This window comes from Lachnospira multipara ATCC 19207, from assembly GCF_000424105.1.
Lineage (GTDB): Bacteria > Bacillota > Clostridia > Lachnospirales > Lachnospiraceae > Lachnospira > Lachnospira multipara.
This window is the reverse complement of sequence record NZ_AUJG01000017.1, coordinates 1-57671: the sequence shown is the minus strand read 5'-3', so window position 1 is coordinate 57671 and position 57671 is coordinate 1. Positions and strand designations below refer to the sequence as shown.

The following is a 57671-nucleotide window of genomic DNA, read 5'->3' as shown; positions in this document are numbered from 1 at the left end:
GTGGGTTTAATTATGTCTATGCGTATTCACGGGCAGATTTAGATTATTCTGATAAGGATGATGAAAACAAAGTTATTGAAGTGAGCATTGATGGCAATACCCAGTTTTCTTCAATGGACAGATATCCTAATAACTCTCATGTTGAGGTTTTTTATCATACTTTGAAAGAAGCATTAACACCAGTATCAGCTAAAGAGGCAAAGGGTATGGATTATAAAGAGTTGGCAGGATTGTATAAAGATGCCGGATTTGTTAATGTCTCATATGAGAAGGAAGCTGATTTGATTACCGGATTGATTACAAAAAAGAATTCTGTAAAAAGCATCTCTATTGATGGGGACAGTGATTTCTCAGAAGATGTTTCTTACAGAATTGATGCTGAGATAGTAATTACATATCACACTTTTAAGTGAAGAAAGGCTGGTCGAGAGACCAGCTTTTCATAGTTGATATTTTGCGTAGATGCGACATAATAATTGTGAAAAAACTCTTATAAAAAACCGTGTATTTTGATACAATATATAAATACACAAAGAGTAAAGGCTAAAGGCCTGTGAGAAAAACTAAAGCTTATTGTAAGAACAGCCGATATAAACTTTGTTAAGATAACGAAGGGAGTTGACAGCCATGCGAACAATGTTACAATCTTGCAGAGCAGAGCAGAGCAGAGCAGAGCAGAGCAGAGCAGAGCAGAGCAGAGCAGAGCAGAGCAGAGCAGAGCAGAGCAGAGCAGAGCAGAGGTTAGTTGCGGCCTTTTTTCGAATAAAACAGAATATGATGATGATGGATAGCCGTCGAACTTGGTAGGACAGATATGTCTTATTATGTTCGGCGTTTTTTTGTGTTTTTAAAGGTGATGCAGCGACCATAACAGCTGTAAATAAAGATGTAAAGGAGATAAGAACTTTATGAAGATTAAGATGAAACAACTATTTGGCATCATGCTTAGTCTTGTGTTGGTGCTTGGATTAATGCCGGTAACCAGTTTAACGACGTATGCAGGAGGCGGAACTTATAGTGCTACATTCGAAGCAGATTCAGCAGTTAATTCAAATAACCTCACTCTGGAAATCAGTTTTTTAAATGAAGGCGGTAACAGTTTTGAAAATCGGGTAGTTACTATTTACCCTGAAGATGGAATCCGTACAGGGAGCGATAGTGGAAATATTCCAAGTGGTGCTAAGTCGGTTAAAATTAACGTTCAAACAGCTGGCAACTTGATAGATTATGAAAGTAGCAGTATTAACGGTAACAAAATTGATAATACTTGTGGAATAACGGAAACGGACCCATTGGTACTGAATATAAATGATGCGAATACTTTTACTTTAGTCATAGATATTAAAGTTATATCAAACATTCCAAACAATCCAGGTAGTGGAGACCCTAGTCAAGGTAGTGGAGACCCTAGTCAAGGAGGCGGAAATCCTGGTCAAGACCCTAGTCAAGGTAGTGGTTCACAGGAAAGAATTACGCTCAGTTTTAATCTATCAGGTGTGATTGATTTTATAGAAGAGGTTTCGGTATCCGGCGGAGGAGAAAATCAAAGATTTCAAGTTCAAGGCACAACAGGTACAACAGGCACAGTAACTATAAATGAGGCTGACGAATACACTATTAGAATTTCTCCATACTTTGGTGGTTACAAAATTGCAAGCGCCACAATAGACGGAAGCCCTTGTACAATAGATGAGGAGACAGGAATAGCATCACTGACGGTTTCTAAGAAAAATGGAGACTATAATATTTCTGTTACCAAAGGGGAACAAAGTGATGATGTGACGATTCTTTGGACCTACGATCCAGAGGAAAGAACTGGTGGTTGGTCTGATGCTTACATTGATGCAAGTACAGGAACTGTTGAATTTGTTAGTGCTACAAGAGGCGGCAATCAGGTTAACCTTAATGTTGATACAAATAATGGAGGCTATATACAATGTAAAAAAGGAGATGTGGTTACATTAAAGTTTGTCCCTAAAGCGGGATATCAGCTTTCAAGTGCTAGCCTTAACGGCCAGACTTTGGAAGCACAAGAAAGCCAAAGTACTTTTAAGGTTACTATGGGAGGCAACTTCCACCTTGCAGGTGCTTTTAGCAAAACTAATCCTCAGGTAAATGTCAGTGGAAGCAGTAGTGTGTCAGGGCTTAGCGTAAGCGGAACAGATGCAGCTCTCACCACTGGTAATGTAGCAATCGGCGTAACAGGAGGAAAAACTAATCCTACTGATGACAACATTTTGACAGCCATGGGTAATGACAGCGATGATTTTGTAAGTGCAGTTGAAACTGTCGATATCACTATGACCAATGTTATTAGTAAAGGTGGTAGCGGAGATTATTTTTCAAATGCAGCTAATTATTGGACTAACAAGATGACAGATCTTTCGAGTGCAGCTTCTTTTTCCTTAAGTGTACCAAACAATTTGTCTGAAGGGGAAACTTACAGTATTGTAAGAAACCACAATGGAAAACTTGAGGAATTAGATGCAATATATAATTCTGATACGGGAAGACTTACATTTTCGTCAGATAAATTCTCAGATTATACAATTATAAAGAAAAAAGGCACTCCTATAAATAATAGTTCTAATACGGACACTAGTACAAAGGTTCCATATGCAGATGTTGCTGTTAAAGCAGGTGTTGTAAATGATATTACAGATACAGCTGCAGTATCAGCAGAAAGCAATCCTTTTGGAGCAAAGATTGAAAACAATGATAACTTGACTACACTTTTAGCACTCACACCAGAAGAAGTGGCTCAGGGTGTAAATGTATGGCTTGATATTCAGGATATGAGTGCTTCTGTACAAGAGACAGATAAGACCTTAATTCAGGATACTTCTGGTGATTATACAGTTGGACTTTATTTTGATATTAATCTGTTTAAGAAAGTCGGAAGTAACGATGCAACAAAAGTTACTGAGACCAATGGTAAAGTACAAGCAAGTATAGTTATTCCTGAAAGCTTGAGGAAGAGTGGCAGAACATTTGAAATCATCCGTGTGCACGATGGCGTGGCTACAGATATCACTGGCACTTATGATGAAAATACACATGTATTCACATTTGAAACAGATAAGTTTTCAACATATGCCCTAGCTTATAAAGATTCGGCTTCATCAAGTGATAGTAGCAATAACAATCAGTCTACTACACCAAAGACCGGAGACCCAAATGATATCAGAGTACGGTATCTGCTTCTTCTAGCTTCTCTTGGCGGACTTGGATTTTTGGGGCTTTCAAAGAAGAAAAAGGTAAATGAATAAAACAGAAAAACAACGGTAATCATACAAATGGCTGTGCCCCAAAACGGCATGGCCATTTGTTATATAAGCAGTAATGTTAAGGAATTCTTTAACAGTCCACAAAGTGAGTATGCTAAAAAATTCCTTGGAACATCTAACTCAGTCGGAGAAATCCCACACCTCTAAGCGTTAGCCTACAGTAGAATTATGTTTTTTACGATATTGACTTGGTGTCATATCCATTTCTTTTTTAAAGAGCTTAACAAAATAGTTACTATCAGCTATACCAACAGATTCGCTGATTTGCTGAATGCTTTTTTGACTGCTTTCTAGAAGTTGACAGGCTTTTGTAACTCTTACTTTTCTTAGATAATTTCCAGGAGTTGTGTTTAATTCCTTTCTAAATAGAGCTAGAAGATAGCTCTTGGAAATAGACATCGTTGCTGTTAATAAATCAAGTGTAATATCATCCTGGTAGTAGTTTTCAAGATAGTAAATAGCGTTATTAATAACAGCGCTATGTTTGTTAGTATTAAGCTGCATAATAGCTTCGCAGAAATCCTTTACCATTTCTTTCTTGTGATCAAGAATTTTTTCAATATCTGTTTCTTTAATTGTAAGTTTAGTATTTTTTGATGAAATCTTATCTATAACATATACTGGTAAACCAGCTTTAAGGGCTGCAATTCTTAGGGTTGTTCTAGTAATTGCGCAGCCTATTCTTTCATTTTCTAATGTGGAACCAATTCTTTTTATATAGCTTACATCCTGCTGCATTTTAGATAAGTAGTTAAGGGCAGCCTCACTATCTCCCTTAGTTACGCAGTTAAAGAAGCTTTTTTCATTGTCATATCGAAGTTGTAAAAGATTAACAAAGTTCTCTCTATCTTCTTCAAAAAATAAGAACTGGCTTTCGTCTTCAAAAAAGCTAGGTTTCTTAATTCTACGACCTGAGTATTCGGAATCATTAGTTTTAAGGAAAGATGTAGCTATATGGATTGCCATATCTTCTGAAATCGTTGGAAATAGATTTCTGTAACGTAGATAAATATTCACATTTAAATCCTTTATGTTATTTTGTTCTAACACTCTTAATGCGTCTTGCTTTGTATGAAGAAGTGGTGTGAAAGGCCCTAAAATATATAGTTCATCATCAAGAAGAAAAACAAGCATTGAAATGTTAAAAACATCAGTTAATACATAGATTGTATTGGCATCCATGTTGTCTTTCATAGTCATGATAGCATCAGCGCTAAAAATCAATTGCACTCTATGTATCATATTTTTTTTGCCAAATCTTGCGGCTTCTTCTTTGGTGTTAATCTTATAAAATCCGATATTATAGAGTTCTCTTATAAGTTGTAAATTGTTGTCAGTAAGTTCATTTTTCATAGTATAATCCTTTATATAGTATATTGTGGAATAAAAATAAGAATATTCTACTAATATGAGTAACTTTGTTCTATAGCTATTTTACAATAAATGTTATCTTATTACCATAATAATTCATTGAATTAGGAGGTTTTTATGGAAACTAATAATTTGGGCAAAAGCCAAAAATACATGAAGGAAGGGGGAATACATTTTGCTCCTCTTTGGAGAATAATAGGATTCTCAGGTGCTAATATGGCAGGTAATCTTTATATGGGATTAACAATGATTATGTCCTTCTATCTTAATGGCTATGTAGGTATGGCTGTTATTTTGGCTTCTAGCTTTTCAACAATAACACGTCTTTGGGATGGTATAACTGATCCAATTGTAGGTTTTTTTGTTGATAAGTTTAAGGGAAATAAGTACATTGGAAAAACTAGACTTTGTTTAATTATGGGTGGATCTCTTTTGTTATTTAATAGTTTTCTAATGTTTAATGTTACAGATAGATTGCCAGCTGGTCCTATTAGACCTGTATTTTTTATATTTTTTACAGCGATTTATTATATTGGATATACATTTTTAAATGTATCAAATCACGTGGGATATGTTTGCTTAACAAATGATCCTGCACAAAGAAACATTTTATCAATCACAGGTACAATTTTTGTTAGAGTTATGAGAGCTGTAATGCAGATGGTTACTGCTGCATTAGCTGTTAAGTATGGCTCAATTAGAAGTGCTTTATTTTTCCATGAATATTGGGGAATTGTGGCAATTATAGCAACAATCGGTATTGTGATTTCTTATATTTGTATTATGCCAAAGGATATTCCAGAGTTCTCTGTAATTAAGAACAATAAGGCTTCAAAGGTAAAATTTAGAGATTATCTAGATATTCTAAAGCACAACAGACCGCTACAAATGATGATCGTAGCAAGAGCTACAGATCAGTTTTCTAATACTTGTAAGACAAGTGCAATTACACTTGTCCTTTATGGAATAGTAGTTGCCAACTATAAGCTTTCAGGCGGTTGGACACTATACACAACTATTGTTGGGCTTGTAATGATGACATTAGGAATCGGAGCCATTGGTACTAAGCTTGGTTTAAAGAAGGCTATGCAAATTGGTTCTTGGGGAGTGATTTTTCTTGACACAGTTGCTATTTTAATTTGGATTTTTATGGATCCTAAGACACTTTGTTTACCAGGTTATGTTAATGGTTATGGTCAGGCGTTTAACGGCTTTAGTGCATTTACAATATGCTTATTTATTGTAACTGTAATTGGTGGCGGATTCCAAATGATTACAAGTTCAATAGTTAATCCTATGATTGCAGATGTTAACGATTATGAAGCTGCTCGATCAGGAAAATATAAGCCTGGTATGATTGCAACCTTATTTTCATTTATGGATAAGTTAATTTCATCTTTTGGCCCAACTTTTGTAGGCATTGGATTTGCAATAATTGGCTTTAAGCATGCATTCCCAGACCTTAATACAAGCTATAGCACAAGCTTACTTGCAATTGCTCTTATTTTTAATTATGGATTAGAGCTTATTGGTGCAATTTTTAACATTATAGCAATGAAATTCTACGAGCTTACACCTGAGAAGATGAAGGAAGTTAAAGAAACAATATATGAAATGAGGAAGTTAAATGAATAAATTATCATTTAATAATGCTTGGGAGTTTACAAAAGTTAATAGTATGTCAATGGATACAAGCCCTGAAAAATCTGAAATTGTGGACTTACCTCATACATGGTATAGCAATGATGATTACTACAGGGGTATGGCAAAATATTCAAAAAAATTGTTAATAAATGACAATTGGAAAAATGTATTTATTGATGTTGAGGCAGCAGACCAACATGCTTATGTTTATGTGGATAATGTTTTGTTAACAGAGCATAAAGGTGGATATAGTGCCTTTAGATGCCAGATTCCAGAGGAAATTTATAAGGGTAAAAAAGAGCTAGAAGTAAGCATTTATGTAACAAATGCACTTGATGAAACAATCTCTCCCTTAGTTGGAGATTTTACGATTTTTGGCGGACTATATAGAGGCGTTAATATTCTTTATACAGAGCATGACTCATATTTTGATCCTTGTTATTATGGAACAGATGGTGTGATTGTTAGAACGAGTTTTAATGAGGATTATGGTCTAGTGGATATTGAACTGCACACCAAGACAAAGCAGGAAGATAGACTAGAGACAATTATAAAGGCAGCAGATGGAACAATTATTTATAGCTACGTCTGTGAGATAAGAGAACACATTCAGGCACAAATAAAGAATCCTATATTGTGGAATGGTAAGAAAAATCCATATTTATATACTGTAATTACTAGACTTTATTCAGCTGATGAATTAGTTGATGAAAAAATCACAAAAACCGGCTTTAGATGTGTAGAGATCGATCCTAATAATGGTTTATTTTTAAATAATGAGCACATTAGAATTAACGGAGTTTCTAAGCATCAGGATGTGGGAGAAAAATATAGCGCAGTTGTAAATGATGACATTTTAAATGATTTTTCATTAATTGATGAGATAGGAGCTAATTCTATTAGATTGTCCCATTATCAGCATAGTAGCTTTACATATGAATGTGCTGATAAGAAGGGATACTTAATATGGGCTGAAATTCCTATGCTTAAAATGACACAGAATGAAGAATTACTTGATAATGCTAGGGAGCAACTAAAGGAATTAATCCTACAAAATATTCATCATCCTAGTATTTACTGTTGGGGTATCCAAAATGAAATTGGTATGTTTAGAGATGCTCCATATATGTATGAAGACCTAATAAAATCCAAGGAATTAGTCAAGAGTCTTGATAGTCAAAGACTAGTTAGTGCAGCTAATCTCTACACTGTTAAATTTAAAAGTAAGCTTAATGAGACAACAGATATGATAGGCTACAACGTATATTTTGGTTGGTATTATGGGAAAATGCAGGATTATAGTAAATACCTTGATAAGTTCCATGAGGCTAGGCCAAATCTAGCTATTGGCATGAGTGAATATGGGGTAGACTGTAATATTGGGCTTCATTCAAATAATCCGCAAGTTAAGGATTATTCAGAGGAATATCAGGCTTTATATCATGAAACTGTTTATAAGATATTTGAGACTAAGCCATATTTATGGGGCAGTTATGTTTGGAATATGTTTGATTTTTCAAGTGCCATAAGACAAGAAGGTGGCCTAGATAAAGTTAATGGAAAGGGCCTTGTAACTGCAGATAGAAAAATAAAAAAAGATGCATTCTATTATTATAAAGCTAAGTGGAGCAAGGAGAAATTTGTTCATATTTGTTCTAAAAGATTTGTAAATAGATTAGAGGATACTATTGATATAAAAGTATTCACTAATTGTGAGACAGCCACTCTCTTACTTAATGGAAAGGAGTGCATTGAGGCAAGTAACAATGGAAATGCAACAATTATTTTTGAAAATCTAAGACTAGAAAGCCAGGTTAATGATATCACTGTTATAAGCGGAGATTGTAGTGACAGCGCAAGTTTTGTTAAGGTTAAGGAAGAAGATAAATCTTATAGGCTTGAGGCTGAAGCTGCTGGAACTAGCGTAAAGAACTGGTTTTTAAAGGATGATGATTTAACTAAGGAAGGTTTTTATTCTATTAAAGATACAGTTAATGACCTAATTGAGAATAAGGATACTTACGAGATACTAAAGAAGTATATTCCAGATATTTTAGAAATGATTTTATCAAATGAAGATTTTCCCCTAGGTCTTGCATTGCAAAGTGTAATAAATAGGGCAAAACCTGAAAATTTGGATATTAACCTGTTTAACAGCGAATTAAATAAAATAGAAGTTGAGTATTAAATATTTTAGACATGAGAAATAAGCTTGTTTAAATCAGAAAAAATAAAGAGACCCTAGCACAGTTATTAAAATTGTGTTAGGGCCTCTATTTTTATTCCCAATTAGGGAAAGAATATTTTCACAATGCAACGCCTAAGTCTTACTTGCCAATAATCTCCAATTCCTTAGGATAGCTATTAAGTACTTCAACACCCTCAGGAGTTACAAGTACAAGGTCTTCTACACGAACACCCACTTCATCAGTGACATAAATACCAGGTTCAATTGAGAAAATCATACCTGCCTTAGCTTCTGTCTCATTAGTTGATGAAACATCGCCAAATTCATGCTCTGATAGGCCGATGAAATGACCAAGTCTGTGAGTGAAGTTCTCGCCATAGCCTTCATTTGAAATAAGATCTCTTGCAGTCTTATCGAGCTCTTTTAACTTAATGCCTGGCTTAATTTTAGCGATAGCAGCTTCATTTGCAGCACGAGTAGTATTATAGATAAATCTATCCTTATCGGATACTTCTTTATAGAAAAATGTTCTTGTCATATCAGAACAGTATCCATCCTTAATGCATCCAACATCAAAGAGTACGCAATCACCAGGTTTAATTACTGTATTATCTGGTGAATGGTGTGGATCTGCTGCATTCTTACCAAAGGCAACTAATGGTTCAAAGGAGAAACCATCTGCTCCAAGGTCCTGATAAATCTTAAGAGTCTGATCAGCAACTTCTTTTTCAGTAACACCATCGTGAACAAGTTCTTTAAATTTAGCAATTGCTAGGTCGTTAATATGACTTGCAACACGCATTTTTTCCTGTTCTTCTTCATCTTTAATACCACGAGTAGTATCAATGGCAATTGATGAATTAACAAAGCCCTTAGCTGCATTACGTTCCATAAGTGGGAGAAGGAATCTTGCGCGAATATCCTTATCAACACCTAAAGTCCAATCAGGATTAATATATGGCATTATAACATCAGCCACATCGTCGGTATCTGAATACCAAACTTTTTCAACTCCAAGCTCCCCAGGAGCATTAAATAATTTATTTAAGAAAAAGACATTCTTTCCATCTTCTCTAAGCAATAATCCATAGAAACGTTCAAAGGGTTCCTGATAGATACCAGTAAGATAATATATAGACATAGGATCTACAATTAACATTTGTTGTACATTCATTTCTTTTAAGGCCGCAAAGATACGGTCAATACGATTTTGTTTCATTTTATTCACTCCTTTTCAATCTGTCACTATTTAATAAGGATACCACTTTGAAATAAAAACACAAATGTTAATAATTTTTTATATAATTCCAATATAGTATAAGACAAATTTTTGTGTTTATAGTATAATTTAAATATAATTTTGGTTGTAAAAAATAGGTTGAATAGGGGATACAGTTTGAAGAGGAGATATATTATTATCATTAATATATTGATGGTAGGTTTGATTCTTTTTGTTATTGTGAAATATGCCAATGATAGAGCCTTAGAGTCAAACCGTGCTTTAGTTGCGTCTTTTGAGAAAATGACTATAACCACAGAACAAATTATTGATAATTATTTAGAGGATGAGCAGCATTTGTGCGATATTTGGTCGAACTATATTAATAATTTAGCAGATGCAGGAAATCCAATGACTATGGAGGAAGCAGTTTCTTATATTAGAAAAGTTAAAATATCATCTGAAATATCTGGACATTTAATATATATTGATGATGGATCTTTGCTTGGTATATCTACATCGCCTAGTACAACAAATTCAAATAATTATCAAGTGGATTATTCTCATATATCAATTTTTGATAATTTTGATATTAAGAATGTGGATGGTAAAGTTAACCTAACAAGAGCATATACAAATCCATTAAATGGTGTGCAATCCATTGCATTTTTAAATAATGTTAAGATTCTTGATGAGGAAAAAGGTGTAATTAGAGATGGTCTTATTATTAGAGTTGTGCCAGTAAGCCGTTTAGAGCAAAAGCTCATTTTTTTAAAGGGCGAATATGAAAAGGTGGAAATATCTATTATTGATTGGGACGGAAATTATATGATTCATGGAAAATCTCTAAAAAATAGCAATTTTTATGAGTATTTTAAATCCTATAATCCTATGTCTAATAAGGAGTTTAATAAGGTTGTGGAAAGTATTCACACGGATATAGCTTCTATGCATATTCGTAATTCAAAAAGTGAGGATTGTGTTATTGCATATACACCTTTAACAAGCTTAGATTCTTGGTATTTGATTGCCTATATTCCTGCTAAGGAATTAACAGATAACAGGTCTGTAGATTGGCTTTTACTTGGAATGACAAGCGTGGGACTTATGATTTTGCTCCACTTTAATTTATTAGTGCTTCGTGCTTTTAATCGCAAACTTGAAGTGGCAGCTATAGCTGCAAATCAGGCAAATGAGGCTAAATCACAGTTTTTATCAACTATGTCCCATGATATTAGAACGCCTATGAATGCCATTGTTGGCATGAACGAGATGATTCTTAGAAACAGTCATGATGAAGAAATTTTGACATATGCCAATAATATAAAAATGGCAGGTACTACCTTACTTGCTATTATTAAGGATATATTAGATTTTTCAAAAATCGAAGCTGGCAAGATGGAACTTGTGTTGGAAAGTTATAATTTCGTTTCGTTACTAAATGATTTGGTTAATATGGTTACGTGTAAGGCCGAGGAAAAAGGGCTTTTCTTTGAATTAAATGTGGATAGAAATATTCCAAGGGTGTTAATTGGTGATGAAATAAGAATAAAGCAGATTATTACTAATATTTTATCTAATGCTGTGAAGTACACAAAAGAAGGAGGTATAACATTTACTATTACAAGTACTAAATCTGATAAAAGACAAGATGAAGTAAGTTTACATGTGGAAATTAAGGATACGGGAGTAGGCATAAAAAAAGAAGATTTGGACAAGCTCTTTATTGCCTTTGAGCGAATTGAAGAGAAGAAAAATCGAGATGTTGAGGGAACTGGACTTGGAATGGCAATTGCACAGAGTTTTCTCAATATGATGGGAAGTAAGATTTATGTAGAAAGTGAATATGGAGTTGGTTCTGTTTTTTCCTTTGAATTAAGGCAGACAGTTGTTGATTGGGAAGCGATAGGAGAGTATGATGAGGCCTTTAAGCAGTTTAGAAGTGAACAAAAGGAGTATAAAGCCAAGTTTGAGGCTCCAGAAGCGAAAATTCTTATTGTTGATGATACAGAGATAAATCTTAAGGTTTTAATTAGCTTGCTTAGAGAAACAAAAATTCAAATTGATACGGCAGATAGTGGAGATGCCTGCATAAGTAAGTTTAAGACAAAACATTACGATATTATTTTTCTAGATCATATGATGCCAGGTAAAGATGGAATTGAAACCATTAAGGAAATGAGAACATTAAAGGACACGGCTAATGAGAATACACCAGTGATTTGTCTTACGGCTAATGCAGTTTCTGGAATGCGTGAAAAATACATAGAGGCAGGTTTTGATGATTATCTTACTAAACCTATAGACACAGTTAAGCTTGAAAATATGATTTTAAATTATTTATCAACGGATTTAGTAGTGTTAAATAATGAAGATAAAAGGACTGAGAGTTTTACTGCTCCACAAAATATTTTAGTAATTAATAAAGATCTTGGGGTTTTGAGAAAAATCAAAGAGTGGCTAGAAGATGCAGGAAATATTGTGCTTGTTAAATCTGAGGAACAGGCTATTAAATATTTAGAAAATCATGAGGTTTCTTTAATACTTGTGGATAAAGAAATGAGGTTAGAGGAAAGCTTTGATGACGTTAAATTACTATCTCGAGATTTTAAAGAAATGGATAGGGATGAACTTATTGATCTGATAAAGGAATTTTTATAGGAATTTTTATAGGAAATTTCTTATGGGGTTTCTATTAGTTTTGCTAGAAAGGAGAGCGTATGGGGAGAACTGTTAAGAGAATCGTTAGTGTGGTTTTTGCAGCAATTTTGCTAGTTTCTGTCCCTGGCTGTGAAAAGAGTAAAAGTGAAAGTAAAGAATTTACGCCTAAGTATGACACTAGTATAAATTATAAGATTTCTGTTGTGGGAACATATGCTAATTTTGAATCTTTAGAAAGTGAGTTTGAAAGATTCTATTCTTATTATCCCAATGGGGAAATTGGATATACTTATCTTGACGATTACGGAAATACAATAGGTCCGGCATTGGCAGGCCAAGAGCCTCCTGATATTTATGTGGTACAACCATGGATGTATGGAAATGAAAAATATGCAGATTTATTTAATAATGCTCAAGATCTCTCTGATGAAAAATTAGATATAGATCTTGATTGCATAAGAGAAGGGGTTAGTTGGGAGATGGAGGATGGTCAAATCTTGACATTACCAATTTTTGCAACATCTTATGGCATGCTAGTAAATATGGATATTTTTGAAAAAGAAGGGCTAAAAGTGCCAGAAACCTATGGGGAATTATTAGATGTAAGTAAAAAGTTAAAGGCAGCAGGATATGAATCTCCAGTTATGGGTGCCAATACCATGACAACTCCAGGAATAGGCTACACCTTTGCTTATCCTATGTTTGCTAAGACTGTAAAGGATGATAGAAGCGTTGAAGATGCCCTAAATAATCTTGATCCTTTAGCTGGTGAAACAATGAGAAATTCTCTTACAAGATTAAAGGAGTTCGTGGATTCAGAATGTATAGATATAAATAAGTGTAGTAGAGAAATAGAAAATGACTACGATGCAGTAATTATGCGATTTTTTGAGGGCGATGTTCCTATGATGTTGTGCTCAGGAGATGTCGTATCAGGTACAAAAAAGCGTGAAAGCAAGTCAGAAGCATTTTCAAACAATCCATTTAAATATGATTTTTACATAGCACCATCAGGGGATGATGGTGGTTACTACATGGATTCAATTTCTATTCTGTTTTGTGTAAATAAAAATAGTGCAAATATTGATATGACAAATGAATTTATACGATTTTTAACAAGTCAGAAAGAGCTTGGACTTATGGCCCAAGAAAAAAGGTTGATTACGCCTACTAAAGATTATTCCCTTGATGAGGTGTACGCTTCTCTTTCGGGATTCCCAGATAATCGAACCATTAGTTTTAGAGACACGGAAATTCTTGATACAACAGTAAAGCAGTTTAGGGCAGCAGCCTACGCAGTCATAAATAATACTATGACAGTAGATGAAGCAGTAGAAAAATACGGAAGCATAGCTGTAAAGTGATAGCTTGTGTTGTGAAGTATAAAAGGCATTGAAATATAAGAAAGGTATAAAAAGTTGCATTGCTACTAAGGCTTGATAATTTCTTTAAGATCTTGTACTAGGGAGATGGCCTCATCGTAGTCAAGATTTGAAACTAGATTTGACAAGTTTTCAAATTTACTGCTAATTTCTTGGTCGCAGTTGTAGCTTAGAACTTGCTTAGTAAGTTCTTCTGCATCGGCAAGATTAAAGTCATTAAGGGCGTAAAGTAGATTATCCAATATTGAAAGGATTGAGTCTTTGTCAAATTCCTTTCGGGCTGTTTCTTTTGTTAGAGCATAAGGTTCAAGATAAGGTTTTAAAGCACGAAAAGACTTTATAATGCCAGGGGCAATTTCTTTAATTTGTTCTAGTTGCTCATTTTTTCCTAGTTTTTCAAGGGTGAAGAAATCCTCGCTAAGGGCAGTTGCACCAATCATGCGGCAGATGGTCTTAAGAGAATGAACTGTAATTGTGAAATCCTTGAGATTAGCATTTGCAAGAAAATCTTCTGTTTGCTTGCTTTTTTCATCTATAAGTTTGTAAACATCAGCAAGAAGCTCTAAGAAAAGATCCTTAGAACCTGAAGTTGCAATAGCTTTATTTGTATCAATACCTGGAATATTAATTTCTTTGCCTATATTATTCATAGAAAATTCCTCCATGGAAATCACGCTTTTTTTTAAGTATATCATATTGAAAAGAATTAGAGAGGGGGTAAGCTTATGATTTCTCCAATAATCGTTGTTGATGATGATTCTATAATTTTAAAAAAAGCTTGGAAAACCTTGACTGATGCTGGATTTAAGGCTGTTGCTTTGAAATCTGGAAAAGCATTATTAGAATACATGCAAGATCATTCGGCTCCGGATTTAATTTTAATGGATATAAATATGCCGGAAATGAGCGGCTTTGATGTAATAAAGGAGCTAAAAAATAGTCATATTTCTTGGGCTGACACACCTGTAATCTTTTTGACTGCTGAGGAAGATGAGGAAATAGAAACACAAGGCTTGTTACTTGGTGCTATGGATTTTATTAGGAAACCATTTGTTCCAAGCGTGTTAGTTCTTAGGGTGAAGCATGCCATTGAACTTGTAAAACTTACAAATAATCTTTGGAGCATGGTAGCTGAGAAGACTAGAGAAAATGAGAGTTTATTTTTACATGTGGTTGAATGCCTTGCAGATGCAATTGATGCCAAGGATAATTATACAAAGGGTCATTCAGGAAGGGTGGCAGCATATTCTAAGGAAATCGCAAGGCGTTATGGTTATGATGAAAAACAGCAGGAGAAAATCTTTATGTTGGGCCTCCTTCATGATGTTGGCAAAATAGGTGTGCCAGATGAAGTAATAAACAAGCCAGGAAGACTCAATGATGAAGAATTTGCCTGTATAAAAAAGCATCCTGCTATAGGCTACAAAATTCTAAGCAATATCAAGGAAATGCCAGAGCTTTCTCTTGGTGCAAAATTCCATCATGAAAGATATGATGGTAATGGATATCCTGAAGGAATATCAGGCGAATATATTCCAGAAGTAGCAAGAATTATAGCAGTAGCCGATGCTTATGATGCAATGACAAGTAACCGCAGCTACAGAAATGCCCTCCCACAAGAGAAGGTGCGCGAAGAAATTAAAAAAGGCAAAGGTACTCAATTTGACCCTCAATTCGCAGATATTATGTTGGAGATAATAGATGATGAAAGCAGCATATGATGGGGATGATTGACAATTAGGTGTATATTGGGTAATAATGTAGAGGTGTGGTTAATGTTATGTTCTTTAAGAAACCACAAATCTTAAAAAATCTAGAATTTTGCTGTCCAAAGAGAGAAAGAAGGAAAGAAAAACACAGCAGAAATCAAGAAAACTCCCAAATTGTTGCACAAACTGGAAAAAAAGAGAGGTGAAGCACAGCAGAAATTAAGAAACAAGAAAATTTGCTGTCTGAACAGAGAAAGAAGGAAAGAAAAGCACAGCAGAAATCAAGGAAACCCCAAAAATTGCTGCACAAACAGGAATAAAAGAGAGGTGAAGCACAGCAGAAATCAAGAAAACACCCAAATTGCTGTCCAGACAGAGAAAGAAGGAAAGAAAAGCACAGCAGAAATCAAGAAACAAGAAAAATTGCTGTCCGAACATATGAGAAAGGAGAAAAAATGAGGAATCAAAAGCAAAATATGATAACAAGCTACACAAGCCTGTATTTTGAAGCTAAAAAGCGATATATTGAATTGCTTCAAATTAAGTCCATGAAAGAAAAAGAGCTTGAAAAGGCACCGCCAGGAAAGATACATATAAGTAAAACAAAAAAGGGAGTTCAGTTCTATCTGCGAACGCATACTGAAGAAACGACTGGAAAATATATTTCAAAGGCGGATAAATCAACTATTGGACGATATTTACAAAAAGCGTATGATGAAAAAATCACTAAATTAGTTAATATAGAAATTAATAGTTTAAAGAAATTTCTTGTCAAATCAGAGAATTCTATAAGCAAGATTCAAAATGCTTATTCTAATAATCCCATAGAAGTTAAAAATTATATAAAAGCAATTGATATGTCAGATGAAGATTTTGCCAATAAGTGGCTAAGTATCCCGTACAAAGGTAAAGCTATTTCGGATTATGTTCCGTATTTTGAGACTAGGAGAAAGGAAAGGGTTAGATCCAAGTCAGAGCTTAATATAGCGAATGCTTTATTAGATTTTGGGGTACCATATAAATATGAATGTCCCTTACATCTTAAGAATGGAATGACTATTTATCCAGATTTTACAATCCTTGATGTAAAGAAGAGAAGGGTAATTTATTGGGAACATAGGGGAATGATGGATGATAAGGAATATGCAAAACATGCAGTTAATAGACTAAAAATAATGATGCAGGAAGGCTTATTTATTGGAGAAAATGTGATTATTACTGAAGAGACAAGTTCAACTCCATTAGCTAGCAATGAAATAAAAGCAGTTATTAGCAAATATTTAGGCGCCTAAAAGCTTGCCAATTGTAGTACCATTACCATGACATCAAAAGTGATTAGTCTAGAACATACGCCAGAAGGCTGAAATGAATAGTTTTGCATAATATACCCCTTTATTTTATAAATATCATTTTATTATCCTAGATGAGGCCACAGCTTCTCTAGATGTGGAGAATGAAACATTAATTCAGGAGGCCTTATCTAGAATATCTTACTAGCTAAGGATTATCTAGTTTTTGTTAATATTTTCAAGAGCTTGCTCAACGGCTTTGGTTAATTGGTCGGCGCAAGAAGTACCGCGGCCTCCGCAGTCGTTGCCCTTAAGGATTGAGATCGCTTTTGTTGCATCGAAACCCTCTAGAAGCTTGCCAATTGCAGCAGTATTACCAGGACATCCTCCAGAAAATTTTACATTGTGTAATTTGTTATCTTCAAGTCCAAAAGTGATTAGTTTACAACATACGCCAGAAGGCTGAAATGAATAGTTTTGCATAATTTACTCCTATATTTTTTAATATCATTTTAGATAAGATAATTATACTTAGTATGCAAAATTTATCAATAACAGATTTAAGGAAAAGTATTTTTTGATTATAACGGGCTTAGGATTTAGTAATTAAATCCTAGTCTCTATTTTTTTACACTGTAATTAAAGTAAGAATTAATATAAAATGTATTTAATCAATCAAATATGATAAAATACAATTACGATAACTAAGTAAACGATATATTTGATAACATATTTGAGGGGGATTTATATGATTAATAATGATGAGATGTTAGATTATATCTATAATGAGTCAGTATTTTTTAGTGAGCACGTAGATCTAGATAGACTATGCAGATTCTATGATGAAATTACAAAAACACAATTCCTTAGTTGGGAAAACAAACTTTTTTTATGGCATCAGCTGTCAAGATGGTCATTTGTTACTAAGGAATATAGTATTCCATTGGTTATGAAATATAATTGGGATTTATTAAAAGAAATAGATATGAAATTTAAAGAAGCATTTTATGAAGAAAATGTATTTGATAAGCCAGAAAAAAGAATTGCATTTTCTAAGAGAAATAAGGATTTAGTAGTCATTATAACATCCCAACTTATTGCAAAGGGACATGGCCCAACAAAATCAGCTCTTGATAGGGCTGCTTGTTTACAAGATCTTGGCAAAACAGTAATTATATTTAATACTGCAGAATTATTGACGATGGTAGGAAATATTCCATTTAAAAATACCAATGTAGCAACTTATTGTGAGGATAATTTAGAAAAAACAAGTATCGAATGGAAAGGACATGTGATTCCTTATGTTCAATGTGAGCCAAATATGCCAAGCATTGAAGCAGTAAGAGTTTTATATAAAACTATATCTGAGTTAAAACCTGCATTTGTAATGGAAATTGGTAATTCTAGTTTACTAGCAAATTGCATAGATGATCTAATTCCAGTAGTTTTTATTTCCATGGGGCCAAGCCTTTTAACTCCTTGTATATGTTCATATCACACAAGAAATAGAGATTATACTACAGAGGAAAAGGAACTATTAAAATATGTAGGAGTTGATTATGATAGATTTTTCCCATTGCCATTTACCTTTAGTATTAAAGAAGCGAGAAATATATATAAAAAGTCAGATTTAGATATAGCAGAAGATGTATTTGTATCTGTAGTTGTTGGAGCAAGATTATCCTTAGATGTTAATAAAGAATTTTTAGACTTTTTAGAAAAATTTGCATCAGATAAACACTATATAGTATTTTTAGGATTTTGGGATAATTATGAAGATGTAAAAAAAGAAAGACCAGACCTTTTTAAGTATGTTAGATATCTTGGTAATCAAGATGATGTAACTGGAATTATGAGAGCTTGTGATTTATATATTAATCCTTATAGGAGAGGCGGAGGAACATCAGTGGTTGAAGCTATGGCACAAGGACTAGTGGCTCTTGCCATAGATTATGGTGATGTAGCATATAATATTGCCCCTGAATTCTTATGTAAGGATTATGATGAAATGTTAGATAGAATAAAAATTCTTACAACAGATAAAGATGAGTATAATAAGGCTAGAGAAATTGCACTAAAAAGGGCAGAGTATATGTTGGATACTAAGAACGCCATGAAGAATTTGTGTGACATGATCTATGAAAGAGAATCTACAAGCGAAAAAGATTGATTTTAAGACGATAGCTTAATAGCTATCGTCTTTTTTGTTTAGGTAATATATTAACACACAATTAATTGCATTTTTACTATAATTATTTTAGAATATAAATATATAAAATAAGATCGTGGGAATAATTTAGCAGATATAGACATTCAAGTCTAAAGGTATAAGTGTTTCTTTGGTGAATGGGGGAAATTTATGGAGACTATTTATTTGCAAGCGGAAACTATACTTAGATATATAGTAGAGTTTTCTACTCTTTTATTGGAGCTTTTCGGTATTTGTATCCTTGTTTACACCGCTATTAAGAGCTTTATTTATTGGTTAAAGAAGGATGATTCTATTAGGCTTATTCTAGCTCAAGGTATAGCACTAGCCCTAGAATTTAAGCTTGGCGGTGAGGTTTTAAGAACTGTAGTTGTTCGTGAATGGGCGGAACTTGGAATCCTTGGTGCAATTATACTTTTAAGGGCAGCCCTTACATTTTTAATACATTGGGAAATTAAAAATGAGAAGAAGGAACTTGAGGAGCCAAAGAACAAATAAGGCAACAAGCTTAAAATAGGTGATTTTATGATATTTAACAAGAATAAGGAAAATCTAGCAAGCGAGGCTCATGCTTTAAAGATTGAGAAAGAGTGGATGGAGAGGCAGGAGCTTTACGGGAAAGAGCTAGAGGATCACTATAATTATGTAAAGAAATTATTAGATAAAAACGACGTCAAAGCAAGACAACTCCTAGTAATGGAATATTTGAATAAAAAGGACATTCCGGAATATAAATCAGACCAAAAACATGTGAATTTCTTTATTCTACTTTATCTCTACGTGGAAGAGTTAAATAGTATGGAAGAGAGAACTATCCTTGATTGCGCCAGGAATTATGAGGAATTATCTAAGCTTTTGAAGATTTTTAGAATGCTTTTATTCCGTCTTGAATTTACTGGGAATGAAAATGATTCGCTCTTTGCAGAATTTGTTCTAAATAATGGTCTATCTAAAACTTGTGTGGAGCGAATGGTAGCTTTTGTAAATGTAGATAAATACATGATTTACAAGAAACTATCTAATATATTTTTTGAAAATAATAAACTGGTCTATATGTTAGTTATGTTAAAGGCTTGTGATGAAATTAAGCCTAATATAGAAGAAAATATTCTTCTGATGGCTAACATATATAAAATTTTGGGGCTTGAGAAATTAGAAAAGGAATGCTTAGCAAGGTTGGCAAAATAATAGAAACTGGGGAGAAATACTATGGGGGAAAGAATAAATATAACACGTTCTTCTATGCCACCCTATGAGGAATTTATTGATGCGATTAAACCTTTGTGGGATTCGCATTGGATGACCAATATGGGTAGATATCACAATGAATTAGAGGAGAAGCTGAAGGATTATTTAAAGGTTGATAAAATCTCGCTTTTAGTCAATGGACATATGTCTCTTGAAATGATAATTCAGGCCTTCTCTTTTCCAGAGGGCAGTGAAATTATAACTAGCCCTTTTACCTTTATATCCACAACCCATGCAATTGTTAGAAATGGCTGTAAACCAGTATTTTGCGATGTTAAGGCCAGTGATGGAACAATTGACGAAGAAAAAATAGAGGATTTGATTACGGAAAAAACTGTGGCAATCCTTCCAATTCATGTTTATGGAAATTTATGCGCTATAGAAAAAATAGAAAAAATAGCTAAGGACTACAATCTTAAAGTCATTTATGATGCGGCTCATGCCTTTGGAGAAAGTCTTAATGAGGTGGGAATTGGCAACTTTGGTGATGCCTCAATTCTAAGTTTTCACGCCACAAAGGTTTTTAATAGTATAGAAGGCGGCGCAGTATGTTTTCATGATGATTGGATTTATGAGAAGTTATATAACCTTAAAAATTTCGGAATTCGCAGCGAAACTTTAGTAGCTGAGGTTGGCGCAAATGCTAAGATGAACGAATTTTGTGCCATTATGGGTCTATGTAATTTAAGACATCTAACAGATGCAATTAAGTCTAGAAAGGAGGCCTTTGATTATTACTGTGAGGCCATTGATAAAATAAAAGGTATAAGCTCCTTTAGAGTGCTTAAGCCTGGGGAAGTCAATAATTATGCCTATTTCCCAATCTTAGTTACAGATGAGGCAAGCTGCAATAGAGATGAGATTTACGATAAGCTGCGGGCAGATGATATATTTGCAAGAAAATATTTCTACCCCATTACTGCAGACCAAAACTGTTTTAGAAACAAGTATAAGGAAGTTGATCTTCATGTAGCAAGAGATTTATCTAAGCATATATTAACCTTGCCTTTATACGAAGGCATTACAAGAGCAGAACAGGATAGGGTTATTAAGGCGCTATCTTAAGGGGGATTTATGAAAAAAAGAGACACAGGATTAGAGGGAATAATTGAATATTTCGGAAAAGTCAAAAATGAATTTGAGGGGGAATTTGAATTAGAGTCTATAGCTGAGAAGATAGCAGCAATTCCTACACTAATAGATGCGGTAAAAAAGCTAGTCTTTCCAGAGATTCTAGAGGATTATTTAGAATATTTTGATTTCATAGTTGTTTTTTTTGATTCTTGTAAAAATGAGACATTTTTAAAGGAAAATATTCAAGACGTGTATGATTCTGTAAATCTTTTAGCTAGTGGTCTAGAGGAGATTAAAGAGCGAATAGAAGGCTTGCAGGGCTTTTGTCCGTGTTGTGGAAAGGAAGTTTACTATAGTGCTAAGGATGGACAATGCAAGAATTGTACGAGCTCAAGAAGAGACAGACTTGTAAGTTTATTCTTAAAAAAGATTTCCCTATCTACAGCTACAGAAGAAACTAGTGTCTTACAAATCGCTCCAACTCCTGTAATTGATGCCTATATAAATTTGTGGTGTCCACTTATTAAATATGAAAGTTTAAATGCATTTCAGACAGATCTTACTTTTAAGGAAGATACCGAAAAGCTAAAGCAAAAAGAGGATAAAAGCTATGATTTAATCATTCTTTCAAAGCTTGCTATAGATAAATTGTCTGAGGGGGGATTTTTAGAAAATCTAAAAAGGATTCTAAAAGATGATGGTGAGATAGTAATTTTAGCAGAGTTAGGGGATTTAGAAGATTCGGATAATCCAGAAATTTCTAGCATATCAGAAAAGATTATAGCTAGTCTAAATGCTAACTTCTATCTAACAGAGCTTGGAATTGAATATTTTGGACAAGAAGATTTTGAAAAAAGTGGACTTGCTTGTTCTAGCCTATTAACAGTTTTGACTAAGACTAAGTTAGAGGATTTCTATAAAGGCTTTAGACCTGTAATTAATAAGGATTTAATTGAAAATGGTCCTCTAGTTTCAGTAATTATGCCTGCTTATAATCATGAGAAATATGTAAGAAGGGCTATTGAGAGTGTAATTAATCAAAGCTATAAGAACATAGAATTTATTGTATGCGATGATGCCTCAACGGATAAGACTACTGAAATTATGAAGGAGTATTCTAAATATTACAAAAAAGAATTTTACTTTAAAGAAAATCTAAGGGGTAGAATTCCTTTTTTAGCTAAAGAAGCTAGTGGAAAATATATTGCACTTATGCATTCTGATGATGTATGGGATAAGGATAAACTAGCTATTCAGATAGATTATTTGGAGAAAAATGGAGGAATCTCCTTAACTTGGGCCTACTATTTGCGAGATGATGGTGAAACAACAGGAGATGCAGTATTTTTTGAAAAAAATCGAAGTCGAACTCAATGGCTAAAATACCTTTGGGAGAATTCTAATTGCTTTTGTAATCCCTCTTCAGTCATGAAAAGAGAGATATTTTTAGAAGAGCAAAAGCATGGCCTTGCTTGCAGGCAATTGCCGGATTTTTTTAAGTGGGTAGATTATTTATGTAAGTATGATTTGCATCTTATTTGCCTTCCACTAACCTATCTTGGAGTGCATTACACAGGGGATAATAAAAATGAATCCGCTCCAACAGATGATAACATTTATAGAACCTCAGTGGAGGAGGGCTTTGTTTGGATGCAGGTCTTAGAAGATATGGAGGATACACTTTTTGCGGCTGCCTTTAAGGATTTATTCAGAAGAAAAGAGGCTACCAGTAGGGAAGAGCTAATGTGTGAGCGATATTTTCTTCTTTTAGATAGTGAAAAAACAGCCCAGCAAACCAGCGCAATTTTTTATATGCATAGACATTACTCAGAAATCATAGACTGTCTAAAGGAAAAATATAATTACATAAAGGCTGATTTTATGCAGGATGAACTTAAAAAAGGCTTTATGCAATTTTTGGATAAAAAAGACACTATAGTGAAGAAATAAGAATTTTAGATGAGGGTTAAATATGAAAGAAATTGGGGGTTACTTTGAATTAGAGGTTAATAATTTTGATATGTTACACAAGGAGGCCTATGCCTTTAACACAGGTTCAAATTGCCTAGCTTTTCTTATTAATGCGAGGCATATTAAAAAGATTAGAATTCCCATATATGCCTGTTCATCTATTAAAGCCACTTGTAAAAAATATGGTCTGGCTCTAAAAGAATATAGAATCGATAATAAGCTTAGACCCGCTAATTACCTAGAAGAGGATATGAAATTAGAGCCCGAGGAATGGCTATATGTCATAAATTATTACGGTCAGTTAGAGGAGGACTACTTATATAAGTTAAAGAAAAAATACGACAGAGTAATCATAGATAATGTGCAGGCATATTATCAAAAAAGAACAGAGAATTGTGATTGCATATACTCTGCAAGAAAGTTTTTTGGAGTGGCAGATGGTGCTTTTCTTTACACAGATGCCGACCTTAAAGAGGAATATGAAAAACTAGAATACGAAGAAGTAAGGGAGAATATGTCTCATTTACTAGGACGTTTCGAAAAAAGTGCCAAGAATTTTTTTGAAGACTTTAGACATAATGAAGAAAAGTTGGCTAGGGCAGATATTAAGAAGATGTCTTTAATTAGCAAAAATCTTTTGAAGGGAATTGATTATGAAAATGTTGGCAGGAAACGACAGGATAACGCCAGATTTTTACAGGAAAAACTAGGAAAGATTAATGAGTTAGATATTGTAGTGGGCTTAGGTGCATTTTCATATCCCTTAATGATAAAAGATGCAGAAAAATTAAGGGATAGATTGATCTTTAAAAATATATATCTGCCGCTTTTGTGGCCTAATGTTTTAGTGGAAGCATCGGAGGATTCTTTTGAGTATAAAATGGCAGACTCAGTGCTAAACCTAGTTTGCGACCAAAGATATGATTTAGAAGATATGAAATACATGTGCGAACTCTTGATGGGAGAAATGGGGGACTTATGAAGAAGATAATTCTTTTTGGAGCCACAGGAAATGTAGGCTCTTACGTGCTTTTATATCTAATTGATTATTTTAAAGATAAGGGCTTTGAAGTCATAGCTAGTGGAAGAAGAAAGACAGACTTTTTTGAAAAAATGGGCATTAAATACATTTCTGTGGATATAGCTAAGAAGGAAGATTTTCATAAGCTGCCAACAGAGGAGGTTTTTGCAGTAATTGACCTAGCAGCAGTGATACCTTCTTATATGGATGATTACAGCCCAGAAAAATATATTAATTCCAACATCATTGGAGGCTTTAATATCTTGGAATATTGTAGAAAAGTTGGGGCTGATAGAATCATTTTCTCCACAACGGTTTTTGATATTTCTAATTATGCGCAAGAGGGCTATGTTTTAAAGCCAGACCTTCCCCTAAACTTTAGTTATAAAGGGGATCACGCGGTTTATGTAATTAGTAAGAACACAACTATTGAGCTTTTAAAGCATTACCATGAGGAATACGGCCTTAAGTATTTTATATTTAGGTTTCCAACCATCTATAACTACAGCTCTTATCAGTATTATTATCCGGGAGGCGTTAAGACTTTAAGGCCTGTTTATAGGATGATTAATAATGCTATGAAGGGCGAGGATATCGAGCTTTGGGGCAATCCTAATTATTCTAAGGATATGGTTTATGTAAATGATTGCGCCCAGATGATAGCTAAGGCTATTGAAGTTAATAAAGATACTGGTTTTTATAATGTGGGAACAGGAATACCAGTAACTCTAAAGGAGCAGATAGAGGCCATAATTGATGTTTTCTCACCTCCAGATAAGAAGTCTAAGATTATCTATCGTCCGGAAAAGAAGGCCATGGGCGGCTTTTTAATGGATGTGGAAAATGCAAAAAAGGATTTAGGATATGAGCCTAAATATGATGTTCATGCTCTTTTTAGTGAATACAAAAAGGAAATGGAACTTAAGCGTTTTGATGAATTAAGGCGTAAGAATTAGGACTTTTAGGCATTAATAGAAAATTAGGCATTAATAGAAAAACTAAGAGGTGCTTATGAAACTAGGTATTATGCAACCTTATTTTTTCCCTTATATTGGCTATTGGCAGCTTATAAATTTGGTAGATAAATACGTGATTTATGATGATGTCAATTATATTAAGGGAGGATGGATTAATAGAAATAAGATTCTTATTAATGGGGAGGCTACATTTTTAAACCTTTATTTAAGCCTTGCTAGTCCTAATAAGAAAATCAACGAAATAGAGATAGATAGCGGGATTAGGAATCAGAAGAATTTAAAAAGGATTGTTATGACTTATAAAAAGGCCCCTTATTATGAAGAGACTTATCCTTTGCTAGAAGAGCTTTTAACTAGCAAAGAGACTAATTTAGCTAAGTTGAATGGAAAAATCATAAAAGAAATATCAAGCTATCTTTCCATGAATACTGAATTTGTCTATTCTTCAGAAATTGAAAAAAACGGACATTTAAAAGGACAGGAAAAGTTACTTGATATATGTAAAAGACTTGGAGCTAGTGACTATTATAATGCTATTGGTGGCAAGGCTTTGTATGACCAGGAAAGCTTTAGAAGTGAAGGGATTAGATTACATTTTCTAAAGACCAAGGAAATTAGATATAAGCAGTTTGATTCGGACTTTGTGCCAAATCTTTCTATAATAGACCTTCTAATGTTTAATGGTAGGGAAGGAACTAAGGAATTGTTAAAATGTTACACTTTAGAGGAGTAGTTTATGGATGATAAGAAGTTTGCCTTTATAATGTGTGTAAATGATGAGGACATGGCAGCAGAGGCCCTTTATTATATTTCAAGGTTAGATATTCCACAGGGTTATAGCGTTGAGGATATTGAGGTGGTGGATGCAGTTTCAATGACTAGTGGCTATAATGAGGGCATGAAAGCTAGTGATGCCAAGTATAAGATTTATCTTCATCAAGATGTGATGATTGTAAATAAGCGATTTCTTTATGAGGCGCTAGACATTTTCAAAGATCCAAAGATTGGTATGTTTGGCTGCGTTGGCTCTCCTAAGATGCCAGAAAATAAGATATTGTGGAAGTCAAGAGCTGTGGGGGCTTCGTATCACAGCAATAATTACGAGACCTTTATGTCTATATTTGATAACGAGAAGAAAAAATACATGGAGGTGGAGGCCTTAGACGGGGTCATAATGGTGACTCAAGTGGACCTTCCTTGGAGGGAGGATGTGTTTACAGGTTGGGATTTTTATGATATTAGTCAGTCCTATGAATTTAGAAAGAAGGGCTATAAGGTGGTGACTCCTCACCAGGATATTCCATGGACTTTCCATGATGAGGGCTTTATAAATTATAAGGAATATTATAAGTATAGGAAGATCTTTAGGAATCTTTATGGATAAGAGAGAGTTCGTCTTGACTAACAAAATATTCCATTGATATACTGAAAAAACCGTGAGGGAGTAGTAAGCGACTTCGTCGTAATAAGTCAACATACTGGTGTCAAAACCTGGCTTATTTTAAATTGCGAGACTCATGTAGAGCGTATGGCTGTACATGGGCGAAGTTTATCTAATTTGAACTTATCCGGATGCAGCATATGCATCCGGCTTTTTTTATTGGATGAAAATGTATCAAATTATATCAATCGGAGGACTTTATGTTAAATTTGTTAGTTGATAGTGCCATGTTAGGGGTTGGCCTTGCCATGGACGCCTTTTCCGTATCTATTGTAAACGGACTTAATGAGCCAAATATGAGAAGAAGAAAGAGTGTTGCTATTGCAGGAACTTTCGCCTTCTTTCAGTTTATAATGCCTTTAATAGGCTGGACTTGTGTTCATACAATTTCTGAGCTTTTTAAGGAATTTCAAAAATGTATTCCATGGATTGCCTTGATTTTACTTATCTACATTGGTGGAAAGATGTTAATTGAGGGTATTAAGGATATGCTTTGTGTTACAGATTGTAGTGAACATGATAAGAAGATGCAGGAAATAGTCTGTCTTGGGAGAATGGCTCTTTTTGTACAGGGAATTGCCACATCTATTGATGCTCTATCAGTAGGTTTTACAATTTCAGGCTACGGCTTTTTTGAAGCGCTATTCTCGTCAATAATTATCGCTATTGTTACATTTTTCATATGCATCTTTGGACTAATATCAGGTAAGAAGTTTGGTGAGAAGCTCTCTGATAAGGCTACAATTGTAGGTGGACTTATATTGATTTTTATTGGTTTAAAGGTATTTATTGGTGGATTTTAAGAAGTGCCAGTTTTAAAAAGTAAAGCGGACATTCGGAATCCGCTTCGCTACTTCCTCATGAACGCAGTGGCACTTTGTGCCACCTGTCAGAAGGGGCTTTAACCCCTTCTGACACTAATAAGCTTTATACCCCCGCTTAAAGCTTACGCTTTTGAAGCGGGGGATTGCTTACACTGCGTTCATAAAAAATTGTCACAATAAATTATTACTTTATTACACTAAATCTTTGGTTGTATCGGGCATAATTATGTTATACAATAAAAGCGTCTATAGGTGAGGATTACTAGAATGTAAAATTCATTAGGGAGCTTTAGTGCAAATGAGAATTTTTATGAAAAAAAGATGGTTGAGCCTCGTTTTAATCTACTCTTTATTGATTGGGACTATAGCAGGAGTATTTTTAAGCGAGAAAGTAAGGGCCGACAACTCAAAAGTTGTATATGTTGGCTATTATGAGAACGAAATCTTCCAGGAAGGGGCCAGAGATGGCGCTGTAAAAACCGGTTACGCCTACGAGTATTATCGTAAACTTTCCGAATATACAGGATGGAAGTATGAGTATGTCTATGGTACATACAATGAGCTTTATGAACAATTATTGGATGGAGAGATTGATTTACTTGCAGGTCTTGCAAAGACACCTGAAAGAGAAGAGCTGATTTCTTATCCTACTATGCCTATGGGAACCGAAATTTACCATCTTATTAAACACACATATGATACAGATGTAACTAACGATCCAACTTCATTTTCTAATAAAAAAATTGGAATTCTAAATAGTGCAATAATTGATGTCTTTTATAATTATGTTCTAGAATATGATGTGGATTGTAATGTAATTAAATATGATGATTACGAGTCTTTATTGCATGATTTCGATAATGGAGGAATAGATATCGCTGCTGTTGAAGGTAGCGGAACATATAGTCGTACTAATTCAGAGGTTGTAGGAACTTTTGGTTCTTCTGACTTTTATTTGTGTGTTAACAAGGATAGACCTGATTTATTAGAGGAACTTGATAATGCGCAGACTTCAATTACTAATCAAGAACCTAATTTTATCAGCAATTTAAAGAACAAGTATTATCAAGGTAGTGTAACTAGTTTGTCATTTTCAAGTTCTGAGAAGGAATGGATTGAGAATAATGATAAGTTAGTTGTTGGTTATCTTGAAAATTTATTACCTCTTAGTGATACAGATTCTAATGGAAATGTTACGGGTATTATAAAGGATATTATACCCCAGATACTAAGTAATTTATCTCTTTCTGATATAGATGTTAGTTATGTTGGATATGCGTCTTATGAAGATATGATGCAAGATATTAGTAATGAAAAAATAGATATAGCCTTTCCAGTCAATGATAGTCTTTTTTATTCAGAAATAAATGAAATTTATCCTTCTAATTCATTACTATCAGTTTCTAATGAATTGGTATTTAAAAAGAATAAGGATACAAGTAAAGTACACACTTTGGCAGTTAATAGAAATAATGGTATGCAATACTATTATACTAAAAGTTCTTATCCTAATGCGGAAATTATTTATTATCCGGATATAGAATCTTGCTTAAAAGCAGTAAAGAATGGGCAAGTAGATGCCACTGTTTTAAGTAGTTTAAGAGCCTATGATATTTTAAAAAATAGTAAATATAATGCTTTATCAGCTATTCCTCTTAGTCTTAGAGAGGATATTTGTTTTGGTGTAAAGATTGGTAATGAGGGCTTATTGAAATTGATAAACCGTGGAGTTGCACTTTTTAATCCAGATTACATAAGTAGTTTAACAACACATTATACGGATAAGCTTTATACTTATACTTTTTTTGATTTAGTAAGGGATCATATTGCTATATTTATTGTTATCTCAATTGCGATTTTTGTAATGATAACTACAGCTGTTATTATTTCAATGAGATCCAAGGTTGAAAAGGCCAGAAAACAACGAAGAGCAATTCAAAAGGTCTTTAATCAAATGATACGAGCATTTGCAAAAATAATTGATAAGAAAGATGAGTATACTAGTGGACATTCTTTTAGAGTAGCAAATTATTCACGAAGATTAGCTCTAAAAATTGGCTATAGCCCTGAAAAAGCAGAGAAGGTCTACAATGTGGCACTTCTTCACGATATTGGTAAAATTCTAATACCGAATGACATTTTACATAAGAAAGATGTGCTTAATGAAGATGAATACAATCAGGTCAAGAAGCACCCTGAATATGGAAATGAAATTCTACAGGAAATTGACTTGATCCCTGAGATTTCCTATGGTGCCGGTTATCATCATGAACGTTTTGATGGTAAGGGCTACCCAGAAGGTTTAAAGGGTGATGAAATTCCAGAGATTGCTCAGATTATTTCTGTTGCCGATGCCTTTGATGCCATGTATTCTACAAGACCATATAGAAAGAAGATGGACTTAGAGGAGTGCTTAAATGAAATACAGGAAGGAGCTGGAAGTCAGTTTAATCCTGACTTTGCACAAGCTTTTATTGAACTTGTAAAAGAAGGCAAGCTTGAAAAGGTAGAGGAAGAAAACAATGACATATTGTGGTGGTAATTATATTAACTTTATGTGGTGGAATTTAGGACATAACAAATTTTGTTATGTCCTTTTTTTATAGCAATAAGAAAAACTTATAGCCCATGATAAAATTAAACGATTTTTCAAGTTAAGGATGTGATGCTAGTATAATCCTATCTTAAGAAAAGGAGAAATGATTTATGAAAAAGAGTTTATTTAAGAAGGTTACAAGTTTATTAATGGCAACAGCACTTTTAGCTGTTAGTTTAACAGCTTGCAAGACAAGCAATTCAACAAGTAAAGCTGATGATAAGGTTTATAGAACAGTAGATGAAATAAAGGAAAGCGGCGTTATAAATATAGGTGTCTTCTCTGATAAAAGTCCATTTGGTTATGTTGATGAAAATGGTAACTATGCAGGTTATGATGTTTACTTTGCAAATCAGATTGCTAAGGATTTAGGAGTAGAAGTAAATTTTGTTTCAACTGAGGCAGCAAACAGAATTGAATACTTACAGACAGGTAAAGTTGATATTATCTTAGCTAACTTTACAGTAACAGATGAGAGAAAAGAAGAAGTTGATTTTTCTCTTCCATATATGAATGTTTCCCTTGGTGTTGTATCTCCAAGCAATGCTGTAGTAGAAAGCCTTGATGATCTTGGAAAAAATGATCAGGTAATTGTAATTTCAGGAACTACAGCAGAGACATATTTAACTAAGAATTATCCTAATATAAAGCTTCAGAAGTACGATTCATATGCAGCAGCTAAGACAGCTTTTGAAAATAAGAACGGCGTAGCTTGGGCAAATGATAATACAGAAGTAATTGCATTTTCATTAGAAAACGAAGGTTACACAGTAGGCATTCCATCACTAGGAGATGCAGATACAATCGCACCTGCCGTAACAAAGGGTAATGAATCTTTACTTAATTGGTTAAATGAAGAAACTGTAAGTTTAGCTGCAAAGAACTTCTTCCATGAGGATTATGAAGCAACTCTTAAGGATACTTACGGTGAAGATTACGAGGATACACTTGTTGTAGAGTCAACATCACTTACTAACAACTAATGTATTTAGTAAATAGAAAGGTTAATTGTTAATGGATAAGGACGTAATTATATCATATATTCCTCACTTTAAAGAAGCCTTATTCTTAACTTTAAAAATAGGATGGTTAGGCATTTTACTTAGCTTGATTATAGGCTTAGTAGGTGCCAGCCTCCTGCATTTTAAGGTAAAATTTTTACAAAAAATAGTAGGGATATATATCGAGATTTTTAGAAACACACCTTTATTAATTCAGTTATTCTTTATTTATTTTGCACTGCCAAAAGTAGGTATTCAAATTACTGCAGAAAAATGTGGTGTCTTGGGTTTGGGATTACTTGGTGGTGCCTATATGATAGAGACTTTTAGAAGTGGATTAGAAGCAGTGACGACTATTCAAACTGAAAGTGCTCTTAGTTTAGGGTTTAGTAAAGCTAAGACATTTAGATATATCATTTTACCACAGGCTCTATCAATGAGTATTCCGGGACTAGTTGCAAACATTATCTTCTTATTAAAGGAGACTTCCGTATTTTCAACAATCAGCTTAATGGATTTAATGTTTACAGCTAAAGATTTAATTGGAATGTATGCAAAGACTACGGAAAATCTTTTCCTTTTAGTTGTCTTTTATTTAATAATGCTAATCCCTGTTTCTATAATCGGGGCAATAGTGGAAAGGAAGGTTAGATATGCAGGCTTTGGGGATTGATGTGTTATTTAAAGGTACGAATCTTTTTAGATTGCTTCAAGGCTTGTGGGTTTCTATTGAGATAAGTTTGATTTCAGTAGTAATAAGCATTGTCTTAGGCTTAATTGTAGGTATTTTAATGACTATAGACCGACCATTTTTACGTATCATTTTGAAAATATATCTAGAAGTTGTAAGAATTATGCCACAGATGGTTCTTCTCTTTATTGTTTATTTTGGAACAACAAGAGTTTTTGGTTGGGACTTGTCAGCTGAATTTTCTGCAATCTTCGTATTTAGTTTTTGGGGAACTGCAGAAATGGGCGACTTGGTTCGAGGTGCCATAAAGACAATTCCAAAGATACAGTTTGAATCAAGTTTGGCCTTAGGTTTTAATACAGTACAAACTTTTGTTGTAATAATTATACCTCAAACTATTAGAAGATTAATTCCATTGGCAATTAATCTTATAACAAGAATGATAAAGACTACTTCTTTAGTTATGATGATAGGAAATGTTGAGGTTTTAAAGGTTGCACAGCAGATTATTGAAGCTAATAGAAATACATCACCAAATGCAGCTTTTGGTGTATTTGCATTTGTGTTCTTTTTGTATTTTATTATTTGCTGGCCAATCAGTAGATTAAGTATATATCTAGAAAAAAGGTGGGCATAAAATGAATGAGCTATTAGATGTGAAATATCTTCATAAAGAATTTGATAACAATGTTGTTTTAAAGGATATAAACTTATCCGTTAAAAAGGGAGAGGTAGTTGTAATTATAGGTCCAAGTGGTTGTGGTAAAAGTACATTTTTACGCTGCTTAAATGGACTTGAAGAAATTCAGTCAGGAGTTATAAGAGTAGATGGACTAGAGGTAAATCCAAAGAATAAGGATATTGTAAAATTAAGACAAAAAATCGGAATGGTATTTCAATCCTACGAACTTTTCCCACATTTATCTGTAATAGATAATTTAATTATTGCTCCAATGAAGGTGCAAAAAAGAAAGAGAGAAGAAGTTACAAAGGAAGCCTTAAAGCTTTTAGACAGGGTTGATTTGCTAGATAAAAAGGATATGTATCCAAGACAGTTATCTGGCGGTCAAAAGCAGAGAGTTGCTATTGTAAGAGCATTACTTGTACATCCTGAAATTATTCTTTTTGATGAGGTAACAGCAGCTCTTGATCCTGAAATGGTATATGAAGTCTTAGAGACAATGCAAGAACTTGCAAGACAAGGATCAACTATGATTATTGTTACTCATGAAATGAATTTTGCAAAAGCAGTGGCAGATAAAATAATATTTTTTGATAAGGGAGAAATTGTTGAAGAAACAGATGATGTGGAGGGATTTTTTGCATCTCCAAAAACAGAAAGAGCTGCTAAGTTTCTAGATAGATTCCAGTTTACAACACGATTATAATTATCTAAATTCATACTCCGATGTATTTCACCTAAATACTTTTATCAGTTTACAAAAATTTTACTTGTTGGTTCGATCTTATCATGTTATTATAGGGAAGCTGACAAAAAATGGGAAATATAAAAACTAAATAAGGAGTATACAATGAAGAGAAAATTTTTGGCGGGTGTGATGGCATTTTTACTTATTTTTAGCACTCTTAGTCAGGATTTAATCGCCTTTGCTGATACTAATTCAAATTTAAGTGATTTAGTAACGGTAACTGTTACTAATGCTCAAACAGATGAGGCTTTAGCTGATGGAATTATTTCTAAGTCAACTCAGTTTAAAGCTAGTTATAAATTTAAGGATGTGGCAATTAATACCACAGATGATGGAGCAATACAGCAGGGGGAAACTTTGGAACTTCCAAGTATAACTGGAATTTCACAGTTTAATTTATCCGCACAAACTATAAAGGTATATGATACTACTAATACTGTTGAATTTGGTGAAGTAGTTATTACACCTGATACAGAAAATGATTTAGCTACTGTAAAGTTTACTTTAACCACAGACATGGCGGGAACTCTAAGTAATGCCTATTTCGACATTATTTTAGCCCTAAATGAGACATTAACAACAGAGACAAGAGAGATAACATTTCCAGATGGAAGCGTTTACACTTTTAAAATTAAAGAATATGTAACAACACCTCCTAGTTTATCTATCGAGGCTACAAAAAAAGATGACACAACGGTTTCTTGGGAAGTAGATATTACTAATGCCGAGACACCTACTGAATATAAAGAAGGATATACATTATCAATAGAACTTTCAGACGATGAATCTTACGTTTCAGACAGTTTTAAAATAAATCAAGAGAGTCAAACAGCAACATATGACGAGTCTAATAAAACATTAACATTCTCAATTGATAGCCCCAATACAGATTCAAATACAAAGACAGTTATTACTTATGATACAACTAGTCCATTTTCTTTGAAAGAATCGGACATAAAAAATAATGTGACAAAAATGGAAGTAACTTTAACAGATAAAGCTAACTTAATTGATAACAGTGACAATTCTACAATTTATAGCGAGCCAGTTTCTGACACAGAGACACTTACAAAGTCCGTTAAACAGTGGCTTAATAAGGAAGTTACAGGAAGTGTAACTACAGATGGAATTATTAACTGGAAGATTACTGTTAACAACAATGGTTATTCGTTACAAAATGTAACATTATATGATTTATTTGCAGGTGATGGGGCAAATATGACACTAGTAGACGGAGTTGTAAATGTTAATACTAGCAATAACACAACAGGTGAACCAACAACTTCAAGTCTTAGTGCTACTCTAAATGAGAACAGTTCAAGTGACTATACATGGTCTGCCCTACTTGGGGATATGACAGGAGATATTACTATTGTAATAACTTATTCAACACAGATTACTAATTATGCAGATTACCTAAAACAGAATCATAGCTCTAATCCTAAAAATGATGCATGGATAACATATGAGTATGATTCTGATGGTAATGGTAATGGAACATCAGAATTTAAGGGACCAAGTGTTACAAAGGAAGCTTCTGTTAACTTAAGTTCAGGTATTGAGATTAGAGGCGTAAGCTACGATCCATCAACACATGAACTTACATGGAAGGTATTAGTAAATCAGGGTTATCAGCCAGTTACAGAGGTTGAGATTACTGATTTAATCCCAAGCGAACAGACATATGTGGATTCTTCTATAAGTGAGGTAAGTTTAATAAATAGTAGTGGAGAGACGGTATCTTCATTATCAGTAACTCCAATAGAGGATTCAAGCGATAATAATAACATTTTAATAGACCTTGGCAGCTTAGTAGATTCAGAGGATAGCAGTAAGGGCTATGAAGCAGTTTTTACACTTAAAACAGTATTAACTGATGCTGCTGCCAGCACATGGACAAACAACAAGAGCACTACATTTTCAAATACAGTATCCCTTGATATTGCTGAAAATGCATCAGCTCAGTCAAGTACTGCAAAGATTAGCTATACAAGTAATGTCTTAAAGACAAGCATAGATAATTACAGCTACAATGACCATACAGTAGACGTCACAGTAACTGTGGACACTAACAAGATGAATATGGAAAATGCAGTAGTTGTAGATAGTTTAAACTACAACGACTACAAGTTTGAAATCGTAGATGACACAGTTTATGTAAATGGCGTAAAAACAGAGCATAGCCTTAATGATGAGGGAAATCTAGTAGTTTCTCTTGGAGATATCTCAAAGGATGAGGGAGATTCAAGCATTAAGACTATTAGCTTTAAGGCGAAGGTAAATAGTGATAATTACGAGACTATTAATAACGGAACTTTTAGCATTTACAATAATGCTAAGCTTACAACAGAAGACATAACAAATCTTACTAGTTTAGAAGCGGTTGAGGTTAGTTCAGGAAAAATTACAATAACCAACTCTATTATTAAGAAGGAAGGCCAGGCGGATAGAAGTACGGGTCAGGCTGATTACACAGTTTACATTAATAGAGCAAGACTTGATTTAACTAACAATTTCACAGTAAGAGATACACTTGGTAGTTCTATGGAGTTAGATCAGCTATCAATTGCCCTTTATCAGTGTGAAATTGATGATGCAGGAAATATTATTTCTGAGACTTTATTAGCTCCTTCAGACTACACGTTTTCTATTGAAATTAATAGTGAGAACAAGACAGTAATGGATGTTACATTACCAGAAACAAACTATGTTTATAAACTTACTTATAGCGCACAGTTAGTAGATGTAACCCTTAAAGATTGTTCTAATAATATAAGCATTGTCTATAAGGATTCTACAACATTTGCAAGTTCAAGCCAAAATTTAAAGACATCCTTTAAGGCTGGTGCTGAATTTACAAGTGCTGCTTACCTCTACATTAAAGCCTTAGATTCTAAGGAAAATGGTATTTCTGGCGTTAGCTATGCTGTAATTGACCCTGATACTAACGAGGAAGTTTTAATACTTACAACTAAGACAGATGGTGTGGCAACAGCGATTTCTACAAAACTTACTGAAGGCAAGACATATATTGTAGAAGAACTTGAAACGCCTGATACATATAAGGAAGTTGAAAGTCAGGAAACACAAGCAATTGGTCTTGGAAAGGCTAATTCACAGACATTAACATTTACACATGAGAAACTTTCAACAACAATTAAAATCTATAATAGAGCAAATGCTGAAAATGGCGACTTGCTTAAAAATACAAGTTTAGTTTTAACAGAAGACGGATTAGAAATTGCTAATTGGAACTCTTCAGATGCTAATGAAAATGAAGTCGAGATTTTCTTAGATAGCGATTATAGTTTAACAGCTACAGCTCCATCAGATTATACATCTGGAGAGGCTATTAGCTTTAAGCTTGTTCAGGATGCTACAACAGGCGAACTTAAACTTACACAGCTCGTGGATGGTGTTTATGTAAATGTAGACGCCATTAATATGGTAAATATTGGTAAAGATAGACTAGCTCTTAGCATTAGCAAATTATCAGATAGTCAGGGAACTGAAATTGAGGGCGCTAAGCTTGCGATTTCAACTAGCAAAGAATTAACAGAGGATAGCTTAGTAGAAAGATGGACAACTAATGGCGCAGCTCATAAGACTTCTTTTGCTGAGGGTGAGTACTACTTAATTGAAGAGAGTGCACCAGTAGGTTTTGAACTAGCTACAACAATTAAGTTTAAAATCGATGAAGATTTAAAGCTTTATATAGCCGATGAAAATGGTGAATATACAATTGTGGAAACAACTGCATCGACTGGTTCAGACTCTGCAGATTCAGACGAAACTTCAAGCGCAAGTCTTACAATCTCTATGATTGATAAGCACAGCACTAGCAAAACAGCAAGCTTTACACTAAGCCCAAGTACACTAGGGTTATCTGATGATACATTTTCAGCCCTAAACTTTGTAGTAAAGACATATACAGATGGTGATTTAGATAGTCAAACATCAGAGTTAATAACAGTTGAGCCTGTGGCAGCAGATGAAGATAAGCCTGAATATACCTACGAACTAAATTATCAGGATGAGTACATTTTATTGGCACAAAACACAATTGATGGCTACGAAGCAATTCCTGCAATTAGCTTTAAAATTGTGGGAAATCTAGATGAAAATGGAAAACCTGTGGATACATTACTTTTATATTCTTCCACAACAAATTCTTTTGTGACTGCTACTATAGATAATCTAGAAAGTCTTGTTACTCTTACAAAGATAGAAGTGGCAGGAGATATTGATAATAATAAAATTGATGAGACACACAGCTATCACTTTGATATAATGAATTTAGAAGTTGCTAAGTCTGAAGATAAATATTATGGGGATTTTCGTGCAGATGAGACAGACGCTAACAAAACAGATTTAAATTCAGATAGACTTAGACAAACAGGTGGATTTATTGGAACAGTTTGGTCTTATCTTACTTCTTTAGGACTAGTTTTAATTGGATTTGTGATGATTTTTAAGAAAAAGGAAAAGACTAAGCAGGATTAATAGAGCTAGTGATAATAATAGGTTGATTATATGACTAAGAAAACTCTTGTTATAAAAATACTTGCTTTAATATTTATTATTGTAGGATTGGGGCTTTTTATAGCCTCTGTCCTGTTAAATCTTAGGCAGTATATACAGGCTAATAAAACGTTAGTGGAATTTGAAGATAGCAAAGAGGCTATTGAAAATGACAGCAGTTTGCAAAAAGCCTATGAAGAGAAGGAAGAAAATCAGGATTATGAAGAGGGCGAATTACTCTACGTTTTAAAAATCCCTTCAATTGATTCGGAAAATCCAGTAAGAGAAGGGGTTGAAGCTGACGTTTTATCTGACTCCTTAGGACATGATTCTTCAACGGCTTATGCAGGAAATCAAGGTAATTGCGTAATTGCAGGTCATAGAAATTATAGCTTTGGAAAATATTTTAACAGACTTAATGAGGTCCAGGTTGGCGATGAAATTTATCTAGAAAGTATGACGGATGAATATCGCTATGAAGTTACTGAAATTAAGGTAGTTGAGCCAACGGATACATATATTCTAGATAATATCGGAGATAAGGAAACATTAACGCTTTATACTTGTACACCAATTTATATCGCAACTCATAGATTAGTTATTATTGCAACTAGGGTTAATAATTAAACATAGAAATAATACAAAAAGTCTCAAATCTTATAAAAAGATTTGAGGCTTTTTTATTATATTTATGATAAACTACAGTTGTATTGTATGTAAGAAAATAGAAACAGAAATATAAATTTGGTGGGAGGAAATATGTCAGTATTAGATTTTGGAAATGATCATGAAGAAAAAATTGAAAAAAAGGGACTTGCTTGTAAGCCACTATCAGGCTTTAATCATATAGCGGTATTTTATAGATGGCTTTATGAAAAGGGACAAATTAAGGAAGAGTTATTAGATAAAGAACCTGATTTTAAAGCTGCATTTTCAGGAAAGAAAGATTTAAGAGCTGTAATCAGAAACAGTAAGCTTGTAAGAGCTGGTTTAGAGACAGATTTTATAAAGGATGAAGGAAGACGATTTGCAAATGAATACTACAGGTTTAATAAAAATGGATTTCCCAATGATGTAGATGTATATGCATTATCAGTTTTCGGTGAGGAAAAATATAATTGTGATGAATTTAAGAATGAAGCATATTTATTTCTTGAATTTAATGAAGAGTATTATAAAGGTTTATCTTCTTATATAGAAGAAAGATGGCAGGAACGTACACCTAAGATTAAGGGTGAGACAATTGGTAAGGATAAATTAGATTTTATTCTTGAGAGTATAAAAAAAGAGACAGAAACAGATGTTATAAGTATTCGCCTTGGAATTGATACACCAGGACTTTGTGATAGCAAAGTTGCAGGTTATCCATATTGGCCAAAGGATAAAGAATATCCTTTAGATAATGAAGGCAATAAAATGCTTTTGCTTGCTCAGATAAATTTGGCAGATTTTAAACATGAAAAATTTCCGGATCATGGGCTTTTACAGTTCTTTGTTGCTAATGATGACATGATTGGACTAGATGAAGAAAATGGACATAAAGTTGTTTATCATGAATTTATTGATGAGACAATTAGTTTGGATGATGTTAAAAATATGGGGATTATCTCAAATGAAGATATAGAAGACGAATTTTTTATGTTTCCAACCCAAAAGTCATATCCTATGATGTTTGAAGTTAAAAGGGAATCTATTAATTCTTATCAGGGTGATTTTAGAGAAAGGGTCGCAGATATATTAAAGGAAAATTTTCAAATAGATTGTAAAGATAAATTTTATTGGAATTATCTAAGTGAAGATGATGTAAATTATATAGAGCAAGGACAGGATGGAGCTAATCATAAGTTGTTGGGATATCCTATTTTTTGTCAGGAAGATCCAAGAGAATATTTAAAAGATGCTTATGAAAAATATGATACATTACTATTTCAGTTAGATAGTGAATATGATAGGGCATTTGATTTGATGTTTGGTGATAGTGGTGTTAGCAACTTTTTTATAAATAGTGAGAAGTTAGCAAAGCTAGATTTTAGTGATGTACTTTATAATTGGGATTGCTGTTAACTATATAAGTTGGGGTAAATTTATTAGATTTTGGGAGGAGAGGCATTATGGATAATGACAAACAGTATCTTAAAATACTTTCAAAACAGTTTACTAATGTTGCAATGACTGCAACAGAAATTATTAATTTACAATCAATTCTTAGTTTACCTAAAGGAACAGAGCATTTTCTTTCTGATATTCATGGAGAACATGAGCAATTTGCCCATGTATTAAAAAATGGATCAGGTGCTGTGAAACGAAAGATAGACGATGAATTTGGAAACATTTTATCAGAAAAAGAGAAGAGAGATTTAGCCACTTTGATTTACTATCCGGAGGAGAGGATTAGTTTGATTCAAAGAAAAAAGATGGTTAACTCTATGGATGACTGGTATCTTGTAATGATTAATAGACTTATTAGAGTTTGCAAGTCCTCAGCAAGTAAGTATACTCGTTCTAAAGTTAGAAAGGCCCTTCCAAAGGACTTTGCTTATGTAATAGAAGAACTTATTACTGGAAGAAGGGATTTAGGAGATCAGGAAGCTTATTTTAATGAGATTATTAAGACAGTAATTCGTCTTGGAAAAGCACCAGATTTAATAATTGCGTTATCTAAGGCCATCAGCCGTTTTGTAATTGATCATCTTCATATTGTAGGAGATATTTATGACAGAGGGCCGGGGTCACACATTTGCATGGATACACTTATGCACTATCATAGTGTGGATATCCAGTGGGGTAATCATGATATAGTGTGGATGGGTGCAGCTACAGGTCAACTTGCCTGTATAGCAACAGTACTGCGTTTCTCTGCAAGATATGGTAATCTAGATATTTTAGAAGACGGTTATGGAATTAATCTCTTACCTTTATTTAAGTTTGCTATTGATACTTATAAGGATGATCCTTGTGAATGTTTTAGACTTCATTATCGCGAAGGAGAATATGACTTAGCAAACGCACAAATGGATAGAAAGATGCATAAAGCTATTGCTATTATCCAGTTTAAGCTTGAAGGTCAGATGATTAAGAAACATCCAGAATTTAGAATGGAAGATAGACTTTTACTTGATAAGATTAATATTGAAAAGGGCACTGTTACTATAGATGGAAAGGAATATCAATTAAAGGATAGTAATTTCCCTACTCTTGATCCTGATGATCCATATAAGTTATCAGTTAGAGAAGAAGAGGTTATGGAAAAGTTAAAAGCTGCCTTTATTAATTGTGATAAGCTTCAGGAACATGTTCGCTTCCTATATAGAAAAGGCAGTCTTTATAAGGTTTATAATAATAATTTACTTTATCATGGTTGTGTTCCGCTAAATGATAAGGGAAAGTTCTTAGAGGTTGAACTTTGTGGACATAAATATAAGGGTAAAGCTCTTTATGACGAACTTGAAAAATGGTTAAGAAAGGGTTACTATGCCATAGATCCTGAGGAAAAGCAGATTGGTATGGATATGCTTTGGTATACTTGGTGTCACAAGAATTCTCCTGTATTTGGCAAGGATAAAATGGCCACTTTTGAGAGATATTTTATAGAGGATAAGGAGACTCATCTTGAATTAAAGAATCCATATTATACATGGTATGATAAAGATGAGACAGTTACTATGATTCTTAATGAATTTGGCTTAAATTCTTCAGAGAGTCGTATTATTAACGGTCATGTACCAGTAGAAACTAAGAAGGGAGAACTACCTATTAAATGTGGCGGTAGACTTCTTGTAATAGATGGTGGCTTTTCTAAAGCTTATCAACCTAAAACTGGAATTGCAGGTTATACTTTAACTTATAATTCTTATGGTTTCTTGCTTGCAGCTCACGAACCTTTTGAATCCGTAGAAAAGGCTGTAGAAACTGGTAGTGATATTCATTCAGAAACAGTACTTGTACAGCATGTAGAACGTAGAAAAACAGTGGCAGATACAGATACAGGTAAAGAAATTAAGGAAACAATTGAAGAATTAGAGGAACTACTAAGAGCCTATAGAAAAGGCGAGTTAGTAGAAAAAGAGTAGGAAAGAACCGCAGGCCAGAGGCCTGTGGTTCTTTTTTGTAGCTGTCTGGGAATTTATAATAGTAATAAAATTAGAACTTTACAAATAAGCGAGTTTAATGTATAGTTTGTACTGTTTGTAACACTATAATGATAAAAAAATTGTGGGGCAAGTCCTGAAATAAGAATAAGGAACGCGAAATCTCTGAAAAATCGACTAAATAGTGGGATATTCAGAGAAATTTAGAATCACGAAAGAATAAGGAATGCGAAATCTCTGAAAAATCGACTAAATAGTGGGATGTTCAGAGAAATCAAAGTCAAGTCCATATTTGTGTGTAAATTCATCTTTCAGCTAAAATAGTTTTCCTTAGGCCACTCTTCTTTTTAAGAGCTTCTTTTGTATTTTATTGAGGTTATCGTAATACTCTTGCATGTCAAAGAGTCTCTGTGCTACACTCCAATCATTGTGATCATCATAGAGAATTGCACCAATGAGTCTGATGATTGATTCCGTATTAGGAAAAATTTGTATTACTCTTTCGCGTCGCCTTATTTCTCTATTTTCACGCTCTATGATGTTACTAGTTCTTAAAGCAATGCGATATTTAGAAGGTAAGGCCATGATTGTTATACTGTCTTCAAATCCTTCATCTAAAATAGACATAGCTTCTGAGGCAACATCTTGATATTCATCGTAAATGCTTGATTTTAAGCGTCTAGCTTCTTCAACTGTTGATGAATTAAACATGTCTCTTAATTCAGCAGCTAAGCCAGTGCTATATTTCTTAGGGCATTTATCAATGATGTTTCTTGTAAAATGAGCTTGGCAGCGTTGCCATGATGATCCTGTAAAACATTCTTTTATTGCTTCTACAAGTCCAGCGTGTGCATCTGAGATAACGATATCAACGCCTCTTAATCCACGGCTTTTAAGGCCTTCAAAAAAGTCTCTCCAAGTGTTTGTTTTCTCTGAGTCATAGACTTCAAAACCAAGGACTTCTTTATGGCCTGTATTATTGATTCCTATAGCAATAAATAATGCTTTAGACTTAATCCTATGCTCTTCACGAGCTTTAAGATAAATAGCATCAACTATAATAAATGGATAGTGTTCAGGTAAAAGTCGCTCTTTGAAATGCTTGATTGGAACATCTAGTTCCTTGCAAATCTCAGAGACAGTAGATTTTGAGAAAGACTCCCCGCATAATTCCTCGGTTACTTTCTTAACATTTCTAGTTGAAACACCTTGAATAACCATTTCCATCATAGTAGAAATCAAAGCTTGTTCATTGCGCTGATAGTTCTCAAATAAAGCTGTTTTAAAAGGCACATTTCTATGTCTTGGAACCTGTAATTCTATTTTTCCAATCCTTGTAGTCAAACTCCTAGTTCGAGTTCCATTACGATAATCAGAACGATTGGAAGAACGTTCATAATTTTCCGCACCTAATTGTTCGGAAGATTCTGCTAAGAGTACCTGATTCAGTAAAGCTTCCATCAGCTTTCCAAAGGCTTCATCTTTAGTTTCTGAGAAAAGTCCTACAAAAAAATCGTAATCCAATGTAAAATGTAATTGAGCCATAGTGTTCATCCTTTCAATTATGTTTTGTGTGGTAACTTAATTTTAACTGAAAGATGAGCTCTTGGCTCTTTTTATTTTTTGAATTTACACCATTATATGGGCTTTATCTCCTTATAGAAAAATTCGCCGGAAATCAGTAGAAATTAGTTTGTTGTAGCCTCTCGGACCGCTAAAACTACCGGGAAATTCAGCACCTTACGGAGGTTCCCCCTGCCGGACCGCTAAAACCACCGGGAAATTCAGCACCTTACGGAGGTTCCCCCCCTCCCGGACCACTACCACCACAAAAGAAAGGAGCCACATGGCAAAGAAACGTAAAGTTAACAAAGACCTAGACCACATCTATAATTACAAGAATGAATTAACTGAGCAACTTAGTGATATTACTAGATTGTTGAAGGAATCCAATAAAAATATTGCTAGATATAAAGATAAAGATGATAAGAATCTATGTGTATATAGCTCTACAATAAAAGGAAAAGAGAATTATTACATATATGATAAGAGAACAAAAAAGAAAAGCTACGTAAAAAGAGAAGATGAGAAGAATCTTAAGAAGTATATTCAAAGAGATTATGATTTAGCTGTTAATGATAAGCTAAAAAAGATACAGAATAGCTTATTAAGATTACTAAAGATCTATGATATTGAAGAAATCTATAATACATATGAAGGCTTAAAGAAAAGTAAAAAGGAAATGGTTGTACCTATAATAAAGTCAAAAGAAGAATATATAGAGGAATGGTACAAATTACATCCAGCCATGCAAAATACATATCCACAAGATGGACAGTATAAGACAAATAATAATGAGTACGTAAGATCAAAGTCAGAGAAGATAATAGCTGATTTACTTTTTAAATATAATATTCCATATGCATACGAACCTCGTCTAGAACTATCTAATTTTTCAACAGTTTATCCCGATTTTGCGGTATTAAATCTAAGAACAGGCCATACTTATTACTGGGAGCATTTAGGTCTTATTTCAGAATATGATTATGCCACTAAGAATTTTTCCAAGATACAAGACTATATAGGAAACGGCTTATTTCCAGGTAAGGATTTAATTCTTAGTATGGAATCAGAAGGTGTAAATCTTGACGTTAAGACAGTTGAGAGAATGATAGAAAGCTATTTATTATAAAACTAAACAAATCTAAGATGCTCAAGACTTGTAATGATAAGTTAATTTCAAGCAGGAGGAATTATGAGATCATTATCAAATTCGCAAAAAAGAATTAGTTATCTATTAAAGATAATTGTTTTTGTATCAGCAGTAGATTTCTTTGTTGTAAGTCATGTTGGAAGTTTGAAGAAAAAAGACGTGATTTATGTTATTATTCCACCAATTCTCTATGCAATTTATGCAGGCATTGGATATGTTAAGGGTTGGCAGTTTGCTGAAGGAATTAAATATCCTTATTTCTTCTTAAATTGGGGAAGTAAGGCAGGAGCATTTGGATTTACTAATGAGTTACCATTTATGGGTAGTGCTTGGTGGATATTAGTATTATTGGTATTCTTGATTTTAGTAGCATTATGTTATTTAGCAATAACTAATTTAATAAGAAGAAAGCTTGATCGTAGAGCAACTAATACTAAGTTTTAACAATATAAACAATTACATTTGCTTTTTACCTTAACTTTACGTTTTAAAGATTGAAATACAAATGTGTTCCTAGTAAAGAAAAATTTAGCTTGTTTTTTTATACGTGTATATAAAGTATTACTTTACTTTATATACTTAAAGTCTTACAATAAAGTTAGATAGAAGTATTGTTAAGTAATAAACAATGTCGGGGCGTGAGATAATATTTTTTAATGGGGCTGTAGTATGAAAAAAGAGAGGAAAGAAAGAATTAAAAGAATACTTCATAGTAAAGCATTTATTTTATGTTTCACATTTCTTTTTTTAATTCTAGGTGTAATGAGTATAGCTTGGTATTATGGAAAATATAAACCATTTCATAAGTATTATGTTAAGACAGAAAATAGTGTATATTGTACAGACAAAAAAGGTGAAGCAGATATAAAGAATATTGCTGTTTGGGATAATGATAAATTTACTTTAAGTGTAAGTATGCCAGCATTATGGTTGTGGGATGATGGAAACTTGGCGATTACATCACCAATGGAATTAGTTGGACCAGATCCAGAAAATCCTGGGAAGATGATGTATGTTATGGGAGATTATAGTTTAATAATTTGGCTAGAAGATTTCACAGGAAATATAAAAGAACTTGGGGTAATACTAGATGGCAGACAAATATATCTAGAGGATAGTAGAACAGCAAGATATGAAGAATATCAACCTTATGTAGATGAAAATACAGACAAAATAGATATATTATTTAGAAAGGCGGAAGACTTATGGGGATTAGAGATGCCTTGGAAAGAATAGTAAATATTATTTTGATTTTTATGATAGTTTGTTTGGGATTTGTTATGAGATGTGAATTGTTTCATATAACAATTTATGATTCTATATATAGCAAATTTGGAAGAATGAAAATTGACTATAACGAAGATCAATTAAGCGAACTAAAGCAAGATTTGATTAGTCTATCAAATGAGGGAAATTGGATTTGTTATCCCGTCTTTGAAAAAGAAAGCGAATTGGAGACCAAGCTTTTAATCTATGTTAATTCAGATGAAGCAAAAAATTATTTTATAAAGAAAACCGCCTTAAAAGAAAGAAAATATAAGTCATTGTTAAATGGAAATTTGTCTATTATTTACAAAAATATAGATGAGCTATCTATAGACGAAATTAGTTCAAACAATAGTTTCCTTATCTTAAATAACAGCAAAGAAACGAAAAAAATTTTATCAGAAAAATATGAAACAATAAGCCAAGTAAAAAGTCTAATTAATGAAAATGATATGATAATAATTGTTTGGACTTTAATTGGTATTATGATTTTAATAATAAGTTTAATTACAGTTTTTAGAAGAAAGAAAAGCATTATTTTACGTGCAGTTTATGGTGAAAATTTAAAGGAAATAGTTATTAAGTCTTTTTTGTTGGATTTAATAATATATGAATTGATTTACATTGTAGCAAAATTATTTGTGTTTAATTTTATATCAGGTGATTACAGGGCAATATTAGCTTTTTGTATATATCAAATATGTGTTATATTAGCTGCTTTATGCAATTTCCTTTTGTTAAAAATGAATATTAAGGCGGTGTTTTCTAATGTAAATGACAATAAAAATGCACTTTGGTTTTTATATTTCATAAAACTGTTAGCTTTTTCGTTAGTAGTTTTTAGCCTTGCAACAAACATTTCATCTATTGGTAAAAATACATTTAAAACTGCACAAAAGAAGCAGATAGAAACTATAAAAGATGATGTTTTTATTACAGATACATCACTTGATTTTATTGATTATGCTGTATGGGATGTGTTAAATGAGTCTGATTTAAACATAAAATTATGTATGAAAATAAATGATGGGAAATACCCATATATTATTGTAAATGAATCTGCAATAGATTTGTTGCCAGATAGTATAAAGCAACTAATAAGTGAAAATCAAAATGAGGAATCGGATTGTTTGGTTATTCATAGTAAAAAAAAGACAATTTTCATGCCTGAAGTTGAAGGGATTATGTCCATGAACGAACTGGATGACTTAAGTTTAGAGGAGCTAGAATATAGCAAAAAAATATCTATGCTTTGTATTGGCAACGGCCAATATAATCGTTTTGAAAATGTGTCTAATCCTACAATTATATATTTAAAGGGAAGTGTTGGTATTCCTAAGCAAATGTACGCTGCTAATAGGACTGTAATTTATGGACATTCTAAAGAAGAGATAGAAAATCTTTTAGGGGATAGCCAGTATAAAGACAGCTTAATTATATCTAAAGTAGGGGATATTTACGATTATCAGATGAGCTTTATAAAGCGATTGGTTTCATTTTTAGCATCACTATGTGTGCTTGTAATCATTTTGGAAATGGTAATGATTATTCAAATGCTAGGCCTTGAATTTAGAGAATACGCAATGGAGCATGCAGTAAAAGAAATGCTTGGTTTAAGTTTCTTTGAAAGAAATAAATATCTGTTTTTAAAGATGAATATTGGAAATGCTTTGGCAATATTGGTGGCTATAGGAATAGGAGTTGCTACAGGAATTTTTAGTATAATTACGACAATTATTTTAGGATTTATATTAGATATTATTGAGAATGTAATCATTGCTTTATTTATTATAAGGCAGGAGAAAATATCTATGGTAAAGACTTTGAAAGGGGGATGCTTGTGATTAAAATAGAAAACTTATCTAAGTCTTTTGGAGAAAAAAAGCTTTTTGAAGGTTTAAATGAGACAATAGATGATGGAAGTTTTATAGTGGTTTCAGGTAAAAGTGGTTGTGGCAAGTCTACATTTTTAAATATCCTTGGAAATCTTGAAAAATATGATACCGGACGAATACTAATAGATAATGTAGAAATTGAAAAAATTGGACATGCCCAATATTTAAGAGACTACGTAAGCTTCCTTTTTCAAAACTTTGCTTTAATAGAAAATAAGACCGTTAAGCAAAATCTTAGCATTATAAAAAAGAAAAATAGGTCTGGTATAAGTATTAAAGAAGCACTAGAAAGAGTAGGTATGCTAGATAAGTTAAATACTAAAGTTTATAAGCTTTCAGGTGGTGAGCAGCAAAGAGTAGCTCTTGCTAGGGTCTTATTAAAGAAAAGTAAAGTAGTTCTTGCAGATGAACCAACCGGTTCTCTTGATGAGGAAAATGCAAGAATAGTAATAGATATTTTGAAAAAATTGTCGGAGGAAGGGAAAACTGTGATTATGGTAAGTCATAATAAGGACTATTTAAAAGAAGCTAGTAAGGTGATTTATCTATAAAGGTGATTAATCTAATGAAAGCCTGGTGGGAGTAAATAAATATATAAGATAATTGCTTACCCTCTTTATAAATGATAATATTAAAGAAGATTTAACATTTATAGAGAGGGTAATTTTATGCCAAAAATACTTATAGTTGAGGATGATATTAGCATAATTGAGTCTCTTAGCCAATACCTTGAAAGTGAAGGCTTTAGCCTTAGAAGTGTAAGTGGCCAAAGAGATGCATTAGATATTATAGATAAAGAAGCCTTTGATTTGATTTTACTTGACCTTTCCCTAGCGGATGGCAACGGCTATGGGGTTTGTTTAGAGATTAAGAAAATGCTAGACATACCGGTAATTTTCTTAACGGCCTCAGGGGATGAAACAAGTGTAGTTGCTGGCTTTGAAATGGGGGCTGATGATTATATTCCTAAGCCTTTCCGCCCAAGAGAACTAGTTTCTAGAATTAAAAATGTACTTAGACGTTACGATAAGAAGAGTAATGTAACTCTTATTGAGGGTTTGAAGGTGGATTTAGATAAGGGCCAGGTATCTAGAGAAGGAGAAGAAATATATCTTTCTGCGCTGGAGTATCGATTGTTGGTCATTTTTATTCAAAACAGAGGAATACTTCTTTCAAGAAATAAGCTACTTGATGATATCTGGGATATTGCAGGGGATTATGTTAATGATAATACCCTAACGGTCTATATAAAGAGACTTCGAGAAAAAATTGAGAAGGATCCGGCAAATCCTACAATTATAAAGACCGTGCGCGGTAGAGGTTATAGAATGGATTAGATTATAGGATGGGTTAGCTTATGATAAGAAATAAAGAATTTAGAATATTGTTATTGTGTAATAGTTTGGCATTTGTGTTAATAACTATGTTACTTTTGGCATTTGAGGTGAATAAAAAAGCTTTAGCTTTGATTTTAGGAATTTTGCTTATTCTTGATATAGTGACATATTTTTATGAAAAAAGAAGATATAGAGAAATTGCTAAACTATCGGAGATGATAGGTAAAGTGCTTAATGGTGATGATGGCATCGACTTTACAAGCTGTAATGAAGGGGAACTTGCTATTCTTTCAAGCGAGATTTCTAAGATGACTTCTAATTTAAGAGATAAGTCCAATAAGTTACTTGAGGATAAGGTGGAGCTAGCTAACAGCATTTACGACATTTCTCATCAGCTTAGAACTCCTCTTACTTCTATGAATATAGTGACAGATATGTTGTCATCGGATGATTTAATTGAAGAAAAACGACATGAGCATGTAAGAGAGTTAAAGTCATCTCTTAAAAGAATAGATTGGCTCATTGAGTCACTCCTTAAGATTTCAAAAATCGATGCCAAGACTGCTAAGTTTGAAATTAAGGAAATTAAGATGTCTGATTTAATCAAAAAATCTTTAGAGGATTTTAGAATTGTTATGGAGTTAAAGGACATTTCTTTAGATTTAAAAGGAGAAGATTTTAATTTGGAGTTGGATATGGAATGGAGCGTTGAGGCCATTGCTAATTTAATTAAGAACTGCCTTGAGCATACTAAGCCTGGTGGTAGCTTAAGCATTGAGACTAGCGATAATGCAATTTATAGCCAGATCCTAGTAAAGGACTCCGGAGAAGGATTTGTAAAAAAGGACATTCCATATCTTTTTGATAGATTTTATAAAGGTGAAAATGCATCAAAAAACAGCATAGGTATAGGACTTGCCTTGGCACGTTCTGTAATTGTGGCTCAAAATGGCACAATTCAGGCTAGTAACATTTATAATCACGAAACAGGGGAAGTGCTTGGAGCCTGCTTTGATGTGAGATTTTATAAAAGCGTTGTGTAATAAAATGACACTTAAGTGACAGAATTAATTTTTAATTGTCATTTAGGTGTCATTTTAGTTTGTTATTCTGTTTTTGGATGGATGAGAGAGCAAAGAAATGAACCTGCTAAGGGTATGATATATTTGCTTAAAGTCCTTTACATCCTGTTATGAAAGACTTAAGTTTTCTAAATTAATCAATAAGGAGAAAAAAATGGAAATTCTAAAGATTGAAAATCTCACCAAGATTTATGGTAAGGGTGAGAATGAAGTTAGGGCACTTGATAACGTATCATTTTCAATAGAAAAAGGTGAATTTGTGGCAATTATTGGACCATCGGGTTCTGGTAAGTCTACGCTGTTACACATTTTAGGCGGAGTTGATAGACCAACTAGTGGTAAAGTCTACATGGATGGCCAGGATGTTTATGAACAAAACGAGGAGCAGCTTGCGATTTTCCGTAGAAGATATGTGGGCTTAATTTATCAGTTCTACAATCTTATTCCGGTTTTAAATGTTGTGGAAAATATGACATTGCCAGTGCTTATGGATGGTAGAAAGGTAGATAATGCAAGACTTAGCGAGCTAATTAATATATTGGGCCTTGATAAGCGATTAAAAAATCTTCCAAATCAGCTATCAGGTGGACAGCAGCAGCGCGTTTCGATTGGTAGAGCACTAATGAATACACCTGCAGTGGTTCTTGCAGATGAGCCAACAGGTAATCTAGATTCAAAAAATAGTCAGGAAATCATACAGCTTTTAAAGGAGTCCAATAAGAAATTCAATCAGACTTTAATTGTAATTACTCATGATGAAAATGTAGCATTACAGGCAGATCGAGTAATTTCCGTAGAAGATGGCAAAATCGTTAGAGATGAAAGAATTAGGAGGGCATAGTCGTGAGTATTTTTCGTAAATATACCAGGGAAAGCCTTAAAAAGAATAGAACAAGAACCCTTGTAACTATTATTGGCATTATCCTTTCTATGACACTTTTTACAGCAGTTATAGAAGGTGCTAATTCAGGAATCGTTTATTTTAGAAATATGGTAATAGAAACAGAGGGCAGTTATCATGGCTTTGTTTCTGAAGTTAATAATGAACAATTAGATAAATTAAAGAATAATAGTGACATAGATAAGATTGCTTATTTAGAAGATTTAGGGGTGGCTAAATTTGATTCAGAAAACACATATAAGCCATATATTAGAATTGCTGGTATGTCAGAGAATTTAGAGAAACTTGCTAGTGTTAAATTAAAGCAGGGTCGCATGCCAGAAAATGAAAATGAAATTATAATTCCGGATAACATTTTAACTAACGGCGGCATGTCATTTTCAGAAGGGGAAGAAATTGAGCTCGCTCTTGGCACTCGAGAAGTCGATGGTGAGATTATAAATCCAGACATGGCTATAAGAGAGAATGTGGAAGAGACATTAGTTAACACAGTGTCTAAAAAATACAAAATTGTAGGCGTTTATAATCGCCTTAGCTATGAACTTGATAGCAGAGAATCGGCCTCTTACCTAGCTCTTACAGTGGATAATAAGACTAATATTTATGAAAATGTAAATGCGTTATTTACTGTAAAAAAATTATCTGATTATGACAAAGTTGCCTCTAAGCTAAAAACAGATCTTGGAGTTGATGCGGTTTATTCACATAGAGATTTACTTGGTTTATATGGAGTTTTAGGCGGAAGTGCTATAGCAGATACAATTAAGCTATTTGCAGGATTTTTAATTGCTTTAATTGTAGTTGGTTCTGTGTCTTTAATTTACAATTCTTTTGCCATTTCTGTTAGCGAAAGAACTAAGCAAATCGGCATTTTAAAGTCAGTTGGAGCTACAAAAAAGCAGATTAGAGCCTGCATTAGATATGAGGCGACTGTTCTTAGTTTAATTGCTATTCCAATAGGAATTATTATAGGTTGTCTTGGTATGGGAATTACCCTTTATTTTTTAAGAGATAACTTTAGCGCGACTAGTTATGGATATGCTAAAACACAGATTAAGTTAGTGATTAGTCCATTAGGCTTGTTGCTTGCAGCAATTATTTGTTACATCACAACTTTAATTGCAGCTTGGATACCAGCAAGAAGAGCAATAAAAATCACACCTCTTGACGCTATTCGTCAAACAACAGATATAAGGGTAAGTCCAAAGCAGCTTAAAACCTCAAAATTAACTTTAAAGCTTTTTGGTTTTGAAGCTATGATGGCTAAGAAAAATTTTAAACGTAATAAAAAGAAATACAATTTTACAATAATATCAATTGCAGCAAGTATTATCCTATTTATTACAACTTCATCATTTTGTGCATATGCTGATAGAGCTATATTTTCACAATTTAAAACTCTACATAATGATATCTACTATCATATCTGGCAGGATTGGGATGTTAAAGCATTAGCTAATGACCTTTCAAAGCTTGATAAGGTAGATGAAATAGGCTTTTTATATGACACAGAGTCCTTACTTTTTGATATTAATGATGACTATTTAGCTAAGGATTGTAAGAAATATAGTCAGGATTTAAACAACTATGCTAATAAGCAATATGTAGTCTGTAAGTTTATGGATGATGAAGAATTTAATGAGCTTTGTGATAAATATAATCTTGATTCAAGTGAATATTATGATAGTAACAACATTAAGGCTCTTTTAAAGAATAATTTATCAGAAATCCATAATGGAAAGAATTATCGCTACAATGTTATAGATAAGAATTTGAAAAATTTCGACATAAATATTGCAGCTGATAAATTAATTGCTTCTGATGAAAAGGAAGAAATGGCCGTTAATCAAATTAAGAAGGATACGGCTTTTAAGGTTGGTGCTTGCATTGAATTAGATGATTACATTTTATATAACAATATGGCTTTAGTTTATCCTCATAGCATGATGAATGAAGTATTAGAGCAGAAGTTTTATGGTCTATATAATACGGAGCTTATGAGTAAGGAAATTTTTGTAAAAGCAAAGGATCATAAAAAGGCTTATAGTAATATTGAGCAATATTTGATTGCAAAAGGTTATACAAGCTCTGGACTTGAAGATGCAAGGGAAACGCTAGAAGCTGAAATGATGTTAATTGAAATTGTCGACGTGTTTAGTTATGGCTTTATTATCCTTATGTCACTAATTACAGTAGCTAACATATTTAACACAATTTCAACAAGTATCATGCTTCGTAAAAAAGAAATTGCAATGCTTAAATCCGTTGGTATGTCGGAGTCAGGAGTAAGAAAGATGCTTAATTACGAGTGCATCAACTACGGCTTTAAGAGTTTAATACTTGGCTTACCAATTTCAGTAGCATTTTCCTACGTGCTTTATAAGATTTCTTCACTGAATAATGTATTTAATTATGTGCTACCATATAGAAGCATCCTAATAGCAGCTATTAGTGTATTCATCGTAGTCTTTGTAAGTATGCTTTACTCAAACTCAAAGATAAAGAAAGAAAATACAATTGATGCATTAAAGAATGAGAATGCTTAATGTTGAAATTGTGTATTGGTTGACATAATGATGGCGTAGGTTATATATTAAGATAGTTGTTTTCCAAGGGAAAACAACTATCTTTTTCTTTGTTCGCGTGGCGGGAGCCATCACGGGGCGTGGTTTTACGTGGCGCACGGGGCGTGGCTTGCGGACTGGTGCAGTGTGCGGTCTAACGTGGTGTGCGGGACTATTCTTCCCAGAATCCGGGAAATTTCACAGGTAAATTACAAAAAAACTTGCTTTGATGGTATTTGAGTCTTTTGATTTGCTACCTATACGTGCAAATGATGAAAAAAGGAAATCTAACTGTATCGGGCTAGTTAAATGTTTCTAAGTGTATACAGGTAAAATATGTAAAAAAGAAATTTAGCTGCATGCCCTTTTATATAATACAAAAATCAATACAGTTAATTCATGAAAAAGATAGATTTGTTGGTATCAACCGAAAAACATAAACTGAAATTAATTGATATCATGCCGGTAAATCGTAAGAAATTTCTCATTGACTGCAATAGTTAAAAACTCACAACAAATCTTCATACAGGTAAATTGCAAATTTATAAGATGTGAATGTATCATTAAGTAAAAAAGTAGTTTTTCCAAAATTTCCCATACAGGTAATAAAAGAAAAAGATAAAATTGACTGTAGACATGTTTAAAAACTAACAGGCAAATAAAAAGAATTATAAAGAAATTAAAAGGTGAATAAGATACTTCATCTTTAAAACAAAAGAAAGAAGGTAATAATGGAGAATTATTTATCACAATTAGAAAAACAGTTAGATGAAATTAAACAACTTTTAAGACAATCAGAAAGAAATCTTAAGAAACTTAAGGGTACACCCAAAGAGCATATTAATGTATCTACAAGAAAGGGATATACTCAGTATTATCTTAATAAAGGTAAAAAAGGTGGTAAGAAGTATATTTCAGTTGCTGATAGCAAGATAGCAACTAAAATAATCCAAAGAGAATATGAGTTATCAGTTAATAAAAAGCTAATTGAAATGGAGAAACGATTAGAGAAGTTTATAAAAAATTATGATGTAGATGACATAACAAACTTGTATTTAAAGTTACCGGAGGGTAGGAAAAGGTGTGTTGTCCCTATCGTAATGACAGAAGAAGATTTTATAGCAGAGTGGAGAGAGAAGCATCCAGGAAATAAAAATGAATATCCGGAAGAGGGTCAGTTTTCTACAAACAGAGGTGAAAAGGTAAGATCTAAATCTGAAAAAATCATAGCTGATACTTTAGATAAGTATGGCGTCCCCTACGAATATGAACCTTTATTCGTATCTAATAAATATCAATCATATTATCCAGATTTTGTAGCATTAAATGTAAGAACTAAGAAGACCTATTACTGGGAACATCTTGGGCTAGTATCAGATGATGATTATGCAACAAAGAACTTTGAAAAGATTCTTATGTATGAAAAGAATGGTTATATTCCAGGAGACAACTTGATATTAAGTCTAGAATCTAGTGAATATAAATTTGACGTAAAGTCTATTGAAGATAAGATTAAGAAGTTCTTGTTGTAGAATAGGAAAGAAATAGTAAGACAGAGGTCATATGGTCTGAAATAAAAGATGCATTAAGGTTTCTTTTAAGGATAGCTACAGGTAAAAGTAGGTTTTTAAGTAATTACCCGCAGAGGCGAAATTAAATAAATTGTATATCATACGTGCATAATAAAGAAAAATAAGAATTGATGGTAAATTAAAATTGTTTTTTATTTATACATACAGGTAAGAGGAAGAATTCTTATGTTCTGCCTGTATGTTATCAACTTTTACTTAATATTACATTTGGGTGAGATACAGTCAAACACAAGAAATTTATAATCTGAATGTAGCGACCACTAAAAAGTGATTTTTTACATTACCGGCAAAAACAGAGAAATTAATAAATGACTGTATAAGATGAAAAACAAAATTTTTTTGATACAGTCAAATAAGAGAAAAGTAAGTGATTACCCGTAGGACTCAAAATTAGCCTACGGGTAAATTTATAAAAAGGAAAGATTGACTGTAAAATCACAAACTATGACGACATATGGAACGGAGGAGAAAGCGTAGGATAAGCGAGAATAGAAACAATAACGATAGTTACTCCCACAACCCCTCTTACCTATGTTACAATAAGATATAAATATATAGTGTTAAGGAGGCTTTATGGAGTTTTTAGAATTAGCAAAGAAGCGTTTCTCAGTTAGAGATTATGAGGATAAGCAGATAGAAAAGGAAGTTCTTGATAAGATTATTGAGGCTGGTTACATTGCGCCAACAGCCAAGAATAACCAGTGTGCAAGAGTTTATGTAATTCAAAGTGAAGAGGGCCTTGCTAAGATTAGAAGTCTTAGTAGATGTGCTTATAATGCACCAACTGTCTTACTTATTGCTTATGAAGAGTCTGAGCAGTATTTTAATTCTAAGGAAGAAGGAGTTTCTTCAGGTCAGCAGGATGCAAGTATTGTAGCTTGTCATATGATGCTAGAGGCAGCAGACTTAGGAGTAGGCTCAGTTTGGGTAGATGTATTCCCTAATACTTTAACAGCTAGGGAATTTAACTTACCAGAATCTGTTAAGCCAGTGTGCTTAATGCCTATGGGTTATGCTAAGGAAGGCGTTGTGCCATCTACAATGCATACAGATTTAAGACCACTTAATGAGATGGTAAAGTATTTATAAAAAAAGCCTACTAAGTTAGTAATAAAGCTAACTTAGTAGGCTTTGCTTGCTTTATGGTAGCCGGCGCCCGGCACGCACGCAAAAGAAATGGAGTTTTTATGCAGAAAAAAATAGTATTAATTGATGTAGATGGAACACTTGTTGATTATGAAGGTAAGCTTCCAAAGTCGGCAACTAAGGCTATTAGAGAAGCTAGAGCCAATGGACACAAGGTTTATATTTGTACTGGAAGATCAGAAGCAGAGGTTTACGATTACATCTGGGATATAGGACTTGATGGAATGATAGGTGGGAACGGAGCCTATGTAAAGGATGGTGATAAAGTAATTCTGCACAAAAAGATAAGCAAGGAAGAAACTAAGCATATTGTGGATTGGCTTCATGAAAGAGGATTAGAGTTTTACTTAGAGTGTAATAGTGGTCTTTATGCTTCAGAAAATTTTGAAGAAAAAGGACAAACTGCAATAAGAGAATACGCAAGTCGTAAGGGAAAAGACTCAAGTAATATGACAGTTAGAGATGCTTTTCCAGATATGATTTTTGGAGCGGATCTTTATAGAGATGATGTAAATAAAGTTTCCTTTATCCTTTCTAGTTATCAAGATCACCTAGATTCAATTAAGGAATTTCCTGAGCTTAAGGCCTTAACCTGGGGCGGTGCAGGAGAGATTGCACTCTTTGGGGATTTGGGAGTTAAGAACATTGATAAAGGCAAGGCTATTGATGTCTTACTTGAGCATCTAGGGGAATCTATAGAGAATACCATCGCTATTGGGGATGCCAAGGTGGATATTCCTATGCTTGAAAAATGTAATATCGGTATAGCAGTAGCATCTGGCGGGGAAGAAATTAAGGCAATGGCAGATTATATAACAGAGGGTGTAAATGAAGATGGAATTTACAAGGCCTTTAAGCACTTTAATCTGATTTAGTTAATTCCATTAGGCAGTTAACTAGTGTCAGAAGGGGTTAAAGCTCCTTCTGACAGATAGCACAAAGTGCCACTGCGTTCATGAGGAACTAGCAAAGCAAATTCCGAATGTCCGCTTTACACTCCCCATATAGTTCGTTATAATTGTAACAGATGCAAGGACTAGTAATAGTCTACGGTATATGTACCTAGAAAGGAGTTGATGACAGTTAAATAAAACTTATAAAAGTCTATAAAATACGGTTGAGTTTTATAAGTTATTAACAAGGCAAAAGAGCTAATAAAGCTAAGAAACTTGTCCAAGAATTGATTCAAGGAGAGGAGAATAATGATAAAGGCAATAAAAGTAATGCTGATACCTAATAACGTGCAACAAACGAAAATGTTTCAGTACGCAGGTGCAGCAAGATTTGCTTTTAATTGGGCTTTAGCTAAGGAAAAAGAAAACTACGAAAAAGG

Annotated in this window: 45 protein-coding genes and 1 pseudogene (1 of these 46 running past the window's edge); 41 read left to right on the top strand and 5 right to left on the bottom strand. The window is 33.4% G+C overall.

The genetic code is table 11. From position 1 onward, the window contains the following. Nucleotides 1–413, top strand: partial view of a PASTA domain-containing protein gene (locus tag G600_RS15265; RefSeq protein WP_051195504.1) — the 3' portion only. Its footprint begins 1021 nt before the window's first position; 413 of the gene's 1434 nt are visible here — the last part of the coding sequence; the start codon falls outside the window, past its left edge; it ends in the stop codon at nt 411–413. Between the two features lie 495 nt (nt 414–908). Further along, complete coding sequence (locus G600_RS0111715; RefSeq protein WP_027432082.1) at nt 909–3269, top strand: hypothetical protein; 2361 nt, start codon at nt 909–911, stop codon at nt 3267–3269. 168 nt (nt 3270–3437) lie between these two features. Here the strand turns inward: G600_RS0111715 and G600_RS15260 are convergent, their stop codons facing one another. After that, complete coding sequence (locus tag G600_RS15260) at nt 3438–4640, bottom strand: helix-turn-helix transcriptional regulator (protein WP_051195503.1); 1203 nt, start codon at nt 4638–4640, stop codon at nt 3438–3440. Between the two features lie 135 nt (nt 4641–4775). On the opposite strand from G600_RS15260, the gene G600_RS0111705 reads away from it, so the two are divergent. Together G600_RS0111705 and G600_RS14545 are read left to right on the top strand one after the other, a co-directional pair. After that, nucleotides 4776–6293, top strand: coding sequence for an MFS transporter (locus G600_RS0111705; RefSeq protein ID WP_051195502.1), 1518 nt, complete (start codon nt 4776–4778; stop codon nt 6291–6293). After that, entirely contained in the window at nt 6286–8490 is a 2205-nt protein-coding gene (locus G600_RS14545) for a glycoside hydrolase family 2 protein (protein ID WP_051195501.1), read from the top strand. The genes G600_RS0111705 and G600_RS14545 overlap by 8 nt, the downstream gene beginning before the upstream one ends. A gap of 139 nt (nt 8491–8629) precedes the next feature. On the opposite strand, the gene G600_RS0111695 is transcribed toward G600_RS14545, so the two are convergent. After that, nucleotides 8630–9709, bottom strand: coding sequence for a M24 family metallopeptidase (locus G600_RS0111695; RefSeq protein WP_027432080.1), 1080 nt, complete (start codon nt 9707–9709; stop codon nt 8630–8632). A gap of 177 nt (nt 9710–9886) precedes the next feature. Between G600_RS0111695 and G600_RS15255 the strand changes: the two genes are divergently transcribed. Both G600_RS15255 and G600_RS0111685 read left to right on the top strand, forming a co-directional pair. After that, a complete protein-coding gene (locus G600_RS15255) occupies nt 9887–12370 on the top strand; it encodes a response regulator (RefSeq protein WP_155885980.1) in 2484 nt (827 codons plus the stop codon). A 59-nt stretch (nt 12371–12429) separates the two neighbouring features. Continuing rightward, nucleotides 12430–13734, top strand: a complete 1305-nt coding sequence (locus tag G600_RS0111685) for an ABC transporter substrate-binding protein (RefSeq protein WP_027432079.1) — start codon at nt 12430–12432, stop codon at nt 13732–13734. Nucleotides 13735–13799: 65 nt separating this feature from the next. On the opposite strand, the gene G600_RS0111680 is transcribed toward G600_RS0111685, so the two are convergent. Next, entirely contained in the window at nt 13800–14402 is a 603-nt protein-coding gene (locus G600_RS0111680; RefSeq protein WP_027432078.1) for an Hpt domain-containing protein, read from the bottom strand. Nucleotides 14403–14477: 75 nt separating this feature from the next. On the opposite strand from G600_RS0111680, the gene G600_RS0111675 reads away from it, so the two are divergent. Beyond that, nucleotides 14478–15473, top strand: coding sequence for an HD domain-containing phosphohydrolase (locus G600_RS0111675; RefSeq protein WP_027432077.1), 996 nt, complete (start codon nt 14478–14480; stop codon nt 15471–15473). A gap of 443 nt (nt 15474–15916) precedes the next feature. Further along, nucleotides 15917–16753 (top strand): hypothetical protein, encoded by an 837-nt coding sequence (locus G600_RS0111665; protein ID WP_051195499.1) that lies wholly within the window; start codon nt 15917–15919, stop codon nt 16751–16753. A 216-nt stretch (nt 16754–16969) separates the two neighbouring features. Here the strand turns inward: G600_RS0111665 and G600_RS0111660 are convergent, their stop codons facing one another. Next, nucleotides 16970–17233, bottom strand: a complete 264-nt coding sequence (locus tag G600_RS0111660; protein ID WP_027432074.1) for a TIGR03905 family TSCPD domain-containing protein — start codon at nt 17231–17233, stop codon at nt 16970–16972. A gap of 265 nt (nt 17234–17498) precedes the next feature. On the opposite strand from G600_RS0111660, the gene G600_RS0111655 reads away from it, so the two are divergent. From G600_RS0111655 to G600_RS0111565, 19 genes are all read left to right on the top strand, one after another. Continuing rightward, complete coding sequence (locus G600_RS0111655; protein ID WP_027432073.1) at nt 17499–18920, top strand: glycosyltransferase; 1422 nt, start codon at nt 17499–17501, stop codon at nt 18918–18920. Between the two features lie 189 nt (nt 18921–19109). Then, nucleotides 19110–19457 carry a DUF1622 domain-containing protein gene (locus tag G600_RS0111650; protein ID WP_027432072.1) on the top strand — a complete coding sequence of 116 codons (348 nt, stop codon included), beginning with the start codon at nt 19110–19112 and terminating at the stop codon, nt 19455–19457. Between the two features lie 27 nt (nt 19458–19484). Further along, nucleotides 19485–20147 carry a hypothetical protein gene (locus G600_RS0111645; RefSeq protein WP_027432071.1) on the top strand — a complete coding sequence of 221 codons (663 nt, stop codon included), beginning with the start codon at nt 19485–19487 and terminating at the stop codon, nt 20145–20147. A 21-nt stretch (nt 20148–20168) separates the two neighbouring features. Next, complete coding sequence (locus G600_RS0111640) at nt 20169–21272, top strand: DegT/DnrJ/EryC1/StrS family aminotransferase (RefSeq protein ID WP_027432070.1); 1104 nt, start codon at nt 20169–20171, stop codon at nt 21270–21272. 9 nt (nt 21273–21281) lie between these two features. Further along, the gene (locus G600_RS0111635) at nt 21282–23231 is read left to right on the top strand and encodes a glycosyltransferase family 2 protein (protein WP_027432069.1); all 1950 of its coding nucleotides are present in this window, start codon (nt 21282–21284) and stop codon (nt 23229–23231) included. A gap of 22 nt (nt 23232–23253) precedes the next feature. After that, nucleotides 23254–24234, top strand: coding sequence for a hypothetical protein (locus tag G600_RS0111630; RefSeq protein ID WP_027432068.1), 981 nt, complete (start codon nt 23254–23256; stop codon nt 24232–24234). Next, entirely contained in the window at nt 24231–25229 is a 999-nt protein-coding gene (locus G600_RS0111625) for an NAD-dependent epimerase/dehydratase family protein (RefSeq protein WP_027432067.1), read from the top strand. The genes G600_RS0111630 and G600_RS0111625 overlap by 4 nt, the downstream gene beginning before the upstream one ends. A gap of 55 nt (nt 25230–25284) precedes the next feature. Further along, nucleotides 25285–25983, top strand: coding sequence for a WbqC family protein (locus G600_RS0111620; RefSeq protein WP_027432066.1), 699 nt, complete (start codon nt 25285–25287; stop codon nt 25981–25983). Nucleotides 25984–25986: 3 nt separating this feature from the next. Then, nucleotides 25987–26634, top strand: coding sequence for a glycosyltransferase family protein (locus G600_RS0111615; protein WP_027432065.1), 648 nt, complete (start codon nt 25987–25989; stop codon nt 26632–26634). 257 nt (nt 26635–26891) lie between these two features. Further along, a complete protein-coding gene (locus G600_RS0111610) occupies nt 26892–27494 on the top strand; it encodes a manganese efflux pump MntP (protein WP_027432064.1) in 603 nt (200 codons plus the stop codon). 331 nt (nt 27495–27825) lie between these two features. Continuing rightward, nucleotides 27826–30057, top strand: a complete 2232-nt coding sequence (locus tag G600_RS15250) for an HD domain-containing phosphohydrolase (protein ID WP_162141504.1) — start codon at nt 27826–27828, stop codon at nt 30055–30057. A gap of 164 nt (nt 30058–30221) precedes the next feature. Then, the gene (locus tag G600_RS0111600) at nt 30222–31094 is read left to right on the top strand and encodes a transporter substrate-binding domain-containing protein (RefSeq protein WP_027432063.1); all 873 of its coding nucleotides are present in this window, start codon (nt 30222–30224) and stop codon (nt 31092–31094) included. Nucleotides 31095–31125: 31 nt separating this feature from the next. After that, nucleotides 31126–31785, top strand: coding sequence for an amino acid ABC transporter permease (locus G600_RS0111595; RefSeq protein ID WP_027432062.1), 660 nt, complete (start codon nt 31126–31128; stop codon nt 31783–31785). Further along, nucleotides 31766–32440, top strand: a complete 675-nt coding sequence (locus tag G600_RS0111590; protein ID WP_027432061.1) for an amino acid ABC transporter permease — start codon at nt 31766–31768, stop codon at nt 32438–32440. Before G600_RS0111595 ends, G600_RS0111590 begins: the two co-directional genes overlap by 20 nt. 1 nt (nt 32441) lies before the next feature. Beyond that, nucleotides 32442–33191, top strand: a complete 750-nt coding sequence (locus G600_RS0111585) for an amino acid ABC transporter ATP-binding protein (protein WP_027432060.1) — start codon at nt 32442–32444, stop codon at nt 33189–33191. 144 nt (nt 33192–33335) lie between these two features. Further along, on the top strand, nt 33336–37736 hold the full coding sequence (locus G600_RS0111580) for a prealbumin-like fold domain-containing protein (protein ID WP_027432059.1): 4401 nt from the start codon (nt 33336–33338) through the stop codon (nt 37734–37736). 30 nt (nt 37737–37766) lie between these two features. Further along, nucleotides 37767–38381: a class D sortase gene (locus G600_RS14530; protein ID WP_051195497.1), complete on the top strand. Its 615-nt coding sequence runs from the start codon at nt 37767–37769 to the stop codon at nt 38379–38381. 132 nt (nt 38382–38513) lie between these two features. Beyond that, nucleotides 38514–39818, top strand: a complete 1305-nt coding sequence (locus G600_RS0111570; protein WP_027432058.1) for a YwqG family protein — start codon at nt 38514–38516, stop codon at nt 39816–39818. 44 nt (nt 39819–39862) lie between these two features. Beyond that, complete coding sequence (locus tag G600_RS0111565) at nt 39863–41824, top strand: fructose-1,6-bisphosphatase (RefSeq protein ID WP_027432057.1); 1962 nt, start codon at nt 39863–39865, stop codon at nt 41822–41824. A gap of 348 nt (nt 41825–42172) precedes the next feature. On the opposite strand, the gene G600_RS0111560 is transcribed toward G600_RS0111565, so the two are convergent. After that, nucleotides 42173–43387, bottom strand: coding sequence for an IS256 family transposase (locus G600_RS0111560; protein WP_027432056.1), 1215 nt, complete (start codon nt 43385–43387; stop codon nt 42173–42175). A 301-nt stretch (nt 43388–43688) separates the two neighbouring features. Between G600_RS0111560 and G600_RS0111555 the strand changes: the two genes are divergently transcribed. The 14 genes and pseudogenes from G600_RS0111555 to G600_RS16175 form a co-directional block, all read left to right on the top strand. Next, nucleotides 43689–44534, top strand: coding sequence for a hypothetical protein (locus tag G600_RS0111555; protein ID WP_027432055.1), 846 nt, complete (start codon nt 43689–43691; stop codon nt 44532–44534). A gap of 63 nt (nt 44535–44597) precedes the next feature. Then, nucleotides 44598–44999, top strand: a complete 402-nt coding sequence (locus G600_RS0111550; protein WP_027432054.1) for a hypothetical protein — start codon at nt 44598–44600, stop codon at nt 44997–44999. Nucleotides 45000–45224: 225 nt separating this feature from the next. Then, on the top strand, nt 45225–45791 hold the full coding sequence (locus G600_RS0111545; protein WP_027432053.1) for a hypothetical protein: 567 nt from the start codon (nt 45225–45227) through the stop codon (nt 45789–45791). Further along, nucleotides 45761–47665 (top strand): hypothetical protein, encoded by a 1905-nt coding sequence (locus G600_RS0111540; protein ID WP_027432052.1) that lies wholly within the window; start codon nt 45761–45763, stop codon nt 47663–47665. Before G600_RS0111545 ends, G600_RS0111540 begins: the two co-directional genes overlap by 31 nt. After that, complete coding sequence (locus G600_RS0111535) at nt 47662–48267, top strand: ATP-binding cassette domain-containing protein (protein ID WP_027432051.1); 606 nt, start codon at nt 47662–47664, stop codon at nt 48265–48267. The genes G600_RS0111540 and G600_RS0111535 overlap by 4 nt, the downstream gene beginning before the upstream one ends. A 117-nt stretch (nt 48268–48384) precedes the next feature. Beyond that, entirely contained in the window at nt 48385–49053 is a 669-nt protein-coding gene (locus G600_RS0111530) for a response regulator transcription factor (protein ID WP_027432050.1), read from the top strand. Between the two features lie 20 nt (nt 49054–49073). Further along, nucleotides 49074–50096 carry a sensor histidine kinase gene (locus G600_RS0111525; RefSeq protein ID WP_027432049.1) on the top strand — a complete coding sequence of 341 codons (1023 nt, stop codon included), beginning with the start codon at nt 49074–49076 and terminating at the stop codon, nt 50094–50096. A gap of 193 nt (nt 50097–50289) precedes the next feature. Further along, nucleotides 50290–50976: an ABC transporter ATP-binding protein gene (locus G600_RS0111520; RefSeq protein ID WP_027432048.1), complete on the top strand. Its 687-nt coding sequence runs from the start codon at nt 50290–50292 to the stop codon at nt 50974–50976. Between the two features lie 2 nt (nt 50977–50978). Beyond that, nucleotides 50979–53582, top strand: coding sequence for an ABC transporter permease (locus G600_RS0111515; RefSeq protein ID WP_027432047.1), 2604 nt, complete (start codon nt 50979–50981; stop codon nt 53580–53582). A 749-nt stretch (nt 53583–54331) separates the two neighbouring features. Beyond that, nucleotides 54332–55132 (top strand): PDDEXK family nuclease, encoded by an 801-nt coding sequence (locus G600_RS15245; protein WP_051195496.1) that lies wholly within the window; start codon nt 54332–54334, stop codon nt 55130–55132. A gap of 633 nt (nt 55133–55765) precedes the next feature. Beyond that, complete coding sequence (locus G600_RS0111505; RefSeq protein WP_027432046.1) at nt 55766–56281, top strand: nitroreductase family protein; 516 nt, start codon at nt 55766–55768, stop codon at nt 56279–56281. A gap of 98 nt (nt 56282–56379) precedes the next feature. After that, entirely contained in the window at nt 56380–57213 is an 834-nt protein-coding gene (locus G600_RS0111500; RefSeq protein ID WP_027432045.1) for a Cof-type HAD-IIB family hydrolase, read from the top strand. A 263-nt stretch (nt 57214–57476) separates the two neighbouring features. Further along, nucleotides 57477–57575: pseudogene (locus tag G600_RS16300) on the top strand (IS607 family transposase); the annotation flags it as partial. Beyond that, the coding region (locus G600_RS16175; RefSeq protein ID WP_155885977.1) for a helix-turn-helix domain-containing protein at nt 57541–57671 on the top strand (131 nt) is incomplete at its 3' end. The pseudogene G600_RS16300 and the gene G600_RS16175, both read left to right, overlap by 35 nt.

Bases quoted from the DNA above. Each gene is read 5' to 3' on its own strand.
- G600_RS0111715 (WP_027432082.1), top strand. From the start codon at position 909: ATGAAGATTAAGATGAAACAACTATTTGGCATCATGCTTAGTCTTGTG.
- G600_RS15260 (WP_051195503.1), bottom strand. From the start codon at position 4,640: ATGAAAAATGAACTTACTGACAACAATTTACAACTTATAAGAGAACTC.
- G600_RS0111705 (WP_051195502.1), top strand. From the start codon at position 4,776: ATGGAAACTAATAATTTGGGCAAAAGCCAAAAATACATGAAGGAAGGG.
- G600_RS14545 (WP_051195501.1), top strand. From the start codon at position 6,286: ATGAATAAATTATCATTTAATAATGCTTGGGAGTTTACAAAAGTTAAT.
- G600_RS0111695 (WP_027432080.1), bottom strand. From the start codon at position 9,709: ATGAAACAAAATCGTATTGACCGTATCTTTGCGGCCTTAAAAGAAATG.
- G600_RS0111685 (WP_027432079.1), top strand. From the start codon at position 12,430: ATGGGGAGAACTGTTAAGAGAATCGTTAGTGTGGTTTTTGCAGCAATT.
- G600_RS0111680 (WP_027432078.1), bottom strand. From the start codon at position 14,402: ATGAATAATATAGGCAAAGAAATTAATATTCCAGGTATTGATACAAAT.
- G600_RS0111675 (WP_027432077.1), top strand. From the start codon at position 14,478: ATGATTTCTCCAATAATCGTTGTTGATGATGATTCTATAATTTTAAAA.
- G600_RS0111665 (WP_051195499.1), top strand. From the start codon at position 15,917: ATGAGGAATCAAAAGCAAAATATGATAACAAGCTACACAAGCCTGTAT.
- G600_RS0111660 (WP_027432074.1), bottom strand. From the start codon at position 17,233: ATGCAAAACTATTCATTTCAGCCTTCTGGCGTATGTTGTAAACTAATC.
- G600_RS0111655 (WP_027432073.1), top strand. From the start codon at position 17,499: ATGATTAATAATGATGAGATGTTAGATTATATCTATAATGAGTCAGTA.
- G600_RS0111650 (WP_027432072.1), top strand. From the start codon at position 19,110: ATGGAGACTATTTATTTGCAAGCGGAAACTATACTTAGATATATAGTA.
- G600_RS0111645 (WP_027432071.1), top strand. From the start codon at position 19,485: ATGATATTTAACAAGAATAAGGAAAATCTAGCAAGCGAGGCTCATGCT.
- G600_RS0111640 (WP_027432070.1), top strand. From the start codon at position 20,169: ATGGGGGAAAGAATAAATATAACACGTTCTTCTATGCCACCCTATGAG.
- G600_RS0111635 (WP_027432069.1), top strand. From the start codon at position 21,282: ATGAAAAAAAGAGACACAGGATTAGAGGGAATAATTGAATATTTCGGA.
- G600_RS0111630 (WP_027432068.1), top strand. From the start codon at position 23,254: ATGAAAGAAATTGGGGGTTACTTTGAATTAGAGGTTAATAATTTTGAT.
- G600_RS0111625 (WP_027432067.1), top strand. From the start codon at position 24,231: ATGAAGAAGATAATTCTTTTTGGAGCCACAGGAAATGTAGGCTCTTAC.
- G600_RS0111620 (WP_027432066.1), top strand. From the start codon at position 25,285: ATGAAACTAGGTATTATGCAACCTTATTTTTTCCCTTATATTGGCTAT.
- G600_RS0111615 (WP_027432065.1), top strand. From the start codon at position 25,987: ATGGATGATAAGAAGTTTGCCTTTATAATGTGTGTAAATGATGAGGAC.
- G600_RS0111610 (WP_027432064.1), top strand. From the start codon at position 26,892: ATGTTAAATTTGTTAGTTGATAGTGCCATGTTAGGGGTTGGCCTTGCC.
- G600_RS15250 (WP_162141504.1), top strand. From the start codon at position 27,826: ATGAAAAAAAGATGGTTGAGCCTCGTTTTAATCTACTCTTTATTGATT.
- G600_RS0111600 (WP_027432063.1), top strand. From the start codon at position 30,222: ATGAAAAAGAGTTTATTTAAGAAGGTTACAAGTTTATTAATGGCAACA.
- G600_RS0111595 (WP_027432062.1), top strand. From the start codon at position 31,126: ATGGATAAGGACGTAATTATATCATATATTCCTCACTTTAAAGAAGCC.
- G600_RS0111590 (WP_027432061.1), top strand. From the start codon at position 31,766: ATGCAGGCTTTGGGGATTGATGTGTTATTTAAAGGTACGAATCTTTTT.
- G600_RS0111585 (WP_027432060.1), top strand. From the start codon at position 32,442: ATGAATGAGCTATTAGATGTGAAATATCTTCATAAAGAATTTGATAAC.
- G600_RS0111580 (WP_027432059.1), top strand. From the start codon at position 33,336: ATGAAGAGAAAATTTTTGGCGGGTGTGATGGCATTTTTACTTATTTTT.
- G600_RS14530 (WP_051195497.1), top strand. From the start codon at position 37,767: ATGACTAAGAAAACTCTTGTTATAAAAATACTTGCTTTAATATTTATT.
- G600_RS0111570 (WP_027432058.1), top strand. From the start codon at position 38,514: ATGTCAGTATTAGATTTTGGAAATGATCATGAAGAAAAAATTGAAAAA.
- G600_RS0111560 (WP_027432056.1), bottom strand. From the start codon at position 43,387: ATGGCTCAATTACATTTTACATTGGATTACGATTTTTTTGTAGGACTT.
- G600_RS0111555 (WP_027432055.1), top strand. From the start codon at position 43,689: ATGGCAAAGAAACGTAAAGTTAACAAAGACCTAGACCACATCTATAAT.
- G600_RS0111550 (WP_027432054.1), top strand. From the start codon at position 44,598: ATGAGATCATTATCAAATTCGCAAAAAAGAATTAGTTATCTATTAAAG.
- G600_RS0111545 (WP_027432053.1), top strand. From the start codon at position 45,225: ATGAAAAAAGAGAGGAAAGAAAGAATTAAAAGAATACTTCATAGTAAA.
- G600_RS0111540 (WP_027432052.1), top strand. From the start codon at position 45,761: ATGGGGATTAGAGATGCCTTGGAAAGAATAGTAAATATTATTTTGATT.
- G600_RS0111530 (WP_027432050.1), top strand. From the start codon at position 48,385: ATGCCAAAAATACTTATAGTTGAGGATGATATTAGCATAATTGAGTCT.
- G600_RS0111525 (WP_027432049.1), top strand. From the start codon at position 49,074: ATGATAAGAAATAAAGAATTTAGAATATTGTTATTGTGTAATAGTTTG.
- G600_RS0111520 (WP_027432048.1), top strand. From the start codon at position 50,290: ATGGAAATTCTAAAGATTGAAAATCTCACCAAGATTTATGGTAAGGGT.
- G600_RS15245 (WP_051195496.1), top strand. From the start codon at position 54,332: ATGGAGAATTATTTATCACAATTAGAAAAACAGTTAGATGAAATTAAA.
- G600_RS0111505 (WP_027432046.1), top strand. From the start codon at position 55,766: ATGGAGTTTTTAGAATTAGCAAAGAAGCGTTTCTCAGTTAGAGATTAT.
- G600_RS0111500 (WP_027432045.1), top strand. From the start codon at position 56,380: ATGCAGAAAAAAATAGTATTAATTGATGTAGATGGAACACTTGTTGAT.